Here is a 56,436-nt window from a genome sequence, read left to right as displayed (position 1 = left end):
GAGCAACTCTGGCTCCAGACCATCGCGCAGGGGCCGATCTCCGGCGACATCGTCTATTTCGCCGAAGTGCAGTCGCGCTTTGGCAGGGACATGGACGGGCTGGACCAGATGCTGCTGAGGCCCGCGATCGGCGTCAAACTGTCCGAACGACTGACCGTTTTTCAGGGTTATGCCTATGTCCGCACGCCGCGGTCCGGTGGCGGGGAGACGCGGGAGCATCGCAGCTTCCAGCAGATCAACTGGTCGCTGGGCAAGGTCGCGGGCGGGCCGCTCTCCTCGCGCACGCGGATCGAGCAACGCTGGGTGTCGAGCGGCGACGATATGGGCTGGCGACTGCGCCAGATGCTAAGGCTGGCGGTGCCGCTCACCAGCAAGCTGGGCGGCGTGTCGGCGCTGACCTATGCGGAATGGTTCGTGGCGCTGAACGATACCGACTGGGGCGCGCGTGAAGGGTTTGACCGACTGCGCAGCTTTGCCGGGCTGGAAGTGCCGATCGCGGGCAAGTCGACCGTGGAGGTCGGCTATCTCAACCAATATGTCAAAAATCGCGGTCGGGCCGATGATGTCGATCATGTCCTGCTGGTGACGCTGCAACTGCGCCGCTGAGGCACTTTTTTAGCCTGTCCTATTGCCCCCGCTTCATGCGATATCGACCTCCGGTTTCGCGCGCCGACAGTGATGGTCGCGCAAAGCGGTGTTGGAAATTTAATTACCCTTTGGGGTAACGCAATTTCACAATTACCGGGAAAAGTGCGAAGTTAAGGGGGTAGGGGATGAGCGGAGCGGTCGGCAGCGACTATGTGATGGACGTCAAGCGCGACCGGTTGGTCATCACCGCCTCGGCGCTTGGCACCGTGTTCGAATGGTATGATTTCTACATTTACGGCGTCCTCGCGCCGATCATCGGGCGGACCTTCTTCCCGACCGACAATCCTACCGTCGAACTGCTCTATACGCTGGCTGGTTTTGCAATCGGCTTTGCCTTCCGTCCGATCGGCGCGGCCTTGTTCGGCTATCTGGGCGACCGACTGGGTCGCAAATATACGTTCCTGGCTACGATCATCCTGATGGGCGTCGCGACGGCGGGCGTTGGCCTGACGCCCTCGGCCGCCAGCATCGGCATCGCTGCGCCTATCATTCTGATCACGCTGCGGATCGCGCAGGGGCTGGCGCTGGGCGGCGAATATGGCGGCGCAGCCATCTATGTCGCCGAACATGCTCCGCCGGGGCGGCGCGGTTTCTACACCAGCTTCATTCAGGCCGGGGTGATCGGCGGCTTCATACTGTCGTTGATCGTCGTGGTCGGCACGCAATGGTTGGTCGGGCCAGAGATTTGGGCCGATTGGGGCTGGCGACTGCCCTTCCTCTTCTCGCTTGCCCTGCTTGGCATATCGCTGTGGATGCGGCTGATGCTGCGCGAAAGTCCGGTATTTACCGCGATGAAGAAAGCAGGCACCCAGTCGAAAAATCCGATCAAGGAAGCCTTCACCTATCCGGGCAACAAAAAGCGAATGCTGGTCGCGATGATCGGCATCGCGGCGGGCTTTACCGTCATCGCCTATACGGTGATGTTCCAGGCGCTCTATTTCCTCCAGAGCGGCCTGCATGTTTCGCCGGGCGTGGCGCAATTGCTGGTGGGCGGCAGCGCCTTTGCCGGGATGGGGGCATTTGTCTATTTCGGCCATCTGTCCGACCGGATCGGCCGCAAGAAGCCGATCGTTATCGGTTATGCACTGGTGCTCCTGCTGTTGATGCCGCTTTACCAGTTTATGGGCGCAACCGCGAACCCGGCGCTGGTGGAAGCGGGGGAGCGCGCCCCGGTCATCGTGCGCGGCCCGGATTGCGTATTTGATCCCTTTGCCAAGGTCCAGCCGACCGCCTGCGGCAAATTGCTTGACCATTTTTCCAAACGTGGCATCCCCTATGACAAGCAAGCCGCGCCCGCGCCCGCGGTGCAGGTCGGCGATCTGGTCGTCACGGATCTGAGCGCCGCCGGGCTGGACGCCGCGTTGAAAGCGGCGGGCTACCCGACCGGCAGCGTGACGCCGGACTGGCCACGCGCCATGGCAATTTTCGCGGCATTGTTGCTACTCTGGACACTGTCGGGCGCGACCTATGGACCGGTGGCGGCGCTCTTGTCGGAATATTTCCCGGCGCGCATCCGCTATTCGTCGTTGTCGATCCCCTATCATATCGGCACCGGCTATTTCGGCGGTTTCCTGCCACTGGTCAGCCAATATATCGTCGCGCGGACGGGTGATCCCTATGCCGGGCTTTGGTACACATTGGCCGTCGTGGCGCTGGCGCTTATCACCTGTCTGGTCGCGCTGCCGGAAACCAGGGACCGACCGCTCGACGCATAGCACAACCGGGGGATCATCATGCCACGCGGCGTTGCCAAGCGGGATCTGCCGATCAAGACCTGCCCGGTCTGCCAGCGCCCCTTTGCCTGGCGCAAGAAGTGGGAACGCGACTGGGACAATGTCGTCTATTGTTCGGACCGTTGCCGCAGCGCCCCGCGCCAGGCCTGACATAAAAAAGGCCGCCGCTCCGTTAGGAGCGACGACCTTTTGCAATCTCTCAGTCGATCAGCGTTCGATGCACATCGCCACGCCCATGCCGCCGCCGATGCACAGCGTCGCCAGACCCTTTTTCGCGTCGCGCTTGGCCATTTCATAGAGCAGGGTGGTCAGCACCCGCGCGCCCGACGCGCCGATCGGATGGCCGATGGCGATCGCGCCGCCATTGACGTTGACCTTGGACGCATCCCAGCCCAGTTCCTGACCCACCGACAGCGCCTGCGCGGCGAAGGCTTCATTGGCTTCGATCAGGTCAAGGTCTGCGATCGACCAGCCTGCCTTCTCCAGCGCCTTGCGGCTGGCCGGGGCCGGGCCGATGCCCATGATCGAGGGATCGACACCGCAGGTCGCAAAACCCGCGATCCGGCCCAAAATGGTCGCGCCGCGCTTGGCAGCGGCATCCGCCGTCATCAGCACCAGTGCGGCGGCACCATCGTTCAGGCCGCTGGCATTGGCTGCAGTGACCGTGCCGTCCTTCTTGAAGGCTGGCTTCAGCTTCTCCATCGCTTCGATGGTCGCGCCAGCGCGGATATATTCATCCTGATCGACGATAGTGTCGCCCTTGCGGCCCTTGATCGTGACCGGCACGATTTCGTCGGCGAAGCGGCCCGATGCCCGTGCGGCTTCGGCCTTGTTCTGGCTGGCCACCGCAAAGATGTCCTGCGCTTCCCGGCTGATCTGATATTTCTCGGCCAGATTTTCCGCGGTGATGCCCATATGATAATTGTTGAAGGCGTCGGTCAGGCCGTCATGGATCATCGTGTCGACCAGGCTGACATTGCCCATCTTGCTGCCCGCGCGCAGATATTGCGCATGGGGCGCGAGCGACATGCTTTCCTGCCCGCCAGCCACCATGATGTTCGCGTCCCCGGCGCGGATCGCCTGCGCCGCCAGTGCAACGGCCCGCAAGCCGGAGCCGCACAACTGGTTGAGGCCGATCGCGGTGCGCTCGACCGGGATGCCCGCATTGACGGCGGCCTGCCGCGCCGGGTTCTGCCCCTGACCGGCGCTCAGCACCTGGCCCAATATCACCTCGTCCACTTCGTCGGGCGCGACACCGGCCTGCGCCAGCGCGGCGATGATCGCCTGACGGCCCAGTTCATGCGCCGGAGTCGATCCGAACGCGCCCATGAAGCTGCCGACGGCCGTGCGCTTGGCGGCGGTAATGACGATATCTGACAAAGGCTCGATCCTCTATTATTGGGGTCTCTTTTCGCAGGCGCACATAGCATCATCCGCCATGGCTGGAAAGCCATTGGGACAGAGGAAACCACAGCGTTTCGCGCGCCTGTCCACCCACGACCATGCCGACATGACCCAGTTTGAATTGCCAGTCTGTAGCCAATTGGGTCGAAGCGGCGGCAGGGACGATGCGATCCGTCGTCGAGCGGATCGACAGGGTCGGGCAGCCAAGCGCCTGCGGATCGACTGTCTGGCCGCCGACACGCCAGCGTCCCTCTCCGCTGGCGTTACCGGCATAGAGGTCATCGAACAGCTCGCGTCCCGCCGCATAGGTCAGCGGTGGCCCGCCATTGGCCCAATCCTCCACGGCCATGAAGGCACGCTCCCCGTCCGATCCCGCCGCAACATCGGCAAAAGCGGCGAATTTGCGGATCGTGCGCGCCGGGTCCATCGCCCAGAAACCCGATTGCAGCACTTCCATCGGCACATAGCCCAGTCGATCGCACATCGGCTTGGCGCCGCGCCACAGGGCGCTGATTTCCTGCCGGTCGGCGCCGCTGAAACCGTCGAATCGCCAGGGGGAAGCGATCGTCGCCACCGCCTGCATCGGGTGCAGCATGGCGGCTCCCAGCGCCAGCGTGCCGCCCAGGCAATAGCCCACCAATATGGGAGGTCGCGGCAGGGAGGCTATCAATGGCAAAAGCCGGTCAGTGATGTGGCCATCCAGCCCCATCATCGCATCCTGCGCCGACGGACTGCCCCAGTCGACCAGCCAGGCGTCATGTCCTGCTGAAGCCATGTGGCGCAGCAAAGATCTGCGTTCGGACAGGTCCAGCACCTGCGGCGGATTGATGAGCGAGGGCACGAAAACCACCGGCGCGCGGCCATTATCAACACCATAGCGCAGCAGCCGCGCGCTGCCGACCTGCGCCATGCTGGCGGGGGCAGGCGGCGGGGCGGGGCGCTGCGCCTGCTGGTAGCGGCGCAGGCCGATGAAGGCGCGCTTGCGCAGCTCTGGATCGCCCTCTGTTTCGCGCCATAAAATGTTGAGAAAAAGGGGTAAAGGCCTTGGGCCATGTTGCGGTGCGGCAACGCCCTGTGCTATTGAGGAGTGTGCAGGTGCGGGAGAGGTGTCCATGGCCAAATCTAAAGCGGCTAATGAATCAGAGCCGGTGGTGATCAAGAAATACGCTAACCGGCGGCTTTATAACACCGAAACGTCCAGTTACATCACCCTTGATCTGTTGTCGCAGATGACGCGCGAGGGCCGCGAGTTCACGGTGGTTGATGCCAAGAGCGGCGAGGACATCACCCATAATGTCCTGACCCAGATCATCATGGAAGAAGAACAGCGCGGCGAAAATATGCTGCCGGTGAATTTCCTGCGTCAGCTGATCTCCATGTATGGCGATTCGATGCAATCGATGGTGCCGCAATATCTCGAAGCGTCGATGGATGCGTTCCGCAAGAACCAGTTGCAGTTTCAGGAAGCGATGCAGGGCGCATTCGGCGGCGGCCCACTGGCCGAGATCGCCAAGCGCAACATGCAGATGTTCGAAGCGGCGACCAGCGCGTTCAAGGGCGCTGGCGGGCTGATGCCGGGCGTTCCCGGTATGCCGGGCATGCCCGGTGTGGCGACCCCAGCCGAAGCCGAAAAGGACGATGAGATCGCGGTGCTGAAAGCGCAGCTTGCCGCGCTCAATGCCAAGATCGACAAGCTGGGCTGAACCCCAAATGGCAAAGGCCGACCGGCTGGAACGACTGGATGTGCGGCGGGTCGAGCTGGAAGCCGACTATGACGCGGCGCTGATCGCGGCGCTTCAGGTCACGGCAGGCGGGGTGTGGGGTCTGTTCGATCATAAGCCCGACCGGGCGGCCCGCGCCAAGGCCGCGCCGGTCGTGGCTGCGCTGGATGAACTGGCGGCTGACATCGACAATCTGCGGGATCAATTGGGGCTGGAGCCGTTTGCGCTGCACCAGTCCTTTCTCGCCGCGCGCGGCCCGGTGGCGTCTGACGCGCCGGGCGAGCCGAAACAGGCGCGCGTCTGGCTCGAAAAACTGGGTGTCGCCGTTAGCTGAACGTCAATGTGCGTCGGGGGTGGACGGGGACGGCGCGCATGGCCTATTGCGCGCCGATCCATTCCCTACAGCAGGCAAGCCATTCCCGTGAAACATGCCCTTTCCGTCACCCGCGAACAGGATTTCTCCGCCTGGTATCAGGCCGTCATTTCGGAGGCTGACCTGGCCGAGGAAAGCGGCGTGCGCGGCTGCATGGTCATCCGGCCATGGGGCTATGGCATCTGGGAACGCATCCAGACCCTGCTCGACGCGCGGATCAAGGCGACGGGGCATGAAAATTGCTACTTCCCGCTGTTCATCCCCTTAAGCTATTTCGAGAAGGAAGCCGAGCATGTCGATGGCTTTGCCAAGGAAATGGCGGTCGTCACTCATCACCGGCTGATCCAGAAGGATGGCAAGCTGGTGCCCGATCCCGAAGCGAAGCTGGAGGAGCCGCTGGTCGTGCGCCCTACATCGGAAACGGTGATCGGCGCAGCATTCAGCCGCTGGGTCCAGTCATGGCGCGACCTGCCTGTCCTCATCAATCAGTGGGCCAATGTCGTGCGCTGGGAAATGCGGACCCGCATGTTCCTGCGGACCACCGAATTCCTCTGGCAGGAAGGCCACACCGCCCACGCCACTGTCGATGAGGCGATGGAAGAGACGATGAAGATGCTGGAAGTCTATCGCAGCTTTGCGGAGGATTGCGTTGCCATGCCGGTGGTGGCCGGCGAAAAGCCGGAGAATGAACGCTTCCCCGGTGCGGTCGCCACTTACTCGATCGAAGCGATCATGCAGGACGGCAAGGCGTTGCAGGCCGGCACGTCGCACTTCCTGGGTACGACCTTCTCGGCCGCGCAGAATATCAAGTTCCAGAATAGCGAAGGCGCGCAGGAACTGGCGCAGACGACCAGCTGGGGCATGTCCACCCGGATGATCGGCGGCCTGATCATGGTCCATGGCGACGATGACGGGCTGCGGGTGCCGCCGCGTGTTGCGCCCTATCAGGTGGTTGTGGTGCCGATGCTGCGCGACACCGAAGAGGACGCTGCGATCGTCGATTATTGCGCCGATCTGGTGGAGAAGCTCAACGGGCTGGATGTATTTCGTGAGCCGGTGCGCGCGCTGCTCGACCGTCGCCCGGCCAAGGCGGCGACCAAGCGCTGGGGCTGGGTCAAGAAGGGCGCGCCGATCGTGATCGAGGTTGGCGGTCGCGATGTCGCGGGCAGCAATGTGTCGGTCATCCGCCGCGACCGCCTCTATCGGCCCGACGGCAAACTGGACAGTCAGATCGTTGCCAAGGGTGACTTCGTCGCGGGTGCGGTGGCGATGCTGGAGGATGTGCAGGCATCGCTGTTTGCGGACGCCAAGGCGCGACTGGACGGCAGTATCGACAAGTCGATCACCGACATCGATGCGCTCAAGGCCTATTTCAACGCCAGCACCAAGCCCGGCTGGGCGCTGGTGCAATGGGCCAAGCCGACCGGCGAAGCGCTGGACAAGGTGGTGCAGTGGCTCAAGGGCGAGAAGCTGACGCTGCGCAATGTGCCGAATGATGCGGAGGCCGCTGACGGTGTGTGTGTGTTTACCGGCGAGACGGCGGTCGAGCGGGTGCTGGTCGGGCGGAGTTATTGAGCCGAAAATTAGGTGCTCCCGCGCAGGCGGGAGCCCAGTTCCAACGGTAGCGTATGATAACGGGCCGGGACTGGCTTCCCGCCTGCGCGGGAACACATTTATCTTTGCCTACAACACATATTTACTCAAATCGGTGTCGTGCGCGATCGCGCTCAACTGCTTCTCCACATAGGCGGCGTCGATCACCAGCGTTTCGCCGCGGCGGTCCTCGGCTTCGAAGCTCACATCTTCCAGCAGCTTTTCCATCACTGTCTGGAGGCGGCGGGCGCCGATATTTTCGACTTCGCCATTCACTTCGGCGGCGATGCGAGCGACCGCGCGGATGCCCTCTGGCGTCAGGTCTATCGTCACCTCCTCGGTGGCCAGCAGCGCGCGATATTGCGCGACGAGGCTCGCCTTGGTGTCGGAGAGGATCGCGACGAAATCTTCCTCGGTCAGCGCCTTTAGCTCGACGCGGATCGGCAGGCGGCCCTGAAGTTCGGGAAGCAGGTCACTGGGTTTGGCGACGTGGAACGCGCCGGACGCGATGAAGAGAATATGGTCGGTCTTGAGCGGGCCATATTTGGTCGAGACGGTCGTGCCTTCGATCAGGGGTAGCAGGTCGCGCTGCACGCCCTCGCGGCTGACGGACCCGCCGCGCACGTCGCTGACCGCGATCTTGTCGATTTCGTCGAGGAACACGATGCCATTCTGCTCGGCGCTGGTGATGGCGACGCGGGCGACATCGTCCTGATCCAAGCGCTTGTCCTGCTCTTCCTCGACCAGCTTGTCCCACGCATCGGCAACCCGCATCTTGCGACGCTTTTTCTGCTGCTGGCCGAACGCCTTGGACATCATGTCGGACAGGTTGATCATGCCGACCTGACCGCCCATGCCGGGGATTTCCATCGGCATGGAGGGGCTGTCGGCGACTTCCACCTCGACCTCGACATCGTTCATCTGATGCTGTTCGATCTTCTGGCGGAAGGAGAGGCGGGTGGCCTCGCTGGCTTCCTTGCCGGTCAATGCGTCGAGCAGACGGGCCATGGCGGCCTCCGACGCGGCCTCGCGCACGGCTTCGCGGCGGCGGTCCTTTTCCAGCCGCACGGCTTCCTCGACCAGGTCGCGGACGATTTGCTCAACGTCGCGGCCGACATAGCCGACCTCGGTGAACTTGGTGGCCTCGACCTTGACGAAGGGGGCGTCGGCAAGTCTTGCAAGGCGACGGCTGATCTCGGTCTTGCCGCAGCCGGTCGGCCCGATCATCAGGATATTCTTGGGCGTCACCTCGTCACGCAGGTCATCGGGCAGATGCTGGCGCCGCCAGCGATTGCGCAGGGCTACCGCGACGGCGCGCTTGGCGTCATGCTGGCCGATGATATGCGCGTCGAGCGCGGCGACGATGGCTTTGGGGGTCAGATTGTCGTTCATTTCGGTCCTTCTCCCCTCCCTTCAGGGAGGGGTCGGGGGAGGGCATGCCGAGGAACGCCGTTACAGGCCTCTCCTAACCCCTCCCGCAAGCGTGAGGGGAATTCAAGCAGCGCTGTCCAGCGTTTCTATGGTCAGCTGATCATTGGTATAGACGCAGATGTCCGCCGCCACGGCCATGGCCTTGCGCGCCAGCGTTTCGGCGTCCGCCTCATAATCGACCAGCGCGCGGGCGGCGGCGAGGGCGAAATTGCCGCCCGATCCGATCGCGGCGACGCCGTTCACCGGCTCCAGCACATCGCCATTGCCGGTCAGGATCAGGGTCACATCCTTGTCCGCGACGATCATCATCGCTTCCAGGTTCCGCAAATATTTGTCGGTGCGCCAGTCCTTGGCCAATTCCACGGCGGATCGCATCAACTGGCCATTATGGCGTTCCAGCTTCGCCTCCAGCCGCTCGAACAGGGTGAATGCGTCGGCAGTCGCCCCGGCAAAGCCGCCAATGACGCTGCCGTCGTGCAGGCGGCGCACCTTGCGCGCGTTGGGCTTCATCACCGTCTGGCCCATGGAAACCTGGCCATCGCCAGCGACGACGACCTTTCCATTCTTGCGCACGGACATGATGGTGGTGCCATGCCAGACCGGCATGGCGCTGCTGTTATGGTCGTTCATGGGGCGGCATATGGGACGCTGTGCCGTGTGGTGCAAGTCACCTTGGTAGGGACGGCGAAGCGTTGCATTTTGGCGACAATATTCTGACAATTCGTTCAGGAACAAATGTCGATCAATTGACATTGTGCATCGCAACATCAATCATCAGCGTCCGCATTTACGGGGGGACTCGCATGACTCTCAAGGCTATGGCTCAGGAAAAGGTGGAGCGCGCGGGCATTTCCAACTATAGTTTCGATCATGACATATTGGTCATGTGTGGCGTTCGCTACACGATTGAAGCCTGCAACTGTGGCGAACCGGGGTGCGACGGCGTCCGTCTGCGGAAAAATGCGACAGCCATCGGGCGCGTGTTGCAATAATTCACCGACTATTTGGTCAGCGCATTGCGTCTTTCCCGGCGCGACCGACGGACTCGATATCGCGACCCACACCCTGCACCGTGTTGCACGCGGCCAGCGTGGCCAAAATCACCAGAAACAGCGCTTTACGCATCAATCCGTAACTCCATATTTGTGGCGGGGCCGTTTTAAGCGTGTGCGCGACGCAGTGCAAAGGCGCAATTTGCGGGACGGGAAGCCCCCGCGCTTGACAGGGCGCGCCAGCGATGCCAATGGCCGCCTCCTCCCGACAGGGGGCGCGTAGCTCAGTGGTAGAGCACACCCTTCACACGGGTGGGGTCGTAGGTTCAATCCCTACCGCGCCCACCATGGCAAAGCGCCATGGTCGGGACAGATTATTTCCCTCCATTGATCTTTTCAGTCTCATCGGGCTAATCTTCGCCCTTGATCCGGCGTCACGTGCGGTTGCCGACCTGAAAGGATGTCGATGCCTCCCTATTGGAAATCTAGCGCTGCCTTTGGCGCGCTGCTCATGCTGTCAACCATGCCAGCCATTGCGCAGGAGACGCTGACGCTCGAACGGGTCTTTGCCAGCCCCGACCTGGCCGGGCCGCAGCCGCGCGCGCTCAAATTGTCGCCGGATGGTGCGCTTGTCACCCTGCTCAAGCCGCGCGCGGATGAGAAGGAGCGGCTCGACCTGTGGGCGATCGACACGCGCACGGGCAAACAGCGGATGCTGGTCGATTCGCGCAAGACCGGCAGCGGCGCAGCCCTGTCCGAAGCGGAAAAGATGCAGCGGGAGCGGGACCGCTCGGTTGCGGGCAGCAGCGGCATTACCAGCTATGACTGGTCGCCCGATGGCAAGTCCATCCTGGTGCCGGTTGATGGCGATCTTTATCTCGCCGCGCTGGATGGCAAGGTGCAGCGACTGACCGACACACCCGACGGCGAATTGAATGGCGTGGTCAGCCCCAAGGGCGGCTTCGTGTCCTTCGTGCGCGGGGGCAATTTGTTCGTGCAGCCGATCGGCGGGACGGAACGGCAGGTGACGCAGGGGGCCAGCGATACCGTTAGTTGGGGTGTCGCCGAATTTGTCGCGCAGGAGGAAATGGACCGGCGGACTGGTTATTGGTGGTCGCCCGACGATGCCCTGATTGCGGTCGCGCGGGTGGATGAAAGCCCGGTCGGCATCGTCACCCGCACAGCGATCGGCGGGGAGGGGACGAAGGTTTATCAGCAGCGCTATCCCGCTGCCGGGACACCCAACGCCATCGTCGATCTCTATGTCATGAAGCCTGACGGGTCGGGGCAGGTGAAGGTCGATCTGGGGCCGGATCGCGACATCTATCTGGCGCGGTTCGATTGGGCGAAGGATGGCCGGACTCTGTATGTCCAGCGCGAGACGCGCGACCAGAAGCGGCTCGACCTGCTGGCGGTCGATCCGGCCACCGGCAAGGCGAAAATCGTCCTCACTGAAATGGCCAAAAGCTGGATCAACCTCAGCGACAATTTCCATCCGCTGGCAGGCGGCGATTTCCTGTGGTGGTCGGAAAAGAGCGGCCATGGCCATCTCTACCGGGTTCACGATGGCAAATGGACGGCGCTGACCAGCGGCGACTGGGAGGTCAAGACGCTGGTGGCGGTCGATGAGAAGGCGGGGCTGGCCTATTTCACCGGCAATCGCGAAACCCCGCTAGAGCAGCAGTTCTACAGCGCGCCGATCGGCAAGTCCGCGCCGCCGCGTCAGATCACGACCAGCGGCTGGTGGAATGACGCGGTGATGGATGGCGCGGCAAGCCGGATCGTCATCACCCGCCAGAATAGCGATCAGCCCAAGCAGGTTTATCTGGCCGACAGTAGCGGCAAGCAATTGCAATGGTTGTCGGAAAACGCGCTGAAGGGCGATCATCCTTATGCGCCCTATCTGGGGAGCCATGTCAAAACCCGGTTCGGCACGATCAGGGCCAAGGACGGCACGACGCTCTATACCAAGATCATGACCCCGGCGATGGAGCCGGGGAAACGCTATCCCGTGTTCATGATCCACTATGGCGGGCCAGGTGGCGGGCGGCAGGTGACCAACACATGGTCCGGGGCGCTGAACCAATATCTGGTCGATCGAGGCTGGATCGTCTTTGCGGTCGATAATCGCGGCACGCCCGATCGTGGCAAGGCGTTCGAGGATCATCTCTATCGCGCCATGGGGACGGTCGAGGTGGCAGATCAATTGGCGGGCGTCGATTGGCTCAAGGCCCAACCGTTCGTCGATCCCAAGAGGATCGCGACCTATGGCTGGTCCTATGGCGGCTATATGTCGCTGAAGCTGTTGGAGAAAGCGCCGGGCGTGTTTGCGGCGGCGATCGCGGGTGCGCCGGTGACGAAGTGGGAACTGTATGATACCCATTATACCGAACGCTATCTGGGGATGCCGCAGGACAAGGTGAATGCCTATCCGGCATCCGGCGCGATCGAGGAGGCGGTGAAGATCAGCGATCCACTGCTGCTGATCCATGGCATGTCCGATGATAATGTGGTGTTCGACAATGCCACCGCGCTGATGGCGAAGATGCAAAGCGCGGCGGCGCCGTTCGAGATGATGGCCTATCCGGGCCAGACCCATCGCGTCGGCGGGCCGGGGATCAGCGTCCATCTGTGGCGCACGATCGAGGATTTCCTGGCGCGGCGCGGCGTGTCGCCTGACGCAACCAAGCCATAGGCGGCAAGGACGTTGCCGCATCCTGGCAACGTCCAGCGTCAAAAGCTGGCCTTTTGCGCAACAAAGGGCTTGCCACTGGACAAATGGCGCAACGCCGCTATGGCGCGCACTCCGCAATATCTGCATCGGAGTGGAGTGTTCAGTCATGGGTTACAGGGTCGTCGTCGTAGGTGCCACCGGGAATGTGGGCCGCGAAATGCTGACCATTCTCGCCGAGCGCGAGTTCCCGATTGACGAGATCGCCGCGGTCGCATCGTCGCGCTCGCAGGGGCTGACCGTCGATTTCGGTGACAGCGGCAAGACGATCAAATGCCAGAATATCGAACATTTCGACTTTACCGGCTGGGACATCGCCCTGTTCGCGGCGGGCAGCGGCCCGACCGCTGAATATGCGCCCAAGGCAGCGGCGGCCGGCTGCGTCGTGATCGACAATAGCTCGCTCTACCGCATGGACCCGGACGTACCGCTGATCGTGCCCGAAGTGAACCCGGACGCGATCGACGGCTATACCAAGCGCAACATCATCGCCAATCCCAACTGCTCGACTGCGCAGATGGTGGTGGCGTTGAAGCCGCTACATGACGCCGCGATCATCAAGCGCGTGGTCGTCTCGACCTATCAGTCGGTGTCCGGCGCAGGCAAGGCGGGCATGGACGAATTGTTCGAACAGTCGCGCAACATCTTCGTGGGCGATCCGGCGGAGCCAAAGAAGTTCACCAAGCAGATCGCCTTCAACGTGATCCCGCATATCGACGTTTTCCTGGACGATGGGTCGACCAAGGAAGAATGGAAAATGGTCGCGGAAACCAAGAAGATCCTCGATCCCAAGATCAAGCTGACCGCAACCTGCGTGCGCGTGCCGGTGTTCGTGGGGCACTCCGAAGCGATCAACATCGAGTTCGAGAAGGAAATCAGCGCCAAGGAAGCGCAGGATATCCTGCGTGAAGCCCCCGGCATCATGCTGGTCGATAAGCGCGAGGATGGTGGTTACATCACTCCGATCGAATGTGTCGGCGACTTCGCGACCTTCATCAGCCGCGTGCGTGAGGATCCGACGGTCGACAGCGGCATTTCGCTCTGGTGCGTCAGCGACAATCTGCGCAAAGGCGCGGCGCTGAATGCGGTGCAGATCGCCGAACTGCTGGGCCGTCGCCACCTCAAGAAGGGCTGAGAAAGCCCGATGATCTCCGGCGCTGCTGCATATTGGAAAGTCCTTCCAGATCCGCAGCGCCGGATGATCCTGTCTCTGGCCGTTGCGATCGGCCTTGCCAACATTGCGCAACCCTATCCCGACCTAGCCCCACTTCAGCATGGGCCGACCGTCGCGCTTTTACTCGCTACGCCCTGGCTGTTGCGGCGCTGGCCCCTGTCCAACGGCGCGACAGGCTGTATCTGGCTGTTCCTTTTGCTCCATACGCTGGGCGCACGCTGGATATATTCTTACGTCCCTTACGATGATTGGGCGCGGGCGCTGGTTGGATATGATCTGTCCTCGGTTTTCGGGACTTCGCGCAACGGCTATGACCGGTTGGTCCATTTCGCTTTTGGCGCACTTCTTACGGCGCCATTGGCCCAGAGCGCGCATCGCTTCGGGGGATTGCGCCATGGCTGGAGCCTTGCCTTCGCCTTTACTGCCATTGGCCTTGGCAGCGCGCTCTACGAAATATTTGAATTGCTGCTGACCCTCATCGCGGCGGGCGAGACGGCAGACTATTATAATGGTCAGCAGGGTGATGTCTGGGATGCGCAAAAGGACATGGCCGTTGCGCAGCAGGGCAGCGCGCTGGCGCTCATCGCGCTCTTGCGCCGCCGCGCCTGACGCCATATCGGCAAGCGTCGCCGCTGTGTAAGGATTTGCCCCGATGACCGACCTGCCGATCGAACGCCATGAGATCAAAGGTTTCGATGGTCTGCCGATCACGGTTCATATGGTGGGGGAGGGTCGGGATCTGGTGCTGATCCACGGCTATTTCTCCAATGCCTACACTAACTGGATTCGTTACGGTCATGTCGCGAAACTGGTGGAGGCCGGTTTTCGTCTGATCATGCCGGACCTGCGCGGCCATGGGGAGAGTGGGAAGCCGCACGATATCGCCGCCTATCCGCCGGACGCGCTGACCGATGACGGGCTGTCTTTGGTCGAGCAGCTGGAACTGACTGACTATGATCTGGGCGGCTATTCGCTGGGTGCGCGGACGAGTGTGCGGATGCTGGCGCGCGGGGCGAGGCCGCGCCGCGTGATCCTGGCGGGGATGGGGCTGCGCGGGCTGGTGCAGACGCTCGACAAGGGCGGCTATTACAGGAATGTCCTCAATAACCTTGGCACGTTCGAGCGTGGCACGTCGGAATGGATGACAGAGGCCTTCCTCAAGACCACCAAGGGCGATCCGGTGGCGATGCTGCATATCCTGAATACCTTTGTCGATACGCCGCGCGAGACGATCGCGGCGATCCAGCAGCCGGCCGAGATCATCTGCGGCGCGGATGACCGGGACAATGGCGTGGCGCAGGAACTGGCCGACCTGCTGCCCAATGGTCGCTATGTCGAGATACCGGGCAATCATATGAACGCCGTCACCCGCAAGGAAATGGGGCAGGCGATGGTCGATTTCCTGACTGCTTGACTGTATCGCCCGGCCAAGTCACCTTCCCCTCATAAGTCTATGAGGGGAATTCCCATGAAAATCGCCATCTCGCTTGCCGCACTTGCGGCCGCGCTTACTGCATCGCCCGTCTTTGCTCAGCAGGCTCCTGCGCCCACAGCAGCTGAGGCCGAAGCGTTCCTCGCCAAGGCGGAAAAGGCGATGTTCGATCATTCGCTGATCTCCAGCCGCGCCGAGTGGGTCAATTCCACCTATCTGAGCGACGATAGCGACGCGGTCGCCGCCTATTTCGGCGCGATCCGCACGTCGATGAATGTCGATTATGCACTGCAAGCCGCCAAATATGCGACCGTGCCGGGCCTGTCGGTGGAAACGAAGCGCCGCCTCGACCTGCTGCGCACCGCGCTGACGCTGCCCGCGCCGACTGCGCCGGGCGCGGCGCAGGAACTGAACGATCTCGCGACCCGGCTCCAGTCGGCCTATGGCAAGGGCAAGGGGACGCTGAAAGGCCAGCCGATCAACGGCAGCGACATTGAAGAGCAGATGGGGAATAACCGTAACCCCGAAGAGCTGAAGGAAATGTGGGTCAGCTGGCACGACAATGTCGGTGCGCCGATGCGGGGCGATTATGCCAAGCTGGTCGACATTGCCAATGCCGGGGCAAAGGAACTGGGCTTTGCCGATACCGGGGCGATGTGGCGGTCCAAATATGACATGCCTGCCGATGATTTTGCGAAGCTGACCGACAAGATCTGGGCGGAGGTCAAGCCGCTCTATGACCAGCTGCATTGCTATACCCGCACCAAGCTGAACGAGAAATATGGCGAAGTGGTGCAACCGGCGTCAGGGCCAATCCGTGCCGACCTTCTCGGCAATATGTGGGCGCAGTCCTGGGGCAATATCTATGATGTCGTGGCGCCCAAGGGTGCGGGCGATCTGGGTTATGATGTGGGCGAATTGCTGAAGGCCAAGGGCTATGTCGAAACCCGCCCCGGTCAGGTCGATACGCCCGACACACCCGAACAGCAGCGGCGCGGCTATTGGGAAAAGCAGATGTTCAAGATTGGCGAGGGTTTCTATTCCTCGCTGGGCTTTGCGCCGCTGCCCGCGACCTTCTGGGACCGGACCCAGTTCATCAAGCCGCTGGACCGCGAAGTCGTCTGCCATGCGTCGGCTTGGGATCTCGACAATAAAGACGATATTCGCGTCAAAATGTGCACGAAGGTCAACAGCGACGACTTCGTGACCATCCATCATGAACTGGGCCATAATTATTACCAGCGCGCCTATCAGAAGCAGAAGCCGCTCTATCTGGACGGCGCCAATGATGGCTTCCATGAAGCGATTGGCGATTTTGTCGCCCTGTCGATCACGCCCGATTATCTGGTGAAGATCGGCCTGCTGGACGCCGCCAAGGTGCCGGGGCCGGACAAGGATATCGGCCTGCTGCTGCGGCAGGCGATGGACAAGGTCGCTTTCCTGCCGTTCGGCCTGCTGGTGGACAAGTGGCGCTGGGGTGTATTCAACGGCACAATCCCGCAGAGCCAGTATGAGAAGGGCTGGACGGACCTGCGCCGCCAGTATCAGGGCATTGTCCCGCCCGTATCCCGCGATGAAACGAAGTTCGACGCGGGGGCCAAATTCCATATTCCCGGCAACACGCCCTATACCCGCTATTTCCTGGCGGGCATTTTGCAGCAGCAATTTTATGAGGCGGCCTGCAAACAGGCGGGCTGGAAGGGGCCACTGCACCGCTGTTCCTTCTATGGAAACAAGGATGTAGGGGCCAAACTCAATGCGATGCTGGAAATGGGTGCGTCCAAGCCCTGGCCCGATGCGTTGCAGGCGTTTACCGGCACGCGCGAGATTTCAGGCAAGGCCATGACCGCCTATTTTGCGCCGTTGCAGAAATGGCTGGTCCAGCAGAATAAGGGCAAGTCATGCGGCTGGTAATCGCCAACTAAAGTCAGTAAAGGCCCCGCCCGTGGACCCGGCGATTATCATCATTGCTTTACTCTTCTTCACCAGCGTCATCATGGCGCTGGCGATGGGGGTAGCGTGGCTGCACTTCGGGCGGCAGCGGCATGTGTTGAGCTGGGCGCTGTCCTACGGTGCGGCGATGATCCAGTGGATCGCCAATGCTGGTGGCATTGCCCTGAAAAGCGGGCCACTCATGGCGCTGGCGGCGGTGTGCATCATCGTCAGCGGCACGCTGGTTCTGGTCGGCGTTCGCCAGCGATCGACGCAAAACATCCCATGGCGATCGATAATCGGCGCTGGTTGCGTGGTGGCGGCAGGCGGCATCTATGCGGCGATGATCCATGATCGATCGCTCCAGGGCATGATCGTGCCGGGTTATGTCGGCATCTTGATGCTCTGGTCGGCCGCCTCGCTCTGGCCGCAGGGACGGCGGTTCAATGCGCCTGAGATCGCGTTTTTCACGATGTTCCTGCTGTTCGCGCTGTTTCAGTCCGCGCTTGCCATCAGTGCCGCCGCCGATCTGGGGCGGGCACCCGGCGCAGGGCTTGCGGCCTATCGGGCCATATTGGGGCTTGGTCTGCCATCCATCTATGTCGGCACCGGCGTGGCTGCCGTCATGGTGGTAGCAGGCGATCTGGCGCATCAGTTGCGGCGGCAGATGCGGCATGATCCGCTGACCAATGTGCTGAATCGGCGCGGACTGGACGAGGCGGCGGCGCGCGCCATCGCCAATGCCCGGCGTTACAACCGGCCGCTGGCGCTGGTGGTGTGCGATCTTGACGGGTTCAAGGCGCTGAATGACGGTCATGGCCATATCGCAGGCGACGCGGCCCTGCGCGGCTTTGCCCAGTTGTTGACCAGTGCGGTCCGGCGCGGCGACATCGTAGCGCGCATGGGCGGCGATGAATTCGGCCTGCTGCTGGTGGAAACCGAGGCGGCGGCGGCGGCTGACGTCATGGAGCGGGTGCGCGCGGAAATAACATGCCTGATTCTGCCCAATGCCCCACGCGCGCAACTCCGCGCCAGTTTCGGCGTGGCGGAATTGCAGGCAGACGACGAGAAACTGGACGACATGGTCGCTCGCGCCGACGCTGCGCTCTACGATGCCAAGCGCGACGGCAAGGACCGTGTCGCTATCTGGCGCAACGCGGCCTGAGCCTTTTCTCGCCGGGATTTCCAAGTCGTGAAATGGTCCATTTCACTCGAAATCCCTCTTATCTGAATGGCGGTTCGTTGAACGCGCGCAGCTTGCGGCTGTGCAGCTTCGCCCCCCCTTCACGCAGCAACTCGCAGGTCATGAGGCCGACGCGCAGATGGCTGGCAATCGCCTCCTCATAGAAGCGATTGGCTTGGCCGGGCAGCTTGAGTTCGCCATGGATTGGCTTGTCGGAGACGCACAGCAATGTGCCATAGGGGACGCGGAACCGATAGCCCTGCGCCGCGATGGTGGCTGATTCCATGTCGATCCCGACGGCGCGCGACAGGCTGAAGCGCAGGGCGGAACTGGAATAGCGCAATTCCCAGTTGCGATCGTCGGTGGTGACCACGGTGCCGGTGCGCAGGCGGCGCTTGAAATCCTCCGGGTCGCGCCCGCCCAATACGGCTTCTGCCGCCTGCGCCATGGCCACCTGCACTTCGGCGATGGCCGGGACCGGGATTTCGGGCGGCAGCATGGCGTCCAGCACCTTGTCATCGCGCAGATAGGCGTGCGCGAGCACATAGTCGCCGATCCGCTGACTGGGCCTCAACCCGCCGCAATGGCCGATCATCAGCCAGGCTTCGGGCCGCAGGACAGCGAGATGATCGCAGATCGTCTTGGCATTGGAGGGGCCGACGCCGATATTGACCAGGGTAATACCGCTGCCGTCGGGCGCGATCAGATGATAGGCGGGCATCTGATGCTTGCGCCAGGCGCTGTCGGCAATCATCCGCGCCGGATCGGCCGTTTCGGGGGTGACATAGACGCCACCAGCACCCGACAGTGCGGTGAAACGGCTCCCCTCCCGCTGCAATTCCGCGCAGGCCCAAGCGACAAATTCATCTACATAGCGGTGATAGTTGGTAAACAATATGTAGCTTTGGACATGATCGGCGGGCGTGCCGGTATAATGTTTAAGGCGCGCGAGCGAAAAGTCCGTGCGCAATCCATCGAACAGCGCCAGCGGCCGATCGCCATCCGCATCGGGCATGAAGAGGCCATCTGCAATCTCGTCCCCAATCTCGGCGAGTTCGGTCGTGGGGAAGTAGCGCGCCAGTTCAGTCGGCGGGATACCGTCGAGCGCGCCCATGTCCAGCCCGTCCAGCACATAAGGGAAGGGGATTTGCTGCTGGCTCAGCCCGGTTTCAATCTCCACCCCATAGTCGCGGACGAGCAGGTCGATCTGTTCGGCGAGATAATCGGCGAACATCGCGGGACGGGTAACCGTGGTCACGTAACTGCCGGGTTTGGACAGGCGAGCGAAGGAGCGGCCCGGCGGCGGCGCGTCGCTGTCCCCATGATAGGTGATGCGCAGTTCCGGGTAGCAGAAACGCTGGTCGTGCCGTGCTTGCGGCGGCGGTATGCTGCCGTCGCGGCCATAGGCGCGCATGGCTTCGCGCAATGTATCGATGGATGTCTGGTAGAGGCGGTCCAGTTGCGCGACCGTGGCGCTGCCGATGCTTTGTGTCATCGCCCCCTGTTACCGCAGTTGCGTGACGGAGGAAAGTCGGCGCGCGATCAAAAACGCGCGCCGACACCCGAAATCAGAGCTGGCCCAGCATATGGTCGGCCGACGACAGCTTGAAGTCGCCAGGGGCTTCGACATTGAGTTCGGCGACGACACCGTCCTTGACGATCATCGAGAAGCGCTGGCCGCGCTGGCCCAGGCCGAATTTGCTGCCATCCATGGTCAGGCCCACGGCCTTTGCGAAATCGCCATTGCCATCGGCCAGCATCGTTACCTTGCCATCGGCGCCGGCAGACTTGCCCCATGCACCCATGACGAAAGCGTCGTTGACGGCGGTGCAGGCGATTTCATCGACGCCCTTGCCCTTGAGCGCATCGGCCTTGTCAATAAAGCCGGGCAGATGCTTGGCAGAACAGGTTGGCGTATAGGCACCCGGAACGGAAAACAGCGCGACCGTACGGCCCGCGAAATAATCGTCCGACGCCACGGCCTCCGGGCCATCCTCGGTCATTTTCGTGAAGGTCGTGCTGGGAAGGCGGTCGCCTTTGGCAATGGTCATGCGTCGTCTCCTGAAACTCACGATGGCGCAGGTCGTTGCTGGCAGGCGCACTGTCAAGAGCCGGGCTAGAATATGCCGCCTGATCCTTGGCATCATCCTGTCTTTGTCTATATTCCGATGATGGACCAGACGACTTTCTTTGGCGGGCAATTTCTGCTGGCGCTTCCCGGCATGGCTGATCTGCGCTTCGACCATAGCGTGATCGCGCTGTGCGTCCATGACTCCGACGGCGCGATGGGCATTGCGGTCGGGGAGGAGATGGAGGGGGTGAGCCTGCATGGTCTGCTCGACAGTTTCGAGATCGATGGCAGCGCAATTCCCGACAGGCCAGTGCTGCGCGGCGGTCCGGTCGAGCCGCGGCGCGGTTTCGTTCTCCATTCGCTCGACTGGTCGGGTCAGGACATGGTGCAGGTCGGCGGGCAATGGGGATTGTCCGGCTCGCTCGACATATTGAAGGCGATTGCACAGGGGCGGGGGCCGAGCCGCTATCTCGTCGCGCTGGGCTATGCCGGATGGGGGCCGGGACAGCTGGAACGCGAGATGACGAGCGACAGCTGGTTCCTGGCACCGGGCAATGCGGACTTGCTGTTCGACGTCCCGGCTCATCGTAAATGGGCCGCATCCTATGCGGCGGCCGGCGTTGATGCGTCGCATCTGGTCCGAGGGGCCGGATCGGCCTGACGCGGCTTCCGATGGCCAATAGTGTTAGCACATAAAGAAATCTTTATATTGAGTTGCAACAGACGACGGCGGTTGGTAAAGCGCTTGCCATCGCCGCCGCCCGGACTTTTTTCCAGCGGTACAGGCATCATTTCAAGTTTACGGAGACACGACAGTGGCCACCGCTTCCGCCACCCTGGCGCAGGATTATGTGATCGCCGATATCGCCCTGGCCGATTTCGGCCGCAAGGAAATGGATATCGCCGAAACCGAAATGCCCGGCCTGATGGCCCTGCGCGCGGAATTCGGCCCGTCGCAGCCGCTGAAAGGCGCGCGCATCACCGGGTCGCTGCACATGACGATCCAGACCGCCGTGCTGATCGAAACGCTGACCGCGCTGGGCGCGCAGGTCCGCTGGGCGACGTGCAACATCTATTCGACGCAAGACCATGCCGCCGCCGCGATCGCCGCGTCGGGCGTGCCGGTGTTCGCGATCAAGGGCGAAACGCTGCAGGAATATTGGGACTATGTCGAACGCATCTTCGACTGGCACAATGATCCGTCGGGCGTGTGCAACATGATCCTGGACGATGGCGGGGACGCCACCATATTCGCGCTGTGGGGCGCGCGTGTCGAGGCCGGTGAAGAATTGTTCACCCCGTCGAACGAAGAAGAGGAAATCTTCTGCGCGGTGCTGAAGCGCGTTCTTGCCGAACGTCCCGGCTTCCTGACCAAGACGGTCGCCGCCATCAAGGGCGTATCGGAAGAAACGACCACCGGCGTCCATCGCCTGTATGAGCTGGCCAAGAAGGGCAAGCTGCCCTTCCCAGCGATCAACGTGAACGACAGCGTCACCAAGTCGAAGTTTGACAACCTGTACGGCTGCAAGGAATCGCTGGTCGACGCGATCCGTCGCGGCACCGACGTGATGCTGGCCGGCAAGGTCGCCTGCGTCGCTGGTTTCGGTGACGTCGGCAAAGGCTCGGCCGCTTCGCTCCGCAATGGCGGCGCGCGCGTGCTGGTGACCGAAGTCGATCCGATCTGCGCTCTGCAGGCGGCGATGGAAGGCTATGAAGTCGTGACGATGGAAGAGGCCGCCCCGCGCGCCGACATCTTCGTCACCGCGACCGGCAATGAAGGCGTGCTGACCGTCGATCATATGCGCGCGATGAAGAATATGGCGATCGTGTCCAATATCGGCCATTTCGACAGTGAGATCGAGATTGCGGGCCTCCAGAATTTCAAATGGACCGAGATCAAGCCGCAGGTGGACGAAGTTGAGTTCCCCGACGGCAAGAAGATCATCGTCCTGTCGAAGGGCCGTCTGGTCAATCTGGGCAATGCCACCGGCCACCCCAGCTTCGTCATGTCGGCCAGCTTCACCAACCAGACGCTGGCGCAGATCGAACTGTGGACCAAGAGCGAGCAGTATAAGAACGAAGTCTATGTCCTGCCCAAGCATCTGGACGAGAAGGTCGCCGAACTGCATCTGGAAAAGCTGGGCGTGAAGCTCACCAAGCTGAGCCAGAAGCAGGCTGACTATATCGGCGTGCCGGTCGAAGGGCCGTTCAAGCCCGATCATTACCGCTACTGATCAAACAAAAGGGGGAGGGCGATGCCTTCCCCCTTTTTCATTGCCTTTGGTCAATCGGGGCAATTCTTTGCATCGCCTTCTTCCCGCTGCGCCCGACTTGCGTTAGTCCCGGTGCGATTATGGATAGCGACAGGCAGGTTCGGCCGAAATGGGAGCAGAGGGCGCAATGACTCTGACCCCCATGGCCGCCATCATATTGGGTATCGTGCTGGCCCTATGGCTGGGGGGTGCCGTGTGGGCGCTCGCTACTGGCCAGCGGATGCGGCGCGAAGGGATGCAGGCGCAGGGCAAGCTGGACCGCCTTGCTATGTTGCTAGCTTCAGCGCCTGCTGCGCCCGTGGTCATTCACCCCGACGGCAGGTTGGAAGCCGCCGATCGCCTCGCCAAATGGCTGGGCAAGCCCCGCGTCCCAACCTTTGCCTCGGAACTGACTGCCGCTGACGGCGGGCTGGAACCCGACGATGCCGCCGCGCTGGCACGCGAGATCGCGTCGGCACAGAAAGCGGGCAAGAGCTTTGCCCTGCCGGTGCGCGGCGTCGGGTCGTCGCGTCTGCTGCTGGTCCGTGGTGCGCCTGCCGCGCCGGGCTTGGCGTCCAATGGCGGCGTCGTGCTATGGATTTTCGACGCGACCGACAGCCAGTCCGAAATTCAGGCACTCAAGAGTCAAGTGGATCAGTTGCGCGATGCGCTGGAGGCACTGGCTGGCCTTGTCGAAGCTGCGCCCTTTCCGATGTGGCACCGCACGCCCGACCTGCGCCTCAGCCTGGTCAACAGCGCCTATGTTCGCGCGGTGGACGGCGCCGATGCGCGGGAAGTGATTGGCAGCGGCGTGGAACTGGTCGAGGCGGTGAGCGGACTGACCCCGCAAGCCGCCGCCGCCGATGCGCTGACGCGGGGCGAACCGGTCGAGCGCATGGTCCCGGCTACCATTGACGGCGAACGGCGCACCATGCGCGTGGTCGATGTGCCGCTGGGCGAGGCCGGTGTGGCGGGCTATGCGGTCGATCAACATGAGCTGGAACAGGCGCGGGTCGAGCATCGCCGTCTGGAGGCGGCGCAGCGCGATTTGCTGGATCGGCTGTCGGCCGGCGTTGCGCGCTTTGGTCCCGACCGGGCGCTGCGCTTCTGGAACCAGCCCTTCATCAGCCTGTTCGGCCTGCATCAGGAGCAATTGGCCGACGCGCCCCTGTTCGAGCGGGTGCTGGACCAGATGCGCGACGCCCGCCGCCTGCCCGAACATCGCGACTTTCCCGCCTGGCGCGGGGAACGGCGCGACTGGTTCCTGTCGCCCGATCCGGTCGAGGAAAACTGGCTTTTGCAGGACGGCACCCATTTGCGCGTCTATGCCCAGCCGCTGCCCGATGGTGGCCTGCTGCTGATCTTTGAGGATCGCACCGAGCAGGTGCAACTGTCGAGCGCGCGCGACACGCTGCTGCGGGTGCGGACGGCGACGTTCGACAATCTGTTCGAATCGATTGGCGTTTTTTCGTCCGACGGTCGCCTCCAGATGTGGAACAGCCGTTTCCGCACCGTCTGGGGCGCGGATGAGGAAATGCTGGCGACCCATCCGCGGATCGATGATCTGATGCGCGCGGTCCAGGAACGTCTGGCCAAGCCGCAACAGTCCAATCTGGTGCGCGAACTGGTCCGCGCCGCGACGGTCGAGCGCAAGCAGCGGATCGGCCATGTCGGTTTTGCCGACGGACGAATTTTTGAATTTGCCGCCATCCCGCTGCCCGATGGCAACGCGCTTTTCACCATGCTCGACGTAACTGACAGCCGCCGTGTCGAACAGGTGCTGCGCGACCGCAACGTGGCGCTGGAACAGGCCGATGAGGTCAAGACCGCCTTCGTCACCAATATGAGCTATGAACTGCGCACCCCGCTGACGACGATCGCCGGGTTCGCCGAGATGATGAGCGCGGGCTATGCCGGGGAATTGAGCGCATCGGCGAAGGAGTATGTGGACGGCATCCTGCAAAGCACGGGGCGGCTGTCGATGCTGATCGACAATGTGCTGGACCTGACACAGGGCGAGGCCGGAACATTGCCGATCGATCGCGCGCCGGTCGATCTGGCGGCCATTGCGCGCGCCAGCGCAGATCGCGTCCGCGCCGATGCCAGAGCTAAAGGGATCGATCTGGCGGTGACGATAGAGGCCAGCTTGGGTCAGGTGCAGGGGGATGCCCACCGGATCGGGCAGGCGATCGATCATTTGCTCGAAAATGCGGTGCGTTATTGCGGCAAGAGCGCGCGGGTGCTGTTGCATGGCGATGGCGGGACGGATCGTGCGCGGATCGTCATTTCCGACAATGGACCGGGAATTTCCGCCAAGCAGCAAAAGCTGCTGTTCGATCCCGCCGCCCGCGCCGGACAGGCGCGCACGGGAGGCAAGGCCGGGATCGGCCTGCCGCTGGCTCGCCAACTGGCACAGGCGCATGGCGGGACGCTGGAGCTGGTATCGCAGGCGGGGCAGGGGACGATGGTGGTAATCGAGCTGCCCCGTGGCTGAGGCAGTGGTTTATCTGGCAGATGAAACGGCGATGCTCGATTTGGGCCACCGCATCGCCGCCCATGTGCGAATCGGCGATGTCATTGCGCTGGAAGGCGGGCTTGGCGCAGGGAAAACGACGCTGGCGCGCGGCATGTTGGAGGCATTGGGGCTAGCGGGCGAAGCGCCCAGTCCCAGCTTCGCCATTGTCCAGCCCTATGACGTGCCCGAAGTGCGGCTGCCGGTCGCGCATGTCGATCTCTATCGGCTCGACACGCCGGAGGATACGGAGGAACTGGCGCTGGGCGACTATCTGATGGACAGCCTTCTCATCATCGAATGGCCCGACCGGCTGGGGTCGCGGCTATGGCCCCATGCGTTGCGTTTGACCATCGCAATCGAGGCGGATGGCGCTCGGCGCTTGACAGCGGACGTGCCCGACGCTTGGACGGATCGATGGTCACAGATATGATCCCCCCCGCCGCCGCGCCCGCATTCCTTGGCCAAGCCGGATGGGGCGATGCCGCCATCGTGCCGCTGGCCGGGGACGCTTCGTTCCGCCGCTATTTCCGCGTCATCGACGGCGGCCGTCGCGCTGTATTGATGGACGCGCCGCCGCCACATGAAGACCCGCGCCCGTTCATCACGATCGCCGAACATCTGCTTCAGGATGGCTTTGCCGCGCCACGGATATTGGCACGCGATCTGGAACAGGGGCTGGTGCTGATCGAGGACTTCGGCGACCTGCGGGTCAAGGAGCATGTGGACGATCAGCCGGACGCGGAGTTGGCGGTCTATGGCCGCGCCATCGATCTGCTGGCCGATCTCCACCGGCTGCCCGCCGCGCCAGTGCCGCCTTATGACCGGGCAGTCTATCAACGCGAAGTCGGGCTGCTGACCGAGTGGTATTGCCCCGCCATCGGGCTGTCGGTCGATCAGGACGCCTATGTCGCGGCGTGGGACGCGGTGCTGCCGGTCGTCGAACAGTCCGCCAGCCCGACCGTCACCGTGCTGCGCGACTATCATGCGGAAAATATCATGCTGATCGACCGGGCGACGTCTCACGGCCTGGGCCTGCTCGATTTTCAGGACGCGCTGGCCGGGCATCCCGCTTATGATCTGGTGTCGCTGTTGCAGGACGCGCGGCGCGACGTGCCGCCGCAGGTCGAGGCGGCGATGCTGGCGCGTTACAAGGCAATCGCTGCGCCGCCCGATGATTTCGACGCGGCCTATGCGGTGCTGGGGGCGCAGCGGAACGCCAAGATCATCGGCATCTTCACCCGACTGTGGCAGCGCGACGGCAAGCCGCGCTATTTAAGCTTCCTGCCGCGCATGTGGGGTTTGCTGGAGCGCGACCTGGCGCACCCAGCGTTGACCCCGGTCGCAGACTGGTTCGCCGCCAATATTCCCGCAAACCAGCGCCATGACGCGCTGGCGGACCATGCACTGGCATGATCGATACGGCGATGTTGATGGCGGCAGGCCTTGGCAAGCGGATGCGTCCGCTGACCGCGACCCGGCCCAAGCCGCTGGTCAAGGTGGCGGGCAAGCCGCTGATGGACCATGCGCTCGACCGGCTGGAAGCGGGCGGCATCCGCAAGGTGGTGGTCAATGTCCATTATCTCGCCGATACGGTTGAGGCGCATTTGCGCACGCGCAAGGGCGGTATGGAATTCGTCATATCCGACGAGCGCGCCAAACTGCTGGAGACCGGTGGTGGCCTGATCCACGCGGCGCCATTGCTAGGGGACAAGCCCTTCTTTTGCGCCAATAGCGACAATCTGTGGATCGACGGTCCGCAGGAAACTTTGGGCATGATGCAGCGCATCTGGAACCCTGATAAGATGGATGCGCTGCTGCTGCTGGTGCCGCTGGCCCGCGCCCATTGCCATAGCGGGCCGGGCGATTTCCATATGGATGCCGGGGGCCGCCTGACCCGGCGCAAGACCGCCCATGTCGCGCCCTTCGTTTTTACTGGGGTGCAGATATTGTCGCCCTCCCTGTTGCGCGATCCACCCGCTGACATGTTTTCGACCAATATTTTCTGGAACCGGGCGATCGAGGCGGGGCGGCTCTACGGCGTTTCGCATCAGGGGCTGTGGTTCGATGTCGGCACGCCCAAAGCCATCCCCGTCGTGGAATCCATGATCACCCATGGGTGATCGCGGGCGCCCCGCGCTATTTTCCATTCCGGCGCATCGCGCCTTTTCCGATGCGCTGGTTGCTGGCCTGTTGGCGCGCCATGGCGGCGATCCGATGGCGCTGACGCAGGGCATGATCCTGTTGCCGAGCAACCGCGCGGTGCGGGCGGTCAGCGATGCGTTTGTGCGGGCGTCGGGGGGTGGGTTGTTGTTGCCCCGGCTGGTGGCGATCGGCGACCCGGACATTGGCGAGCAGGTCGGCAGCGCGCTCGACCCGCTGGGGGAAGGGGAGGCACTGCCCCCCGCGATTGCGCCGATGCGGCGGCAGATGATCCTGGCGCGGATGGTACAGCAAGTGAAGGGCGACATTGACGCGGGCCAAGCGCTGCAACTGGGGCAGGCGCTGGGCGCGGTGCTGGACCAGATGCAGGTAGAGCGTGTGCCGGTGACGGCCTTGCGCGACCTTACTTTGTCCGATGAACTGTCGCGGCACTGGCAGACTTCGCTGCATCTGTTCGAGATAGTCATCGCCCGCTGGCCGGACGAACTGGCGCGGCTGGGCTGCATGGACCTGACCGAGCGGCGCAACCGTCTGTTCGACCGGCTGGCGGCGCGCTGGCGGGACCATCCGCCGATGAGTTTTGTGGTAGCGGCGGGCATTTCCACGACTGCCCCGGCGGTTGCCGGGCTGCTGCGGCGCATTGGTGAGATGCCCGGCGGCATGGTCGTGTTTGCCGGGCTGGACCAGCATATGGACGATGAGGCTTGGGAGGCGATTGGTCCGTTCGATCCCGATCCGGTCACTGGCCATGCCCCCGCTGGTCATGAAAGCCATCCGCAATATGCGCTGAAACGCCTGTTCCACGCCATGAGCGCGACCCGCGACGATGTCGCGCAATGGCGCTGGGGCAGCGAACATGATGCGCGGGCGGTCCGTGGGCGCAATATCTCCAACGCCATGCTGCCGCCCAAGCTCACTAGCCGGTGGCGTGATCTCAAGACGGCGGATCGGTCGCTGGCTGGTGTCGCGGCGCTGGAAGTGGCGACGCCGGGCGAGGAGGCGCAGGCGATCGCCATCGCGCTGCGCGAGGCGCTGGAGACGGAGAAACGCACCGCCGCGCTGGTGACGCCCGACCGGCAACTGGCGACGCGGGTGTCGGCGCATCTGAAACGCTGGGGGATTGAAGCGGACGATTCGGCGGGCCTGCCGCTATCGCGCCTACCGCCCGGCACCTTGCTGATCGCCATGGCGCAGGCGGTGGCGGAACGGTTCGCGCCGGTGCCGTTGCTGACATTGCTCAAGCATCCGCTGGTGATGCGCGGCGAGAGGCGGCTGGCCTGGCTGGACGGGGTGCGGGCGCTCGACCTGCTGTTGCGGGGACCAAGGCCGCAAGCGGGACTGGTGGGCATCGATATGCTGATGGTTGCGCGTGACGATGACCGGCAGCGTGTCCTGCGCGATCAGGTGCGCGACTGGTGGCCCGCCGCGCGCGCTCTGTTGGAACCGCTAGAACAGGCCTTTGCAGTCACCACCGATCTGGCCGGGCAACTGGCTGCGATCCGCGAGCAGGCAGGTGTGCTGACGGGGGATGCCGTCTGGGCCGGGCATCAGGGCCATGCCGCCGCTGATCTGTTCGCCGAAATGGAGGCTGCCGCCGACGAAGGGCCGCGTCAGGCGGATGTTCGCGCGCTGCCGGTGTTGCTCGACCATATGCTGGGCGGGGTTTCGGTGCGTCCGCCGCAGGGCGGGCATCCGCGCATCGCGATACTGGGCTTGATCGAAGCGCGACTGGTGCAGGCGGACCTGATGATATTGGGCGGCCTCAACGAAGGCACCTGGCCAGGCCTGCCCGCGCCCGATCCATGGCTGGCGCCGCGTATTCGGCGCGAACTGGGCTTGCCGGGGGTTGAGACGCGCATCGGCCTTGCCGCGCATGATTTCGCCAGTGCACTGGGCGCGCCGCATGTGCTGATCACCCGTGCGCGGCGGGGCAGCGGTGGACCCGCGGTGGCGTCGCGGCTGTGGCTGCGATTGAAGGCGATGGCGGGGCCGCAATGGAAGGTTGCGGATCGCTATGCCGCACTGGCGCGCGGGCTGGACACGCCTGCTACGCATAATCCCGTCGGTCGCCCCGCGCCCGCGCCACCGGTTTCCGCCCGCCCGACCGTCATTCCCGTCACCGATGTCGACCGGTTGAAGGCCGACCCTTACGCTTTCTATGCCCGGCGGGTACTGCGGCTGGCGCGGCTCGATCCGGTCGATGCCGATGCCGGGCCAGCCTGGCGCGGGACGGCGGTGCATGACATTCTCCAGCATTGGGCGGAGGCGGGAACGTTGGACCCCGCCGATCTGGAAGCGCGCGCCCGCGCCATGTTCGACCGGCCCGAAGTCCATCCGCTCCTGCGCGCGCTGTGGCAACCGCGCCTGATCGAGGCGATCCGCTGGATTGCGGCGGAAGTCGTGCGGGACAAGGCGGAAGGGCGCACGATCCTGGCGGTCGAGAAGGAAGGGCGGGCGGAGATTGCCGACGTCACGCTTATGGGCAAGGCCGACCGGATCGACCGACTGCCCGACGGCACTTTGGGCATTATCGATTACAAGACCGGCAAGCCCCCCAGTGCGCAGCAGGTGAAGGCGGGCTTTGCGCTGCAACTCGGCCTGTTGGGCGTGATCGCCGAACATGGCGGGTTTGAGGGGATTGATGGCCAGAAGGTCGCCGGTGGCTTTGAATATTGGTCGCTGGCCAAGAAGGGCGACCAGTTTGGCTATCGCGAAAGCCCGGTCGATCCACTGGGCAAGCGCAAGATCGTCACCGCCGATTTCACCATGGACGTCTATGCGCAGTTCGAGGAGCTGGCGCAGGCCTTCCTGCTCGGCACCACGCCCTTCCGTGCGGAGATCAACCCCGAAGTCGCCAATTATGGCGATTATGACCAGTTGATGCGGCTGGAGGAATGGTATGGCCGCGACGATGGCTAAGGGGCTGCAACCCTTGCTGGGCAATCAGGCCCGTGCTGCTGCGCCCGACGCGCATGTCTGGCTGTCGGCTTCGGCAGGCACGGGCAAGACCCATGTGCTGACCGCGCGGGTGTTTCGCCTGCTGCTGCAAGGGGTGCGGCCGGAGAATATATTGTGCCTGACCTTTACCAAGGCGGGCGCGGCGGAAATGGCCGATCGTATCCACGATCGGCTCGCCGCCTGGGTGCAGATGGATGACAAGGGGCTGTTTGCTGATCTGGAGGCGCTGGGCGAGGAGTCCGGGCCGGATGCGCGTGACTTTGCCCGGCGGCTGTTTGCCGAAGTGCTGGAATCGACCGGCGGTGGGCTGCGCATCCAGACGATCCATGGTTTTTGCCAGCAATTGCTGACCGCCTTCCCGCTGGAGGCGGACCTGACGCCCGGTTTCAGCCCGCTCGACCAGCGGGAGCAGAGCAACCTTGCCCGGCAGACGCTGGCCGACATGGTCGTGCGGGCGCATGAGACGGGCGACGAAGCGCTGTTCGCGGCGTTGCAGGCGATCAGCCTGCGGTCGGGCGAGGGCGGGGCGGAGAGCTATCTTCTGCGCTGCGCCGCCAGGGTAGAGGCGCTCGACGCACTGCCGGATGCGATTACGCCTTGGATCATGGCGGAACTGGGATTGCCGGATGGCGACATCGACCAGTGGCTGGCCGATCAGTGCAGCGACGCTATGTTCGACATGCGAACGCTGGATCGGATCGTGCAGGCCAATGTGCAGTGGGGCAAGGGTCGTGGGCTGGAGCGCTGCGACCGGATCGCAGCGTGGCGTGCGCTCGATCCGGCCGGACGCGCTGCCACCCTGACCGACCTGCATCGCGCCTGGGCCAAGGCGGACGGCGACATCATGCTGACCAAGGGGTGGGTGCCGCCAGTCGATAGCTATGCCGAGATGGCGACACGGCTGTATGACCATTGCGGCGAACTGATCGCGATGAAGCTGCGCGCCGATTATGTCGCGCTGCTGGGGCAGGCGCTCCATGCTGGGCGTGCCTATGCGCGGGCCTATGCGCAGGCCAAGCGGCTCGCGGGCGCGGTGGATTTCGACGATCTGATTGGTCGTGCCGCCGCGCTGCTGCAAAAAGAAGGGATTGCAGAGTGGATACGCTATAAGCTTGACCAGCAGATCGACCATATTTTGGTCGATGAAGCGCAGGATACTAATGTTCGGCAATGGCAGATTGTTGGAGCACTGGCGTCCGAGTTTTTCGCGGGCGAGGGCGCGAAAGGCAACAAGGTTCGGACGGTATTTGCGGTTGGAGATTTCAAACAGGCGATATTCGGCTTTCAGGGAACCAGCCCCATTGAATTTCGCGCTGCTCAAAAAGCCTTCTCGCGCTACGCAGACGAAGCAGATCATCCATTCTACGATTTGTCGCTCGATCAGAGTTTCCGTTCCACTCCCGCTGTCCTCGACGTGGTGGACCGCACGATCGCGACGTTGACGGTTGAGAAGCTGGGGATGGTCGCGGGCGACGTCCATCATATTAGCGCCAACCGGCATCCGGGCGAGGTGATGTTGTGGAAGCCGGTCGTGGCCAACCTGTCCGACGAGGCCGAGGGTGAGGAGGATTGGGCCGCCGATCAGGAGCGGGTGCTGGCGCAGAAGATCGCGCAGCAGATCAAACAGTGGATCGACGATGGCGTGATGCTGGAAAGCCGGGGGCGGCCGGTGCGGGCAGGGGACATCATGATCCTGGTCCGCCGCCGCAGCGAACTGGCGCGGCTGATCGTGGCGCGGCTTTATGAGGAGAAGGTGGCGGTCGCGGGGATCGACCGGCTGCGGCTCAATGCACCGCTGGCGGTGCGTGATCTGCTGGCGGCGCTGCGCTTTGCGGTACAACCCGACGATGAGTTGAACATGGCGTCGCTGCTGGTGTCGCCCTTGATCGGCTGGACCCAGAATGAGCTGATGCACCGGCTGATCGGGCGCAAGACCGGGCTGTGGCGGCACCTCAATCAGACGCTGGACGATGCGACGTTGCGGCCCCTGCGTGATCTGCTGGCAGTAGCGGATTTCACCACGCCCTATCGCTATCTGGAGGCGATCCTGTCCGGGCCGATGGATGGCCGCCGTCGCCTGATCGAGCGATTGGGGGCGGAAGCGGTTGATCCGATCGAGGAATTGCTGAACGCCGCGCTGGCGTTCGAGAGTGACGATCATCCCTCGCTCCAGCGCTTCATCGACTGGTTCGACCGGGGCGAAGTCGACATAGTCCGCGATGCGGCGGCGCAGGGCGATATGCTACGCCTGCTGACGGTGCATGGGGCCAAAGGGTTGCAGGCGCCGATCGTCATATTGGCCGACGCCTGCCTCGATCCCGATGCAGGCAATCGCGCGGATTCGCTGCTGTGGAACGGCCTGCCGATCCTGCCCCCGCGCAAGCCGGAGCGGCAGGGACCGATTGGCGATGTGGCCGAACAGGCCGCCGCGGTCGAGCGTGAGGAGCATTGGCGGCTGCTCTATGTCGCCCTGACCCGCGCGGAGGAAAAATTGATCGTCGCCGGATCGCTGGGACCACGGGCTAAGGGCGAGGTGAAGCCTGAAAGCTGGTTCGCGGCGGTCGAGGGGGCGATGGTGTCGCTCGGCGCGGAATGGCAGGCTGATCCCCTGTGGGGCGCTTCGCGGCGCTGGCGCGGGACCGAGGATTTGCCGACCAGGAAGGCGGAGCCGGAAGCCGCAAAGGAACGCACGGCGGCGGACATGCCAGACTGGCTGCGCCAGCCCGCCCCGGTCGAGGCGCGTCCACCGCGTCCGCTGGCCCCTTCCGCGCCAGTCGAGGATGATGTGCCTTACCCGCCGCCGACCCCGGCGATGCGCGCAGCGGCGGAGCGGGGGCGGTGGCTCCACGCCCTGTTCGAGCGACTGCCCAGCGTCGAGCCTGAGCGCCGTCGCGACGCTGCGGATCGCTGGCTGGTGCAGCAGGGGGCGGAGGACGCGGCCGTCCGGCAGGATGTGATTGCGCAAGCGCTCCGTGTTATTGAAGCACCGGACTTTGCCGACCTGTTCAGCCCCGATGCGCTGGCCGAAGCGCCGATCGCGGCGGTGGTCGGCGAAGCGGTGATCGCTGGCACGGTGGATCGATTGTGCGTCGGGCCGGACCGCATCCAGCTGGTCGATTTCAAGACCGGCAGGGTTGCGCCGCTGGGCGTGGACGATGTGCCGACCGCGCATGTCCGGCAGATGGCCGCTTATGCCGCCGCGCTGGCGGTGATCTTCCCCGACCGGACGATCAAAGCGGGGCTGCTCTACACCAGCGCACCGCGCCTCATCATCTTGCCGCCCGCGCTGCTGGCAGCGCACAAGCCGGGCTTTGCGCCCGCGCAGGAGAATTTGCCGCGCTCACCCGTTGAGCGCGATGCCACGACACCCTAGATAGCGCCTCAAGACAAGGAGACTTCAACATGGCCACCAAGGCAGTTACCGACAGCAGCTTCAAGGCTGACGTGATCGATTCCGACAAGCCCGTGCTCGTCGATTTCTGGGCCGAATGGTGCGGCCCGTGCAAGATGATCGGCCCGGCACTGGAGGAAATCTCCGACGAACTGGGTGAGAAGGTAACGATCGCCAAGGTCAATATCGACGAAAATCCCGACGCGCCCGGTCAATATGGCGTGCGCGGCATTCCGACGATGATCCTGTTCAAAAATGGCGAACCAGCCGCCACGAAGGTCGGCGCAGCACCCAAGAGCGCGCTCAAGAGCTGGATCGAGAGCGTTCTCTGATCTGGCCGTTCCGGGCTTCATTATGGATATGAAGCCTGGATCATCAGCGAAACAATATCTCCGCCGCCCTGTCCCACAGGCGCGGCGAGGATGCGCCGAGCAGGCCGCGGCGCGTGTCGCCCACGACATAGGGCGTGCCGTCGAGCCGCTGGCAGCAGCCGCCTGCTTCGTTCAGGAATAATGTGCCTGCCGCATGATCCCAGGGCAGGGTGCGCGCGAATACCGACACGTCATTCTGACCCAGCACTAGCCGGGGATATTGTTCGGCGGCACAGCGGGGAATATCGACCAGCGCGAACCTGCCCTGCGATCGGTGGGCAATGTCTGCGCGTTCTTCTGCGCTCATGAAATAGACCGCCAGTGCCGCGATCGGCAGGTCGCCGCCGCTTTCGCACGCCTCTACCCGTTCATCATTGATGTGACTGCCACCGCCCAACATGGCGTGGCACAGCCGCCCGCTGATCGGATCGAGAATCCAGCCTGCCAGCGTCGTCCCGGCGTCCGCCAGCGCGATCATGATGCCGAAGGGCGGCCTGCCAGCGGCGAAATTGCCGGTGCCGTCGATCGGGTCGATGATCCAGTTGAGGCCGTCGCCCGCGCGATCCAGTATCGACGGATCGGCTGCGCAGGCTTCCTCGCCGATGATACCAGCTTCGGGCAGGATCGCGGCCAGTCCTTCGGCCAGCCTGATTTCGCTTTCCTTGTCGGCGATGGTGACCAGATCGTCGGCATCCGCCTTGGCACTGATCTCGCTACTGGCCAGATTCTGGTAGCGCGGCATCACGATGTCGCGGGCGACGTCCCGCATCAGCGCGACGACCGGGGCGTGCAGGGCCAGCATCAACTGCGATAGTCCGCGTTGATCGAGATATAGCCGTGGGTGAGGTCGCAGGTCCACACGGTCGCGCGCCCTTCGCCCAGGCCCAGATCGACGCCGATGACGATGTCCTGGCCTTTAAGATGGGCGGCAACGGGGGCTTCGTCATAGCCTTCGACCGCCAGACCGCCAGTCGCCACCTGGGTCGCGCCGAAGCGGATCGATAGCAGGTCGCGATCAGCCGGTTCGCCCGCCTTGCCGATGGCGGCCACGACTCGGCCCCAATTGGCGTCCTCGCCCGCGATGGCGGTCTTGACCAGGGGCGAATTGGCGATCGACAGGGCGATGCGATGCGCACTCTCGTCGCTGGTCGCGCCTTCGACGCTGATCTCCACGAACTTAGTCGCGCCTTCCCCATCGCGCACGACCAGATGGGCGAGTTGGCGGCAGAGGTCCGCCAGCGCAGCGGCAAAGGCATCCGCGCCGGCATCGTCCATGCTATTGAGCGGCGCATTGCCCGCCTTGCCGGTCGCGAAGGCCAGCACCGTGTCGCTGGTGGAGGTGTCGCTATCGACCGTGATGCAGGAGAATGTCCGCTTGTTGGCGGACGACAGCATGGATTGCAGCAGCGCAGGATCGATCGCGGCATCAGTGAAGATATAGCCCAGCATCGTCGCCATGTCCGGCGCGATCATGCCCGATCCCTTGATGATGCCGACCAGATCGACCCGCGTCGCGCCGATCATCGCGGAGACATGCGCTCCCTTGGCGAAAGTGTCGGTCGTGCCGATGCTGTTGGCGGCATCCTCCCAGCTACAGGGCGCTGCGGCAAACGCGGCTTCAAGGCCAGCTTCGGCCTTGTCGATCGGCAGCGGCACACCGATCACCCCGGTCGAGGAGATGAAAATGTCCGACGGCAGGCAGTCAAGGTGATTGGCGACCTTGGCTGCGATCGCCTCCACCGCCGCGCGGCCACGATGGCCGGTAAAGGCGTTGGCATTGCCCGCATTGACCACCAGTGCCCGCGCCGATCCCAGCGGAACGGCGTCGCGGCACCATTCGACTTCGGGGGAGGGGCATTTGCTCTGCGTAGTCACGCCAGCGACCGCTGTGACGACATCGAGTTCGACATAGGTAAGGTCGCACCGCTCCCACGCCTTATATCCGGCGCGCGCGCGGCGGAGGGTCACGCCGGCAATCGAGGGCAGGACCGGGAAGGCGGCGGGGGCGAGGGGGGAGGGCTTGCTCATGGGCGCGGAATGATGGAAATCCCCATAGACGTCAATCTGGTTCGCCGGGGACAATGGGGGAACTGGGCAGACATATGAACCAACGGATCAGGGAATTGATAGTAGCGGTAGGCGTGATGGCGCTGCTGGCTGCTGCCGTATCGATCTGGCAGCAACAATTCGACGTTGATCTGCCGCCGTTGCCGGAAGCCGGACCTGTTAAGCCTGCGTCGGAACCGCCGGGGCAGCGGACCGCCTCTTCCTCGACGTCTGCCTCATCTGATCGCGCTGCGCCAAGGTCCAGTCCTGGCACGTGGCTGAGCGATTCTGATTATCCCATGGAAGCCCAGCGCAATGCATGGCAGGGGACAGCAGGCTTCCGCCTGACTATAAGCTCGTCCGGGGAAGTGGAACAATGCATTGTCACAGCATCGTCGGGCCATGCCGTTCTGGATGAGGCGACTTGTCGGCTGCTGAGCAAACGCGCGCGGTTCAAGCCCGCCCGCAATGCATCCGGCACTGCGATACCCGACTCATATAATGGCCGGATAACGTGGCGGATGCCGTCATGATCGCATGTTACAGAGAAGGCGAGGGCTGAAAGCGTCTGCACCGCTCGATTGACTATCGGCTGAGCGCTCCCTAAATCGCCGCGCATGTCTGCGCGTGGTCCCTTGTCCGGGGCGCGCTTCCCTATTGTGTCAGGAAATTGCATGTTCGGCGCCCTCGCCAAGTCCATCTTCGGATCGTCCAACGAACGCTATGTGAAGTCGCTGGGCAAGATCGTCGACAAGATCGCGTCGTTCGAACCTGCGATCCAGGCGTTGAGCGACGAGGATCTGGCGGCGCAGACGGTGCGGTTCCGCGAACGGCTGGCCGCTGGCGAGACGCTGGACGACCTGCTGCCCGAAGCCTTTGCCACGGTGCGCGAAGCGGCCATGCGGGTGCTGGGGATGCGCCATTTCGACGTGCAGATGGTGGGCGGCATCGTCCTGCATCGTGGCGAAATCGCCGAAATGCGCACGGGTGAGGGCAAGACGCTGGTGGCGACGCTGGCGACCTACCTCAACGCGCTGGAGGGCAAGGGCGTCCATGTCGTCACGGTGAACGACTATCTGGCCAGCCGCGACTGCGAATGGATGGGCCAGGTCTATCGTTTCCTGGGCCTGACCACCGGCGTCATCGTGCCGAACATCAGCGAGGACCAGCGCCGCGCTGCCTATGCCGCCGACATCACCTATGCGACGAACAACGAGCTGGGTTTCGACTATCTGCGCGACAATATGAAATATGACCGCGCGTCGATGGTCCAGCGGCCTTTCAACTATGCCATCGTCGACGAGGTGGACTCGATCCTGATCGACGAGGCGCGCACGCCGCTGATCATTTCCGGGCCGACCGACGACAAGTCGGAGCTTTATGTCGCGGTCGACGCCATCGTGAAGCAGATTACCGAAAGCGATTATGAGAAGGACGAAAAGCAGCGCTCCGTCACCCTGACCGAGGATGGCACGGAAAAGATCGAGCGGCTGCTGGAGGATGCGGGGCTGCTACAGGGCAGCAACCTCTATGATTTCGAGAATACGCAGGTCGTCCATCATGTGAACCAGGCGCTGCGCGCGGTCGTGATGTTCCGTCGCGACATCGACTATATCGTCAAGGACGGCAAGGTCGTCATCATCGACGAATTTACCGGCCGCATGATGGACGGACGCCGCTGGTCGGACGGCCTGCATCAGGCGGTGGAGGCCAAGGAAGGCGTCCAGATCGAGCCGGAAAACCAGACTCTCGCCTCGGTCACCTTCCAGAATTATTTTCGTATGTATCCCAAGATTTCGGGCATGACCGGCACCGCTTCGACCGAAGCGACCGAATTTTACGAAATCTACAAGATGAACGTCGTCACCATCCCCACCAACAAGCCGGTGCAGCGGATCGACGAGCAGGACAGTTTCTACAAGAATATCGAGGACAAGTTTCGCGGCATTGCCCGCACGATCAAGGAACATGCCGAAAAGGGCCAGCCGGTCCTCGTCGGCACGGTGTCGATCGAAAAGTCCGAAATGCTGTCCGAATTCCTTAATCAGGAAGGCGTGCCGCACGCGGTGCTGAACGCGCGCTTCCATGAGAGCGAGGCGCATATCGTGGCGCAGGCCGGGCGCAAAGGCGTGGTGACGATCGCCACCAACATGGCCGGGCGTGGCACCGACATTCAGCTGGGCGGCAATCTGGAATTGCGGGTCGAGGATGAGCTGCGTGATATGCCCGAAGGACCGGAGCGTGACGCGGCGATCGAGGCGATCAAGGCGGAGATTGCGGCCGAAAAGGCCGAAGTGCTGGCGGCGGGCGGCCTGTTCGTGCTGGCGACCGAGCGTCATGAAAGCCGCCGTATCGACAATCAGCTGCGCGGCCGTTCGGGCCGTCAGGGCGATCCGGGCCTGTCGCGCTTCTACCTCAGCCTTGACGATGATCTGATGCGCATCTTTGGCCCGGACACGATGTTCGCCAAGATGATCCGGTCCAACCTGGAAGATGGCGAGGCGCTGCCCCCGTCCAAATGGCTAAGCAAGGCGATCGAGACCGCGCAGAAGAAGGTCGAGGCGCGCAACTACGACATTCGCAAGCAAGTCGTCGAATATGATGACGTGATGAACGACCAGCGCAAGGTGATCTACGAGCAGCGCTCCGACATCATGGATGCCGACACGGTCGATGACGTCGTGACCGACATGCGCCATGAAACGGTGAACGACATTGTCGGCAGCGCCTGCCCGCCCGGCACCTATCCCGAACAATGGGATATCGCCAAGCTCAAGGCGCGGACGTCCGAGATATTGGGGCTTGAACCCGATTTCGACGGCTGGCTGACCGAGGATGCGGTCGATCCTGAGATGATCGAGGAGCGGCTGACCACGCTGGCCAATGCCGCGGTCGAGGATAAGGTCAAGGAGGTCGATGCGGCTGACTGGCACATGATCGAAAAATCCATCCTGCTCCAGAGCCTGGACCATCACTGGAAGGAGCATCTTTCGACGCTCGACGCCCTGCGGCAGGTCGTGCATCTGCGCGCCTATGCGCAAAAGACGCCGATCAACGAATATAAGCAGGAAGCCTTTGCCCTGTTCGAGCGGATGCTGGAAAATATCCGCGAGGATGTGACGGGGTCGATCGCCCGCGTGCAGTTTCGCATGGACGCACCGATGCCGGAATTCGACCTGCCGGTGCTGCCCGATTTCATCACGACCCATATCGATCCCTTCTCCGGGGACGATAACAGCGCCGATTTTGACGCAGGGACTTTCGGCGGAGTTACGACGACGATCCCGCGCGCGCCGTTGGCGCCTGCTGGCGAGTTCGCCAATCTCGACATCAGCCGCAACGCGCTCTGCCCCTGCGGATCGGGGCAGAAATACAAGCATTGCCACGGCGCGCTGGCCTGATCACCGGACGGGGTGGGCCAACTAGGTCGTCCCTGCCCCCCGGTTAACCAGCCCGCTTATCGCTTCTGCAAGGTTGCTGCGAGTAAGTTGCATCTGATCCTGGGGGGAAACCGGGAGACAGTCATGCACAGCATCCATTATCGCCCCCAAGTCGAGCGTCGCCGCGAAAGCCGCTTCGTGGCCAATGCCCGCGCGACGCTTTTATGGGATGGCGTCACCGAGCCGATTACGATCCAGAACATCTCTGCCTATGGCGCTCTGGTCACCGGCTTCTACCTTTCGCCCATCGGCGCGCGCGTCACCGTGATCGCTGACTATCTGGAAGTATGTGGCACGGTGATCTGGCGCGGCGTGGAGCGTTGCGGCCTGTTGCTGAGCCGCCAGGTCGATCCGTTGGCGGTCATCGCGGAACCATCGGTGCGCACAGTGGAAGCCCCCCGGCAGCGCGAGATCAGCCTCCGGCGGCTATCGGCTGGGGTTTATGGGTGAGTGAATGGCGGAAGGGGTGACTGCCGGGATTCGAACTAAGCGCGTCTAACAGCATCTAAATGCAGACGCTTTTAAGCCGATTTGAAGAGAACAGTTGTAGAACGATGTCGAATAGTGTCTAACCACAGCTAGCCCCCTGAGTGGGGAACATGGTGGTGGAGACAAACATGGCCGAACAGAGAAAGCGCAGGGCAAAGCCCGCCACGGTTACCGAAGTCAATTCAATGGCGCGCGCGCCGGGTCGCCATTCGGTGGGCGAAAGCCTGATCCTCTGTGTCAGTCCATCGGGTGCGCGCAGTTGGATTGCCCGCGTGCGGGATGGAGAAGGCAAGCGCCGTGACATGGGCCTTGGCCCCTTTGCTGACCTGACACTTGCTGAGGCGCGCGAAAAAGCGCGAGCGCTACGCAAGGCTGGCCGCGACGGGATGCCCATCCTTACACGTGCGGAGCGCCGCCGCGCTATACGCAAGGTGCCCACCTTCAAAGAAGCTGCTGAGATCGTTCACGCGGAACGCAAAGTGGTCTGGAGCAATGGCAAGCATGTCGATCAGTGGAAAAACACGCTGGAGACATACGCCTATCCCAAGTTGGGGCATTTGCCCGTCGATAAGATCGGCGTGAACCAGGTTGTAGAGGCTGTCGCAGATGTTTGGCAGAAACGGCCAGAAACCGCGCGCCGCGTCCGCCAGCGCATCATGGCAATCCTCGATTGGGCACATGCGAGGGAATACCGCGATACTCAGGTATCGAATGGCGCGGTAGGGCTTGGCTTGGGGCCGCAGCGCGGCAGCAAGGGGAACTTCGCAGCCCTGCCATACATCGAGGTCGCCGATCTGGTGCGCAGGATCCGGAGCAATGAAACCATCGGCAATCTAGCGCTCGAATTTGCAATCCTGGCTGCGGCGCGATCGGGCGAAGTCAGAGGCGCAACGTGGGATGAAATCGACCTGACCGCGAGGCTTTGGATCATTCCGGCCGATCGCATGAAGGCTGGCAAAGAGCATGTTGTCCCCCTCAGCGATCGTTCTTTGGCAATCGTGCAGCGGGCAAAAGAATTGCGCACAAGTGACATTGTGTTCCCTGGACGCAAGGGCGATGCGATGAGCGATGCGACCATGGCAAAGGCCCTGCGCGATGCTGGAATCTCGCGCGAGAGCGGGACTGTCCATGGTATGCGTTCGGCATTCCGCGATTGGGTTTCGGAAGAGACCAGCTTTCCGAGCGATGTCGCTGAGGCAGCCTTGGCGCACGTGATCAAGAATAAGGTCGAGGCAGCATATCGGCGCGGATCGCTGCTAGCGAAGCGGCGCGAAATGATGGCCGCATGGGCGAATTATTGTGAAGGCGGCAGCAATGTCGTGCGGATGGTGGTAGGATGAGCGTTTATGGCGATGATTATCCGCGCACGGACGACCCAAGCTCTATGAACTGGAGGGCGCTGGACGCTTTGAACGGCTCTGCCTTCCAAGACGGCGGCATGTTTGTCGACGCTATTTGCCAGCTATTACTCTCAGATGCGGAAATTGACCGAGAAGTTCGTGTTGAGTTGGCAAGCGCGATCGGACGTGGGCGTTCGGGATACCGATCGACCGAATATAACTCAGATGGCATCCCCAAGCCGAGGCTGGTCGCTGAGGGATTTCCGGCTGCGAAAATGAGGCGAGCCGTAAACGATCGATACAGGTGGTTTGACGCGGGAGAGGCCGTTTTCGAGGCTAGGAAGAACGGCATTACTGGCGATGAGGCAATTTTAGTTGCTGGCAAGAAATTCAAGTTGGGATTTGAAGCAATGCGAAAGTACGCTATCCCGTTTTATAAAGAATTTTGTTCACTTATCGAACGCGGCGATGGATGGCTTAACTTAGATAGCGCGGTTACTCCGATTTTTCCTGAACTTATTGAGGAAATGAATAGCGACGATGAAGATGCACGCGAGTTGGCCTTAGACGAAATTAGTGAGATGCTTAAAAGTCACTATATTTTTTCCACTGCAGACATGGCCGTCAATGGCTTAGAGGCGCCGCGCTCGTTGGACGAGCGGGACTGGTAGTCTATACGGACTGAATACCGTAGAACTCCCGGATATCTTGCCGGACGCGCCCCAAACGGGCTACCCTCAACGGCGATGGGTGATCCAACTTAGTCAAGAACCGTCAAACGACGGAGAATGACATGGAACCCATCTGCTGCTCTGTGCTGGACGCTGCGAAATCGATCGGTGTTTCGCGCGCCACTATCTACAATTGGATGAAGGAAGGCCGGATTGAGACTAGCCGTGTAGGCGGTCGCCGACTGGTTAAGATCGCCAGCATTCGCCGCCTTGCGGAGGCCGCGTGATCAGCCATGGCATATACGAGAAACGCCCCCGCCCATAAGGGCGAAGGCGCTGCTGTCTCCGGTAAGAGCAGCAACGCATATAGCACGGCTCACGCCCGCATCCAATATCTGGCTGCACGACATGGCCTCTCTTTTCATCATGCCGCGATGATCGCCCCTCTTGCTTTTGGGGTGACTGGCAATGCCTGACATGATCGTCATCAACGAATGCGTTTTCGGCGGGCGCTATGTTGTCACTTTCGAGCCGCGCAGCATCGCGTGGCCTAGCCTGGAGTTCCGCACCCACGCGGAAGCGCTCTCCTGCGCCGACGCCCGCCACAAGGCTCATGGCTGGCCTGTCATCGACAAGACAGGAGGCGAACGTGGGTAAGGTCATCACGTTCCCGATCGAACGCCGCCGTCCCCATGTCGCCTTGGTTTGGGATCACGCTTGGGACGAATATCGCATCGAAGCCGTAGGCGTCATTGCGCCGGGCGCGAACGCTGAATGGACAGGTGATTATGGGGAAGCCCTCGACTTGCTGGTCAGCAAAGGCGAACGCCTGAACCTGCCCATTTTCGACTGCACCATGGACGGGAGGGCGTTGGCATGAACCCGCACACCTGTCCCGACGCCGCCCGGATCGGCAAGATCGCATCGCGCATTGAATCGCCGCACGATGGAGAGGCCCTGAACGCCGCAAGAATGCTGATCAAGCATCTTGGCGGACATGGCCTCCGCATATCCGATGTTGTGGAGCGTGGCATTTCCGGCGAAAATTCGAGCTATTTGCTCGATCCGGCGAGTTGCCGCCGTGCAGCGTCCCCACCGTTTGCCCATCACCGGACCAAGATTGACGCGCTGTTGAACGATCCGGCATTCATGGGCGAATATCTGACGCGGAGGTCTCTGTCTCGGTTGCAAAGCCTCCGATTCGCCCCACACCTTGATAGTGTCACCATGGCATGGGTCGATGGCCTGGTGCAGAAGGCACGCGACCTCCGCGCCGGGAGGGCCGCATGACAGCGCGGATCTATGGCTACGAACATTGGCGTGCAGCACAGCGCCGCCGCGCTCCGCGTCCCACGAAAACTACGGTGGGCGACCGCGGTAGTTTTCTACCGCCCCTCCCACCTTCGGGAGGCAAGCCAGCATGACGCTTGCCCAGGATACATTTGCGCCCCTAATCCGCGATGTTGCGGTGGCACTGTTGGGCGATCCGGACCATGGAAAGCCCGGCGACGATACACTGCGCTGGGGCAGTCGTGGTAGCTTCAAGGTCGATATCCCGGAAGGTGTCTGGCACGACAAGGCAGCGAACGTCGGGGGCGGAGTGATTGACCTTATCATGCGCGAACGGCGCTGTGACAAGGTGGGGGCACTCCAATGGCTTGAAGGCGAAGGCATGATCGAGCCGCGTGAGAAACACGCAAAGACGTTCTATGATTATACCGATGAGCATGGCGCAGTCGTGTTCCGCGTCGAACGACTGGGCAAGGGCCATGCGCCACCATTCCTCCAACACGGCCCAGACGGGCGCGGCGGGTTCATTTGCCGCAAGGGTTGCATGAATGGCGTGCGCAAGGTGCCCTATCGCCTTGATAGGCTGGTGAAGGCAGACCCGTCCGCTGTCGTGTTCTGGACGGAGGGCGAGAAGGATTGCGACCGGCTTATATCGCTTGGCCTGGTCGCGACAACCAATCCCGGAGGGGCGGCCAAGTTCAACGGCCTTGATGGCGTCATCGCCAAACACTTCCCCGGCCGCCGGGTGGTGATCTTAGAGGACAATGACGAGGCTGGAGCCAAACATGTCGCAGCGGGCATCGCGGCGTTGCGCCCTCACGTTGCGGCTGTCGAGGGGCTGTTGCTTTCTGGGTTGCCGCCAAAGGGCGATGTTTCCGATTGGCTCAGCGCCGGGGGGACGGCGCAAGAATTAATAACTTTGGCCGAACGCGCGTTTGTTGCGGCAGATATTGACGTGGAGCAATCTCCAGCAGCCAATCCCAATCCCGACGCGCTGCCGGGAGAGAGCGGTCCAGAGCAGTGGGACGGCAACACGCCGCCGCCACGCCGCTTCATCGCCAAGGACTGGATCGTGCGCGGGTCCGCGGGCCTCCTTGGCGGTCAGGACGGCGTGGGGAAGTCGCTTCTGGCCCAACAGATGGCAACGTGCGCAGCCTCGGGCCTTCCCTTCCTTGGTATCGAGATCGAGCATGTCAAAGCAATCTACATTACCTGCGAGGATTCCAGCGACGAAATGCACCTCCGGCAGGAGAGCATCAACGCCGCACTAGGCATTACCATGGCGTCGCTCAAAGGCTGGTTGACGACATATTCGCTCAAAGGGCAGCTTGGTAACGAGCTGGGCAGTTTTGATGCCCAGGGCGGTATTGTGCCGACAAAGCGATATGAACAAATCCGGCAGGCCGCGCTGTCTTTCGGTGCCAACCTGATCTTTGTCGATAACGCCGCCCATGTGTTTCCTGGCAATGAGAATGCCCGTCACGATGTCGCCGCCTTCCTTGGCCTGCTAGAGCGCCTGTCGCTAGAGATCGATGGCGCAGTCGTCCTGTTGGCCCACCCGAACAAGCAGCACGCTCAGGGCAACAAACAGGGCAACGAAACCAGTGGTTCGACCGGATGGAGCGCGCATGTCCGCAACCGGCTATTTCTCGACTGGAACACGCCAGATGATGGCGCGCCGTCTGATCCTGATGAGCGTGTCTTGCGCCGGTCGAAGTCCAACTATGCCGCTCGCGGTGAAGAAGTGCAGTTCCGTTGGCACAAGTGGGCTTTCGTGCGTGATGGCGATTTGCCAGCAAATGTCGGCGCAGAGATTGCCGCAGTGGCGCGTGCCAATGGCGAGAACGAGCGATTCCTCTCTTGCCTGGCCAAGCTGACAGAAGAGCGCCGCAATGTGTCTCACAGCCGATCGGCGGGCAATTACGCTCCCAAGGTGATGGCGGCAATGCCCAGCGCTGGCGGCATGAAAGCTAGGCAATTCGAGGCAGCCTTGAATCGCCTGCTGCACCTTCAAGCCGTGCTGGCAGCCCAACCATTATGGAAGGGGGCAGACCGCAAGCCGGTGTTGGGATTGGCTATCAATCCTGAACAAAATGGGGTGCGGGAAGGTGCGGGAAGGTTCGATGAAAAACCGCAGAAAACCGCGCGGATTGTGTTCGCGGAAACGTGCGGGACGGTGCGGGATGGCGAGGTCGAAAATGGCGGAAAACCGTGCGGGACGGTGGGGGAAAGAGGGTGCTCTAGTATTTCATACTTAGAGGGTGCGGCCCTTGGGGACGCCGCACCCATTGATGAAGGGGAGAGGGGATGGTCCAAATCTGGTCCATCCCGCATCGAAACAGTCTCCCCAGATTTGGGGGATGGCCCCGACGACGATCTGGACGCAAACGGCAACATTCTTGGATGGGACAACTGACATGGCACGCAAAACGCAGGATGCTCCGGCAATAGATGCGGATACAAGGGCAGATCAAACCAAGGTCGCGAGCAGGCTGGCATCGCGGCGATTGTTGGCAAGGATGGATCAAGGGCTAGAGCGCATCGGTCTTGAGATCAAAACTACTGGTCACAATAGCAACACGCGCCTGCCGATCAGTGGCATGACCGACCGGGAATTGACGATCAGGCTGGCCGACGCACTTGGCACTACTTCGCCAGAGTTTATCGACTCGATGTTGGTAAACCTTCTCACCTACTTCAATGCGCCAACCGATCGTCGGGCGACGCGGGAGATCAATTCTGCGCTCGCCGTGTTGGACGGCCTCAAGCCTGAAAACGAGGTAGAGGCCATGCTCATTACGCAAATGGTCGCCACAAACGACGCTGCGATGAAATGTTTATCCCAGATCAATAGCCAGCACAGTGCCGAAATATTCGGCAACCTCGCGGTCAAGATCATGCGCACGTTCACGGGGCAGGCCGAGGCACTGGCCAAACTGCGGCGAAAGGGCGAGCAGACAGTCCGCGTCGTGCATGTCCATCCTGGCGGCCAGGCTGTTGTCGGTGACGTGCATAATCACCCCGCCGGGGGGAGGGGGCAGATAACGGAAAGTGGGGATCAATCGGATGCAGCCGGAAATTTTAGCGCAGGCGCGGCGCTGCCTGGCCCGAACGCGATCGGGGAAACAGTGCCAATCCCCCGCCGTCGCCGGGCGCAAAAGGTGCCGGATGCACGGCGGGACAAATCCGGGCGCGCCCAAGGGCAACCAGCATAATTTCAAGCATGGGCGGTATTCCGCCGAGGCTATCGAGATGCGCCGCTATGCCGCGATGATGCGACGGGAACTCAAAGCCTTGAACGAGGCATGACGGACCCGCATTGATGGGAAAGCGGTGGGGATTGCTCCGCACCGTCCCGATTGCCGCCCGATTCTGCAGGCGCTGGCCGGCCAGCGCGGCGGACGGGATATCCGCCAATTTGGCTGAAGGTTATAAACCCCGACACCGGCATGGATAATTTCCCTCTCCTGATCCAGTCATCGGGAGCGTGGCATTGCCAGTTGCAGGCACCTTCAAGCCTTACCGGCCCAAGCCGAGCACATTCCGGGAAGCCTATATCCGCATGGGTTTCAGTGATGAGCTACGGGAGCATTTCGGCACGAACTATCGCATTTTGCGCCGATGGGTTGATGAAGAGGGATATCAGGAAATTCACGCGGCGCGCCGGGATTACCTAACCCGGACCCGCTGGCCAAATGGTGCGCCGGGCAACCGCAAGCGGCGCGCGGCCCCACAAATTCGGCATGTCTGAGGGTTATAAACCCTTTCCCTGAAATCGCGCACTTTGCCTTTAACCGACATGCCTGTGTCGGTCGCGCTGCCCGCGCTCCGCTGGCAAATGGAGAATTTATGCAAGTCGCATTTCATGACCGTGCACCGTTGGAAAAGGTGCGCCGCCTGGCCGATGGCCGGATCACAGCAGTCGCAAAGTTCGCACGCAGTGGGTGCTACACCTATGCCGGGGCAGAGATGGGCCGCCCTGAACTGGCGACCGTCACCGTCTACCGCCCAGAGGACGAAGTTTTTGCGGATGAAGCAATGGCATCATTTGCGCACAAGGCCATCACGCTTGATCACCCCTCCGAAGGCGTCACGCCAGCGAACTGGAGGAAGGTTTCAGTCGGTTTCACTGAGGGGCGCGTCGCCCGTGATGGCGGCTATGTCGAAATTCCCCTGATGCTTGCTGATGCGTCCGCCGTCGAAGCCTACGATAGCGGTCGAGCGCGCCAACTCTCGGCTGGCTACAATTGCGAACTCGTCTGGGGGGATGGTGTCGCGCCCGATGGCACTCGCTTCCAAGCGACGCAGCGCCAGATTCGCGGAAATCATATCGCCTTGGTTCCGCAAGGGCGTGCAGGAAGCGAGTGCAGGATCGGCGATAGCGCAGTGAGCAAAGATGGAGGCGAGAAGGTCGCCGCCCATGTCGCGCGCGAACGCCACATTCACGAAACCAAGTTTGCCTTCATGGGGGATAGGGCGCCCGCCTTCGACGAAGCAACGGCACAGGTGGTGGCACAAGCCAAGATTGCCGCAGAAAACAGCAAGGCAATCCGTGATGCGGTTTTGTTCGGTCGTTACCAGACGGAAATCGCAGGTGCACGAATGCAGTGCGAAGGCGCGCGACGTGAATATATCGAATCCCTGGATGCTCCTTCCACTGAAACAGTGAGGGACGCGATCCGGGCCGCCCGCTACCTCTAATTAATTTGAATGGCCGCGCCTTAGCGCCGCCTATGGAGAATAGACATGGCCAAGCCATTAGACGAACGAATTGCAGCGGCAATGGGCGATGGTGCCCGTGCTGCTACCGTTGCAGAATTGATCGACGAAGTTTCCGCGTCAGTAGCAATCAGTCAGGCCGAACACGACCGCCTTGACGCGCTCAGCAAGTCTGCGACTGCCTCAGAGGCAGAAGCCGATAAAGCCGCCGATGATGCGTCGAAACTGTCGCGCAAAGTCGTCCGCCTCGCCGCCAAACGTGATCAGCTTCAAGAACGGTACGAGGATCTGCTGAACTCCGATCGCCGCCGTCGTGCGGTCGAAGAGCATGCCGCCGTTAACGAGCGCAGGACGAAGCTCGTTGAGGATTTGCGGATCGACGGTCCCCGAATTATCGGTGAACTTGTGACGCTGCTCGACCGCATCAAGTCGAGTGAAGCCGAGTGTGGCGCATTGAACAAAACCCGCGCCTATGGTCTTGACTGGCTGGATAGCGCGGAGGCGGAGGCGCGTGGATGCCCTGCGACATTCTGCCAACCATCCGGCTCGCAGATCCCGCGTCTCGTCAACATGAAGGTGCCGACGTTCGACGCTAGCCAAACGACAGAGCTAGCTTGGCCGGTTCGGGATCGCACGCTCGCACTCCTACAGAACATGGAGCAAGAAGCGCGCCGCCAAGCCCATATCAAGCGGCAGGAAGAGGCCGCGCGCTGGAAGCGGTACGTTGTCACCCCGCCTACCAATAACACCGCCATGTTCACGATTGCTCGACAAGGCGGCGATGTAGGCGTCTATCGGGACGTGCAAATCCTGACCCTCTCGTCCGAAATGGCGGAAGCTGCGCGCGCGAAGGGTTGTGGCGTCCGCCCTGCCGCCGACAATGAAAGCATTGGCATGCCCGCATCTGTGAGCGTGTTGTGAGACAGTGCTTTTCACGCTTGCGCCGGGTCACTCTCCGCCCGGCCAGCCGCATATCGGATGGAGGTGCGCGAACGTCCCCCCTGCCCGATATGCGGCAACCCATCCCTGCTATCGAGGTGAAGCAATGAACAAGCTCACATACCTGCCCGCCCAACCCATAGGTGATGGCGTCTATCGCATGGAATTGGGTGCCATGGAGATTTTCGAACTCGAAATCGGCGTGGCGCCAGGCGGCGGCCCGCGCCAGCTTGGAGCCACGCCGAGGCCGATCCATCTCATCCTGTCGTCGCTCATGTCTGGCCGTATCGAGGATGGCGAGGGCGGCACTGTCGGCAATCCTTTTGCATCGATCGCGTCAGAGGGCGACATTCGCAACGTCGTTCGCTTGGGCCTGATCGGCGGCGGGATGGACAAGGACGATGCGCGGGAGATCGTCAACAAATTCAGCCCGCCGCATCGTCCGCTCAGCGAGTTGCACGATATCGCCGCTGCCTTGGTCTATGCTCATATCGTCGGCGTTGACGATGTCGCCTGAAGCCATTCCGTCGCCAGTGAGGGGCGCGGAAGGTGCGGGAGGGGCTTTGCCTCCCCTCCTGCATTCCACTCTGGATATGGCAAACGTGCGCCGGATCGCCGCCGCCTATCCTCCGGAGGCGCGACACGTCCCGGCAGATGAGCGGGCGAGGTGCTTCACCGATGCCCAACACCTTGCGTGGCTTTTGCGCTTTGACCCGGCGCGCGCGGCGGAGGTGATGTCCGCCAGTGATCCCGCCGAAGTATCGAGAAACCGGGCCGATCGCACAAGGCCGCGTGCAACCTCACACCGGATTCCCCACCATGGTTGATGTTAAGGGGCATCGACGGCTGGTTTCCCGCTTCAAGAAGATGGCCAGCCCCGCCATGGAAAAGCGCTTAGGCAAGGCGCTATTTGCTGCGGGGGAGATTGTTGAAGATCGGGCCAAGGGTTCGATCATGGCTGGATCAGCATCCGGGCATAGCGGCGGAAAGCATCAACACGTAGCCTCAAAGCCGGGCGAAGCTCCAAACAATGACCTTGGCGGACTGCATGGCAACATTGAGACCGTGCAGACCGGTGTCCTGGAGGTCGAAATTTCCTCCAATGCCGAATACAGCGCCGCGCTCGAATTTGGCACGTCCAAGATGGAGGCCCGCCCATTCATGGGACCAGCCGCGCGTGAAACCAAGGGCGAGGTCGTCGCCTTGATTAATGAAGCAATCCGTCATGAACTAAGGAAGGCCGCCCGATGACCGTCGTTGCCGAGGATGTTTTGGTGCGCATTCGTGCGGACATGAGCGATCTGAAACAGAAGATGGGAGATTCCGCCCAAGTTTCTGATCGGGCGTTGAACAAGATCATCGGTTCATCTGCCAAGATGGAGAAGGCCATCCGGTCGAATAGTCAGCACGCGGGCGCGTCCATCAAAGCGCTGGCGGCATCGATCGGCGGATATTTCACGGGCCGCGAACTGGTAGGGCTGCTGGACGGCTTCACCCGTCTACAGAACAACTTGCGCGTGGCAGGCGTGGAAGGCGACGCCATGAAAGCCGTGCAGGATCGCCTGTTCGCCAGCGCGCAGAAATACGGCGTCGAGATTGAAGGCCTGTCCAATCTCTATGGGCAGTTAACCCAGGCCAGCAAGGAACTTGGCGCTTCACAGCAACAGATATTCGGGATCACGGACGCGGTTTCCGCTTCGCTCAAGATCACCGGCATGTCATCGGAAGAGGCAAGCGGCGCGCTGCTCCAACTCACCCAATCTCTTCGCGGCGGGAAGGTCCAGGCCGAAGAATATAACAGCCTTCTCGATGGGCTTTATCCGCTGTTGGAAGCTGCCGCCAATGGGTCGTCTCGCTTTGGTGGATCGGTCGCACGACTCACAACGCTGGTGAAGGACGGCAAGGTTTCATCGAAGGAATTTTTCGACGCGATTCTGTCTGGTTCGGAAATGCTGGAGGGAAAGGCAGCCAATGCCACCCTCACTCTATCGGCGGGCTACACGACCCTGACAAATGCCCTGACGGTCTATTTCGGGGAAGCGGACAAAGCCAATGGCGTGTCGGCGGCGCTAGGCGAGACGCTGGGCAAGGTCGCGGATAATCTCGACACACTGATTCCTGCGATTGCGCTCATCGCGACGGCTGTGGGCGTCAATTATACGATCAGCGCCATCAATGCCGCCAACGCTACCGCCGCATTGTCAGGCGGGCTTACAGTGCTTCAGCGCCTCCCGGTCGTGGCTGCCATCACCGCCATTGCTGCTGCGATTGTCTATGTCGGGACCGAAAGCGCCAGAACTGAAGCACGACTGGCGAACCTCAATTCCAACTTCGATTCCCTGTCCAAAAAGGTGGAAGGCGCTACCTCGCGCGCCATCGCCGCTGGGCAGAACATCAACATCGTCGGTAATGCGTCGGTCACGGCAGCGGGCCAGGTCGATAAGCTGGGCAGGGCGTTCCAGTCGGCGGCTGGTCAAGCTGCAACTTTGGCGGCGCAGGCTAAAATCGCCACCCTCGCCATGATCGGCACAGAGCGCACCAAGACACGGACGGAATTGGGGCGTCTGGAGCAGCAGCAGCGAACCAGCCAAACCGTGGGCAACACATTCGGCTACCTCCCCATCGACTATATTTCGGGAGAAAAGGGCAGGCGTGCCGATCGCCAGAACAGGCGGCAGGGCCAGATTGACGAATTGCGGCAGCGGTTGTCGAAGCTCGACCAGTTGGAAAGTCAGGCGGTTCAGGTCAATCCCGCCAGTTTCATCGATCCAGCCAAGCCTACGGTTCCTGTAGCCGGTGCGGCGCCCAAAAGCGGCGGTAGCAAGGGCGCGTCTGGACCATCGGCAGACGACATTTCCCGTCAATATTCACAGGACTTGCGCGCGATCGTTGCCCGCGATCTTCAATCCCGGCTGGCCGTTGCCTCAAGTGCGAGTGATCGGGCCGAATTAGAACATCGCTTACTGAATGACGAGATCCGTTCAGCCGAGGACCAGATTGCGGCCAGCAAGGAATATGGCGGCGCGCGGAAGGCGAAATTGCTGGCCGAACTGAAATCTTACGAGACATCGGAGCGCGCGCGGATCGAGAAGGATCGCGGCGACCGCAACGCAGAACTGGCCGTGCGCGACCTAGCCGACCAGCGCGCCACCAAGGAGGCCGGTGCCGACCTTCTATTATCGCGGAAAGACCGGCTGGCCGCTGAGCATCGCATCCTTAACCTGGTCGAAGAACAGGAGCGCAAGGAACTGGAGATCGCCATAGCGAATGGGCAAATCGCGGACGCGGAAGGGGCTAAGGCCCGGCTTGCCCAGCGACAGGGCGCGCGGCGCACCGGGGCTGATCGCGAAGGCGCGTCGCCCATGCAGGCATACCTTGATGAGGGGCGCGAAGACCTGGCCAACATTGGTGACCGGATTGAGCAGGTTCAAGTTGATGGCCTCAACCGCCTGACTGACGGCATCGCACGGGCAGGCTCTGAATATCTGAAATTGGGCGGCGTCGCTGGCGCTGTTATCGACGGCATCATTTCTGATCTTATCCGGCTGGCCGCAAAGCAGGCCATTGTTGCCGTGTTTGGCGGCGCAGCGGGCGGGGCAGGCGGCGGCGGACTTGCCAGCGGGCTTGGCTCAACCATCAGCATGTCCGGATCTGGAAAATCCGCATTCACCATCATTGGCAAATTCAAACCTTGGAGCGCCGTCTCATGAGTTCGATCACCGTTATTCAGCAAAACGATGCTGTGCACCTAATTACCGACGCGGCCCACTATGACCTTGATGGTGTCATCCTTTCGATCCGGAGCAAGATATGTGAGTTGCCCCGGTCGGGATGCGTCTTTGCCACCCGTGGGTCGGACTGGTCGATGCAATTCCTCGAATGGATGCTTTCACGGTGCGACAGCTTTGATGAAATCGTGAAGGTTCTGCCAGGCGTCATGTCGGTAATCGACACCGGGTTTCTGACGTTCGCGAGCGATATGCCCGCGAAAATGCGTCACTACGTTATAACGATCGCGGGGTGGTCAGAGTCGGCCCAGCGGGTGACGACTGTCATGGCCTGCACCTACCCGATTGGCGACCCGGCTGACACCGAAGGCTGGTCGATGAATGATTTCTACGGGCAATACACGCCGATCTATGTACCGATCGTCATGACCATTCCGCCTGTCAGCCTTGAGGGCGCGCTTGGGAGAACGGTCGATGACACTACGGATTGGGTCGATGCTATGGACCCGGCCGCAGATGGCTTGGCCATTTTCGAAGAACAGCGGCGTTTCGTCTCGACCTATATTGACAGCGTGCAGTACGTGGTCGGCGGCTTTGCTGAACTAACGACAATCACACGCGACGGAATAACCCGGTCCATCCTCAAGGAATATCCTGACCAGGTGGGCGAGTTGATCACCCCAGACGGCGCGATGCCGATTGCCGAGGCTTGGGAGAGTGAGTTGGCATCGCGCCGGGCGAATATGGAGACGGCAGAAGCGGCCTGATCTGCCGACCATGGGCAATGCAGTGGGGAGTGAAGCCGCGCACCCTACAGGGATGGCTCAAAATGGCGGCATAGGATGGATTGGGTGGCGGACAGTTCGTCCGCCACGTCTATTCTGGCAGGCGCCATGTCACTCTGCTCTCATAAACCCCGCTGCCGCTAAAGCGAGCGCGCCGTGGAAGCAGCCTGCACGTGGCTTCATCTAGGTCAGCATGTCCGCTCGATGAGGTCACGATGCAACTGGTCGCCTGGCCGTCCGCATTCACTTCCAGCTTGTAGCCGGTGACACCTTGCCGGCGTTCACGTTGCGCTGCGCTGGGGTAATCAGCATCACTTACCCACGCGGCTGGCAAGCTGCGCGGCTTGGCCGAATTTGCACCAAACTGGAGCTTTTCTTGTTCAGTTTGCTCCACGGCAAAGGGATCGTCCGCGATATGCGCCAGCCTTTGGCGTTCCCGCTCAGCGGCGGCTTTGTTCGCCTTCAGCGCGGCCATGCATCGGCGCACCATAGCAACGCCCGCCGTCGTCCCTTTCAAGCTCAATTGATCGACCAGCAATTCGCCGCGGTAAATGGTTAGACTGCTACCGGCTGCAAAGTCGCTCAGGAACGTGCCGTCAAAACGCGAGACGAAGCCCTTTTTAGATTTGTCAGCATCGCCGACCGCAGAGCCGCCGCCGTAGCTCGTGCCGTTCAGAAGATAATCCATGTCATATTTCTGGCCGTCAACGGGCGACCAAAGATCGTTGCTGATAGACAACCCTACGTCGCCGCCTTCATTCAGCCAAACCAGCAATTCAGATTCGCCCTTGCCTTCGTAGGTCTGGGACATGCCGCAAGCGCTGTCTGTCTCTACGATCGTCCAGCCGCCCGCGTCGGGCCAGTCTCTAGAATAAGCCGGTGCCGCGACCAGCGCGACCATCAACCAGCACCATGATATTGCCCGCATACGTCCACCCCCTGCGCCGGACAGAATGCCACCGGCCCATTAGGTTGAACAGCCTTATTGAGGTTCGCGATACTGCGCGGCCAGCGCCAGCCGTATCAGCTTGCGGACGGCTTCAGGCCGGGAAGGCTGATCGCCATGACCGGCAATCCATGCGTCGAGCGCTTCTAGATCGGCAGGCTGGAGCCGAACTCCCACAACATGGCCTTGCCCTGTCGGCTTAGGCCCGCGCCGTTTCCGTGTTAACGAAGTTTCTTGACCATCCATAAGAACTACGTTAACACAAAAGCGACCTGAAGGAAAGGCGGCTACCTTTCCCCCAGGTCTAACCGCAACCCTCTGTGACAGGGATTGAAGCTATGCACGAAGTAACAACTTCGCGGCGTGACGCAATGCGTCCGACCTCGACACCGACCCCTCCACCCTTAAAGTTTCGTCCGCAAGGGCAATGTGGCTCAAACCGTCCCCGCAATTACGTCCTTGGCAACCGGCTTGAATGGCTGGCGTCGATGAAGGGGGAGGACTGAATCATGGGCGTCATCAATCACCCCGAATTCCCACCCGCTGCGGCGGCCCTGATCGCGGCGCGTCTCTTGAACAAGCATAGCGTCGGTGAGATCGGCGCAGCGATCGAAATCCTCATCGACGTGCTTGACCTAATTGGCGGCGACCCGGACGCGGAAAACGGGAACGATCTGGAGGATGACTTCACCCTTTCGCCGATGGCCGTCGCCTATGGCAGCGATGGCGCAGGTTGCGCGATCAGCGATCAGGACGCAGGCGCTTGGATCGAGTGGCACACCATGCGCGGGAGTCAGAAGCGCGGGCCGAATATTCTTGCCGGTCGCGAGGATGACGAGGACGACGACCCGGCAGAACAGGACGACGAGAGCGGCCAGTGCGATGAGGACGAGGTGAACACCAGTCTTGATCGCGTGCGCTACACGACCGGCGCAGGCGGTGCTGGTTGCCCGATCAGTGACGCGGGCGGCGGCAATGTCGAGGATGAGGGGCAGATAAATGAGGTTCAGCCTTATACTGGGCCTTTGGCCTTCACCGGTCTTGGAGGTGCTGCATAATGGCCAAGATTATCACCTTCCCTGCGCGCCGTGTCGCGACCCCGCTTCCCGACAATGCTTCAGATGTCGAGGAGGCGCGCTATCGCGTCAACTCCTGCCGCTGGCAACTTTCGTGGTGGGAGGCGGAGCTTGCCTCGCTCACCATCGCTATCGCCGCGAACGACAGGAGGGAAGCGCAATGACCGATCGCCGTGCCTTCATTACTGGACTGTCGCTCGCGCCAATCATCGTCGCCGCGCCTGCCATGGCCATGACGGCCATCCCTTTGCCTGATCCTGTCGCGGCCTATTGGGCAGCTTGGCACGGGATCAATGACGGCACCTTTTCGAAGGATGCCTTCGCGCAGGCGATGGATGCTCTCGACTATTGGGAGCCTGTCACGCAGCGGGACTTCATCCGCAAAGTCGTGACGATGTTTCACGACCGCCACGCGCCGCCCCCGGATGACCGGATTGCCCTCATGATCAGGCAAGGCAAGCGCCTTGTGGGCGAGGCTTGAGTCATGGGCGCGATAAACCACCCCGCCTTTCTTGCCCGTCGCTGCTATCACCCGCGCCAATGGCGAGCGCATCTATTCCGTGTTCGAGCAGCGGAAATATACCGTTGTTCTGGTGACGATGCGGAAGCGGTGATGTCTGAGATGCCTGATGCCACCGCCGAAGCGTACCCCAGGCTGTACGGCCAAACCGCCTCTCAGCACAGCGCGCTATATAGCGGATACGAGGTGAAGGATCAATGAAATATGATCTTGCCACTATGGCGCAAACCTCCAGATGCCCCGGTTCGAAAGGATCGGGGCGTTTTGTTTATGCTGAGGTGGTGCTATCTCGAATCATGACCGATGTTTGGACTGCATATTTAGTGCCTGCCCTCGCTGTGGCGGGAACGGTTTTGGGCCTAATTAATTCGTGGAACACCCT

Annotated in this window: 54 protein-coding genes, 1 tRNA gene and 1 pseudogene (1 of these 56 cut by a window edge); 45 read left to right on the top strand and 11 right to left on the bottom strand. The window is 62.1% G+C overall.

Translation table 11 applies throughout. The features are described from left to right. From KRZ98_RS04165 to KRZ98_RS04155, 3 genes are all read left to right on the top strand, one after another. Positions 1-606 carry the 3' portion of a DUF2490 domain-containing protein gene (locus KRZ98_RS04165; protein ID WP_217672351.1) on the top strand. It extends 84 nt beyond the left edge of the window, so 606 of the gene's 690 nt are visible here — the last part of the coding sequence; its start codon lies beyond the left edge, outside the window; the stop codon is at positions 604-606. A gap of 167 nt (positions 607-773) precedes the next feature. Then, positions 774-2,363 (top strand): MFS transporter, encoded by a 1,590-nt coding sequence (locus KRZ98_RS04160; RefSeq protein WP_217672350.1) that lies wholly within the window; start codon positions 774-776, stop codon positions 2,361-2,363. A gap of 18 nt (positions 2,364-2,381) precedes the next feature. Continuing rightward, complete coding sequence (locus KRZ98_RS04155; protein WP_217672349.1) at positions 2,382-2,531, top strand: DUF2256 domain-containing protein; 150 nt, start codon at positions 2,382-2,384, stop codon at positions 2,529-2,531. 57 nt (positions 2,532-2,588) lie between these two features. On the opposite strand, the gene KRZ98_RS04150 is transcribed toward KRZ98_RS04155, so the two are convergent. Together KRZ98_RS04150 and KRZ98_RS04145 are read right to left on the bottom strand one after the other, a co-directional pair. Next, positions 2,589-3,761 (bottom strand): acetyl-CoA C-acetyltransferase, encoded by a 1,173-nt coding sequence (locus KRZ98_RS04150; RefSeq protein ID WP_217672348.1) that lies wholly within the window; start codon positions 3,759-3,761, stop codon positions 2,589-2,591. A gap of 49 nt (positions 3,762-3,810) precedes the next feature. Then, a complete protein-coding gene (locus KRZ98_RS04145) occupies positions 3,811-4,899 on the bottom strand; it encodes an alpha/beta hydrolase (RefSeq protein WP_254798045.1) in 1,089 nt (362 codons plus the stop codon). On the opposite strand from KRZ98_RS04145, the gene phaR reads away from it, so the two are divergent. The 3 genes from phaR to proS all read left to right on the top strand — a co-directional run bounded on the left by phaR (position 4,898) and on the right by proS (position 7,454). Next, positions 4,898-5,488, top strand: coding sequence for a polyhydroxyalkanoate synthesis repressor PhaR (gene phaR / locus KRZ98_RS04140; protein WP_217672347.1), 591 nt, complete (start codon positions 4,898-4,900; stop codon positions 5,486-5,488). The two genes, KRZ98_RS04145 and phaR, sit on opposite strands and share 2 nt — an antisense overlap. Positions 5,489-5,495: 7 nt before the next feature. After that, positions 5,496-5,840 carry a hypothetical protein gene (locus tag KRZ98_RS04135; protein ID WP_217672346.1) on the top strand — a complete coding sequence of 115 codons (345 nt, stop codon included), beginning with the start codon at positions 5,496-5,498 and terminating at the stop codon, positions 5,838-5,840. A gap of 87 nt (positions 5,841-5,927) precedes the next feature. Then, positions 5,928-7,454, top strand: a complete 1,527-nt coding sequence (gene proS / locus KRZ98_RS04130) for a proline--tRNA ligase (protein ID WP_217672345.1) — start codon at positions 5,928-5,930, stop codon at positions 7,452-7,454. A 108-nt stretch (positions 7,455-7,562) separates the two neighbouring features. Here the strand turns inward: proS and hslU are convergent, their stop codons facing one another. Beyond that, on the bottom strand, positions 7,563-8,864 hold the full coding sequence (hslU, locus tag KRZ98_RS04125) for an ATP-dependent protease ATPase subunit HslU (RefSeq protein ID WP_217672344.1): 1,302 nt from the start codon (positions 8,862-8,864) through the stop codon (positions 7,563-7,565). A gap of 102 nt (positions 8,865-8,966) precedes the next feature. Next, complete coding sequence (gene hslV, locus KRZ98_RS04120) at positions 8,967-9,533, bottom strand: ATP-dependent protease subunit HslV (protein ID WP_294134751.1); 567 nt, start codon at positions 9,531-9,533, stop codon at positions 8,967-8,969. A gap of 173 nt (positions 9,534-9,706) precedes the next feature. Between hslV and KRZ98_RS04115 the strand changes: the two genes are divergently transcribed. Beyond that, positions 9,707-9,895 (top strand): hypothetical protein, encoded by a 189-nt coding sequence (locus KRZ98_RS04115; RefSeq protein WP_217672343.1) that lies wholly within the window; start codon positions 9,707-9,709, stop codon positions 9,893-9,895. A 16-nt stretch (positions 9,896-9,911) separates the two neighbouring features. Here KRZ98_RS04115 and KRZ98_RS04110 read toward each other — a convergent pair whose 3' ends face one another. Beyond that, positions 9,912-10,028, bottom strand: coding sequence for an entericidin A/B family lipoprotein (locus KRZ98_RS04110; protein WP_217672342.1), 117 nt, complete (start codon positions 10,026-10,028; stop codon positions 9,912-9,914). Between the two features lie 140 nt (positions 10,029-10,168). On the opposite strand from KRZ98_RS04110, the gene KRZ98_RS04105 reads away from it, so the two are divergent. The 7 genes from KRZ98_RS04105 to KRZ98_RS04075 all read left to right on the top strand — a co-directional run bounded on the left by KRZ98_RS04105 (position 10,169) and on the right by KRZ98_RS04075 (position 18,329). Continuing rightward, positions 10,169-10,243, top strand: a tRNA-Val gene (locus KRZ98_RS04105). A gap of 118 nt (positions 10,244-10,361) precedes the next feature. Further along, positions 10,362-12,590, top strand: coding sequence for a S9 family peptidase (locus tag KRZ98_RS04100; RefSeq protein WP_217672436.1), 2,229 nt, complete (start codon positions 10,362-10,364; stop codon positions 12,588-12,590). Positions 12,591-12,735: 145 nt separating this feature from the next. After that, entirely contained in the window at positions 12,736-13,761 is a 1,026-nt protein-coding gene (locus KRZ98_RS04095) for an aspartate-semialdehyde dehydrogenase (RefSeq protein WP_217672341.1), read from the top strand. 9 nt (positions 13,762-13,770) lie between these two features. Then, the gene (locus KRZ98_RS04090; protein WP_217672340.1) at positions 13,771-14,409 is read left to right on the top strand and encodes a DUF2238 domain-containing protein; all 639 of its coding nucleotides are present in this window, start codon (positions 13,771-13,773) and stop codon (positions 14,407-14,409) included. A gap of 43 nt (positions 14,410-14,452) precedes the next feature. Next, the gene (locus KRZ98_RS04085; protein ID WP_217672339.1) at positions 14,453-15,214 is read left to right on the top strand and encodes an alpha/beta fold hydrolase; all 762 of its coding nucleotides are present in this window, start codon (positions 14,453-14,455) and stop codon (positions 15,212-15,214) included. A gap of 54 nt (positions 15,215-15,268) precedes the next feature. After that, positions 15,269-17,146 (top strand): M2 family metallopeptidase, encoded by a 1,878-nt coding sequence (locus KRZ98_RS04080; RefSeq protein ID WP_217672338.1) that lies wholly within the window; start codon positions 15,269-15,271, stop codon positions 17,144-17,146. A gap of 31 nt (positions 17,147-17,177) precedes the next feature. Beyond that, positions 17,178-18,329, top strand: a complete 1,152-nt coding sequence (locus KRZ98_RS04075; RefSeq protein WP_217672337.1) for a GGDEF domain-containing protein — start codon at positions 17,178-17,180, stop codon at positions 18,327-18,329. Positions 18,330-18,387: 58 nt separating this feature from the next. Here the strand turns inward: KRZ98_RS04075 and KRZ98_RS04070 are convergent, their stop codons facing one another. After that, on the bottom strand, positions 18,388-19,842 hold the full coding sequence (locus KRZ98_RS04070) for an AMP nucleosidase (protein ID WP_217672336.1): 1,455 nt from the start codon (positions 19,840-19,842) through the stop codon (positions 18,388-18,390). Positions 19,843-19,915: 73 nt separating this feature from the next. Continuing rightward, the gene (locus KRZ98_RS04065; protein WP_217672335.1) at positions 19,916-20,398 is read right to left on the bottom strand and encodes a peroxiredoxin; all 483 of its coding nucleotides are present in this window, start codon (positions 20,396-20,398) and stop codon (positions 19,916-19,918) included. 120 nt (positions 20,399-20,518) lie between these two features. Here KRZ98_RS04065 and KRZ98_RS04060 point away from each other — a divergent pair, with 120 nt between their 5' ends. The 9 genes from KRZ98_RS04060 to trxA all read left to right on the top strand — a co-directional run bounded on the left by KRZ98_RS04060 (position 20,519) and on the right by trxA (position 34,026). Beyond that, on the top strand, positions 20,519-21,079 hold the full coding sequence (locus KRZ98_RS04060; RefSeq protein ID WP_217672435.1) for a YqgE/AlgH family protein: 561 nt from the start codon (positions 20,519-20,521) through the stop codon (positions 21,077-21,079). A gap of 154 nt (positions 21,080-21,233) precedes the next feature. After that, positions 21,234-22,652: an adenosylhomocysteinase gene (gene ahcY, locus KRZ98_RS04055; protein WP_217672334.1), complete on the top strand. Its 1,419-nt coding sequence runs from the start codon at positions 21,234-21,236 to the stop codon at positions 22,650-22,652. Positions 22,653-22,818: 166 nt separating this feature from the next. Beyond that, positions 22,819-25,164 carry a PAS domain-containing sensor histidine kinase gene (locus tag KRZ98_RS04050; protein ID WP_217672333.1) on the top strand — a complete coding sequence of 782 codons (2,346 nt, stop codon included), beginning with the start codon at positions 22,819-22,821 and terminating at the stop codon, positions 25,162-25,164. Next, positions 25,157-25,615, top strand: coding sequence for a tRNA (adenosine(37)-N6)-threonylcarbamoyltransferase complex ATPase subunit type 1 TsaE (gene tsaE / locus KRZ98_RS04045; RefSeq protein ID WP_217672332.1), 459 nt, complete (start codon positions 25,157-25,159; stop codon positions 25,613-25,615). Before KRZ98_RS04050 ends, tsaE begins: the two co-directional genes overlap by 8 nt. After that, on the top strand, positions 25,612-26,598 hold the full coding sequence (locus KRZ98_RS04040; protein ID WP_217672331.1) for an aminoglycoside phosphotransferase family protein: 987 nt from the start codon (positions 25,612-25,614) through the stop codon (positions 26,596-26,598). Before tsaE ends, KRZ98_RS04040 begins: the two co-directional genes overlap by 4 nt. After that, a complete protein-coding gene (locus tag KRZ98_RS04035) occupies positions 26,595-27,305 on the top strand; it encodes a nucleotidyltransferase family protein (protein ID WP_217672330.1) in 711 nt (236 codons plus the stop codon). Before KRZ98_RS04040 ends, KRZ98_RS04035 begins: the two co-directional genes overlap by 4 nt. Continuing rightward, entirely contained in the window at positions 27,298-30,264 is a 2,967-nt protein-coding gene (gene addB / locus KRZ98_RS04030) for a double-strand break repair protein AddB (RefSeq protein WP_217672329.1), read from the top strand. Before KRZ98_RS04035 ends, addB begins: the two co-directional genes overlap by 8 nt. Further along, complete coding sequence (gene addA / locus KRZ98_RS04025; protein WP_217672328.1) at positions 30,245-33,676, top strand: double-strand break repair helicase AddA; 3,432 nt, start codon at positions 30,245-30,247, stop codon at positions 33,674-33,676. The genes addB and addA overlap by 20 nt, the downstream gene beginning before the upstream one ends. Before the next feature lie 29 nt (positions 33,677-33,705). Continuing rightward, positions 33,706-34,026 (top strand): thioredoxin TrxA, encoded by a 321-nt coding sequence (trxA, locus tag KRZ98_RS04020; RefSeq protein ID WP_217672327.1) that lies wholly within the window; start codon positions 33,706-33,708, stop codon positions 34,024-34,026. 43 nt (positions 34,027-34,069) lie between these two features. Here the strand turns inward: trxA and KRZ98_RS04015 are convergent, their stop codons facing one another. Next, positions 34,070-34,870 carry an inositol monophosphatase family protein gene (locus tag KRZ98_RS04015; protein WP_217672326.1) on the bottom strand — a complete coding sequence of 267 codons (801 nt, stop codon included), beginning with the start codon at positions 34,868-34,870 and terminating at the stop codon, positions 34,070-34,072. Then, a complete protein-coding gene (gene argJ, locus KRZ98_RS04010) occupies positions 34,867-36,093 on the bottom strand; it encodes a bifunctional glutamate N-acetyltransferase/amino-acid acetyltransferase ArgJ (RefSeq protein ID WP_217672325.1) in 1,227 nt (408 codons plus the stop codon). The genes KRZ98_RS04015 and argJ overlap by 4 nt, the downstream gene beginning before the upstream one ends. Before the next feature lie 53 nt (positions 36,094-36,146). On the opposite strand from argJ, the gene KRZ98_RS24515 reads away from it, so the two are divergent. From KRZ98_RS24515 to KRZ98_RS03920, 19 genes and pseudogenes are all read left to right on the top strand, one after another. Next, positions 36,147-36,644: an energy transducer TonB gene (locus KRZ98_RS24515; RefSeq protein ID WP_217672324.1), complete on the top strand. Its 498-nt coding sequence runs from the start codon at positions 36,147-36,149 to the stop codon at positions 36,642-36,644. 141 nt (positions 36,645-36,785) lie between these two features. Beyond that, a complete protein-coding gene (secA, locus tag KRZ98_RS04000; protein WP_217672323.1) occupies positions 36,786-39,512 on the top strand; it encodes a preprotein translocase subunit SecA in 2,727 nt (908 codons plus the stop codon). Between the two features lie 123 nt (positions 39,513-39,635). Further along, positions 39,636-40,001 carry a PilZ domain-containing protein gene (locus KRZ98_RS03995; protein WP_217672322.1) on the top strand — a complete coding sequence of 122 codons (366 nt, stop codon included), beginning with the start codon at positions 39,636-39,638 and terminating at the stop codon, positions 39,999-40,001. 167 nt (positions 40,002-40,168) lie between these two features. Continuing rightward, the gene (locus KRZ98_RS03990) at positions 40,169-41,380 is read left to right on the top strand and encodes a tyrosine-type recombinase/integrase (protein WP_217672321.1); all 1,212 of its coding nucleotides are present in this window, start codon (positions 40,169-40,171) and stop codon (positions 41,378-41,380) included. Then, entirely contained in the window at positions 41,377-42,051 is a 675-nt protein-coding gene (locus KRZ98_RS03985) for a hypothetical protein (RefSeq protein ID WP_217672320.1), read from the top strand. The genes KRZ98_RS03990 and KRZ98_RS03985 overlap by 4 nt, the downstream gene beginning before the upstream one ends. A 122-nt stretch (positions 42,052-42,173) precedes the next feature. Continuing rightward, positions 42,174-42,338, top strand: a complete 165-nt coding sequence (locus tag KRZ98_RS03980; RefSeq protein ID WP_217672319.1) for a helix-turn-helix domain-containing protein — start codon at positions 42,174-42,176, stop codon at positions 42,336-42,338. Positions 42,339-42,528: 190 nt separating this feature from the next. Continuing rightward, positions 42,529-42,708 carry a hypothetical protein gene (locus KRZ98_RS03975; RefSeq protein WP_217672318.1) on the top strand — a complete coding sequence of 60 codons (180 nt, stop codon included), beginning with the start codon at positions 42,529-42,531 and terminating at the stop codon, positions 42,706-42,708. Continuing rightward, entirely contained in the window at positions 42,701-42,931 is a 231-nt protein-coding gene (locus tag KRZ98_RS03970) for a hypothetical protein (RefSeq protein ID WP_217672317.1), read from the top strand. The genes KRZ98_RS03975 and KRZ98_RS03970 overlap by 8 nt, the downstream gene beginning before the upstream one ends. Then, positions 42,928-43,341: a hypothetical protein gene (locus tag KRZ98_RS03965; protein WP_217672316.1), complete on the top strand. Its 414-nt coding sequence runs from the start codon at positions 42,928-42,930 to the stop codon at positions 43,339-43,341. Before KRZ98_RS03970 ends, KRZ98_RS03965 begins: the two co-directional genes overlap by 4 nt. Positions 43,342-43,666: 325 nt before the next feature. Beyond that, the gene (locus KRZ98_RS03960) at positions 43,667-45,757 is read left to right on the top strand and encodes an AAA family ATPase (protein WP_217672315.1); all 2,091 of its coding nucleotides are present in this window, start codon (positions 43,667-43,669) and stop codon (positions 45,755-45,757) included. 1 nt (position 45,758) lies between these two features. Beyond that, entirely contained in the window at positions 45,759-46,556 is a 798-nt protein-coding gene (locus tag KRZ98_RS03955) for a hypothetical protein (protein WP_254798044.1), read from the top strand. Further along, positions 46,489-46,650 (top strand): annotated as a pseudogene (locus tag KRZ98_RS24510) (hypothetical protein); the annotation flags it as partial. The gene KRZ98_RS03955 and the pseudogene KRZ98_RS24510, both read left to right, overlap by 68 nt. A 178-nt stretch (positions 46,651-46,828) precedes the next feature. After that, entirely contained in the window at positions 46,829-47,092 is a 264-nt protein-coding gene (locus tag KRZ98_RS03950; protein ID WP_217672314.1) for a hypothetical protein, read from the top strand. Positions 47,093-47,190: 98 nt separating this feature from the next. Then, positions 47,191-48,042, top strand: coding sequence for a DUF2213 domain-containing protein (locus KRZ98_RS03945; RefSeq protein ID WP_217672313.1), 852 nt, complete (start codon positions 47,191-47,193; stop codon positions 48,040-48,042). A 45-nt stretch (positions 48,043-48,087) separates the two neighbouring features. Then, on the top strand, positions 48,088-48,981 hold the full coding sequence (locus KRZ98_RS03940) for a hypothetical protein (RefSeq protein WP_217672312.1): 894 nt from the start codon (positions 48,088-48,090) through the stop codon (positions 48,979-48,981). A gap of 124 nt (positions 48,982-49,105) precedes the next feature. Next, the gene (locus KRZ98_RS03935) at positions 49,106-49,516 is read left to right on the top strand and encodes a GTA-gp10 family protein (RefSeq protein ID WP_217672311.1); all 411 of its coding nucleotides are present in this window, start codon (positions 49,106-49,108) and stop codon (positions 49,514-49,516) included. A 227-nt stretch (positions 49,517-49,743) separates the two neighbouring features. Further along, positions 49,744-50,250 (top strand): HK97-gp10 family putative phage morphogenesis protein, encoded by a 507-nt coding sequence (locus tag KRZ98_RS03930; protein WP_368389778.1) that lies wholly within the window; start codon positions 49,744-49,746, stop codon positions 50,248-50,250. Then, positions 50,247-52,709, top strand: coding sequence for a tape measure protein (locus tag KRZ98_RS03925; RefSeq protein WP_217672310.1), 2,463 nt, complete (start codon positions 50,247-50,249; stop codon positions 52,707-52,709). Before KRZ98_RS03930 ends, KRZ98_RS03925 begins: the two co-directional genes overlap by 4 nt. After that, on the top strand, positions 52,706-53,494 hold the full coding sequence (locus KRZ98_RS03920) for a hypothetical protein (protein WP_217672309.1): 789 nt from the start codon (positions 52,706-52,708) through the stop codon (positions 53,492-53,494). The genes KRZ98_RS03925 and KRZ98_RS03920 overlap by 4 nt, the downstream gene beginning before the upstream one ends. Positions 53,495-53,603: 109 nt before the next feature. On the opposite strand, the gene KRZ98_RS03915 is transcribed toward KRZ98_RS03920, so the two are convergent. Both KRZ98_RS03915 and KRZ98_RS03910 read right to left on the bottom strand, forming a co-directional pair. Then, complete coding sequence (locus KRZ98_RS03915; protein ID WP_254798043.1) at positions 53,604-54,413, bottom strand: energy transducer TonB; 810 nt, start codon at positions 54,411-54,413, stop codon at positions 53,604-53,606. Positions 54,414-54,494: 81 nt separating this feature from the next. Beyond that, positions 54,495-54,635, bottom strand: coding sequence for a ribbon-helix-helix domain-containing protein (locus tag KRZ98_RS03910; protein WP_217672308.1), 141 nt, complete (start codon positions 54,633-54,635; stop codon positions 54,495-54,497). Positions 54,636-54,967: 332 nt separating this feature from the next. On the opposite strand from KRZ98_RS03910, the gene KRZ98_RS03905 reads away from it, so the two are divergent. From KRZ98_RS03905 to KRZ98_RS03895, 3 genes are read left to right on the top strand one after another with little or no spacing between them, the layout of a single operon-like run. Then, positions 54,968-55,516, top strand: coding sequence for a hypothetical protein (locus KRZ98_RS03905; RefSeq protein ID WP_217672307.1), 549 nt, complete (start codon positions 54,968-54,970; stop codon positions 55,514-55,516). Then, entirely contained in the window at positions 55,516-55,698 is a 183-nt protein-coding gene (locus KRZ98_RS03900) for a hypothetical protein (RefSeq protein WP_217672306.1), read from the top strand. Before KRZ98_RS03905 ends, KRZ98_RS03900 begins: the two co-directional genes overlap by 1 nt. Beyond that, on the top strand, positions 55,695-56,015 hold the full coding sequence (locus tag KRZ98_RS03895; protein ID WP_217672305.1) for a hypothetical protein: 321 nt from the start codon (positions 55,695-55,697) through the stop codon (positions 56,013-56,015). The genes KRZ98_RS03900 and KRZ98_RS03895 overlap by 4 nt, the downstream gene beginning before the upstream one ends. The last annotated feature ends 421 nt before the right edge of the window (positions 56,016-56,436 follow it).

Source organism: Sphingobium sp. AS12 (assembly GCF_019097845.1).
Taxonomy (GTDB): Bacteria; Pseudomonadota; Alphaproteobacteria; order Sphingomonadales; family Sphingomonadaceae; genus Sphingobium.
This window is presented reverse-complemented; position numbering and strand designations above follow the sequence as displayed.

What these genes read in the sequence shown, in the direction of transcription:
- KRZ98_RS04080 (WP_217672338.1), top strand. Translation starts at nt 15,269, where the DNA reads ATGAAAATCGCCATCTCGCTTGCCGCACTTGCGGCCGCGCTTACTGCA.
- KRZ98_RS04135 (WP_217672346.1), top strand. Translation starts at nt 5,496, where the DNA reads ATGGCAAAGGCCGACCGGCTGGAACGACTGGATGTGCGGCGGGTCGAG.
- KRZ98_RS03995 (WP_217672322.1), top strand. Translation starts at nt 39,636, where the DNA reads ATGCACAGCATCCATTATCGCCCCCAAGTCGAGCGTCGCCGCGAAAGC.
- KRZ98_RS04035 (WP_217672330.1), top strand. Translation starts at nt 26,595, where the DNA reads ATGATCGATACGGCGATGTTGATGGCGGCAGGCCTTGGCAAGCGGATG.
- addB (WP_217672329.1), top strand. Translation starts at nt 27,298, where the DNA reads ATGGGTGATCGCGGGCGCCCCGCGCTATTTTCCATTCCGGCGCATCGC.
- KRZ98_RS03965 (WP_217672316.1), top strand. Translation starts at nt 42,928, where the DNA reads ATGAACCCGCACACCTGTCCCGACGCCGCCCGGATCGGCAAGATCGCA.
- KRZ98_RS03985 (WP_217672320.1), top strand. Translation starts at nt 41,377, where the DNA reads ATGAGCGTTTATGGCGATGATTATCCGCGCACGGACGACCCAAGCTCT.
- KRZ98_RS04145 (WP_254798045.1), bottom strand. Translation starts at nt 4,899, where the DNA reads ATGGACACCTCTCCCGCACCTGCACACTCCTCAATAGCACAGGGCGTT.
- KRZ98_RS03940 (WP_217672312.1), top strand. Translation starts at nt 48,088, where the DNA reads ATGGCCAAGCCATTAGACGAACGAATTGCAGCGGCAATGGGCGATGGT.
- phaR (WP_217672347.1), top strand. Translation starts at nt 4,898, where the DNA reads ATGGCCAAATCTAAAGCGGCTAATGAATCAGAGCCGGTGGTGATCAAG.
- KRZ98_RS03955 (WP_254798044.1), top strand. Translation starts at nt 45,759, where the DNA reads ATGGCACGCAAAACGCAGGATGCTCCGGCAATAGATGCGGATACAAGG.
- KRZ98_RS04095 (WP_217672341.1), top strand. Translation starts at nt 12,736, where the DNA reads ATGGGTTACAGGGTCGTCGTCGTAGGTGCCACCGGGAATGTGGGCCGC.
- KRZ98_RS04155 (WP_217672349.1), top strand. Translation starts at nt 2,382, where the DNA reads ATGCCACGCGGCGTTGCCAAGCGGGATCTGCCGATCAAGACCTGCCCG.
- KRZ98_RS03990 (WP_217672321.1), top strand. Translation starts at nt 40,169, where the DNA reads ATGGCCGAACAGAGAAAGCGCAGGGCAAAGCCCGCCACGGTTACCGAA.
- KRZ98_RS03925 (WP_217672310.1), top strand. Translation starts at nt 50,247, where the DNA reads ATGACCGTCGTTGCCGAGGATGTTTTGGTGCGCATTCGTGCGGACATG.
- KRZ98_RS03905 (WP_217672307.1), top strand. Translation starts at nt 54,968, where the DNA reads ATGGGCGTCATCAATCACCCCGAATTCCCACCCGCTGCGGCGGCCCTG.
- KRZ98_RS04065 (WP_217672335.1), bottom strand. Translation starts at nt 20,398, where the DNA reads ATGACCATTGCCAAAGGCGACCGCCTTCCCAGCACGACCTTCACGAAA.
- KRZ98_RS03915 (WP_254798043.1), bottom strand. Translation starts at nt 54,413, where the DNA reads ATGGTCGCGCTGGTCGCGGCACCGGCTTATTCTAGAGACTGGCCCGAC.
- KRZ98_RS04115 (WP_217672343.1), top strand. Translation starts at nt 9,707, where the DNA reads ATGACTCTCAAGGCTATGGCTCAGGAAAAGGTGGAGCGCGCGGGCATT.
- KRZ98_RS04085 (WP_217672339.1), top strand. Translation starts at nt 14,453, where the DNA reads ATGACCGACCTGCCGATCGAACGCCATGAGATCAAAGGTTTCGATGGT.
- KRZ98_RS04040 (WP_217672331.1), top strand. Translation starts at nt 25,612, where the DNA reads ATGATCCCCCCCGCCGCCGCGCCCGCATTCCTTGGCCAAGCCGGATGG.
- KRZ98_RS03945 (WP_217672313.1), top strand. Translation starts at nt 47,191, where the DNA reads ATGCAAGTCGCATTTCATGACCGTGCACCGTTGGAAAAGGTGCGCCGC.
- trxA (WP_217672327.1), top strand. Translation starts at nt 33,706, where the DNA reads ATGGCCACCAAGGCAGTTACCGACAGCAGCTTCAAGGCTGACGTGATC.
- KRZ98_RS04100 (WP_217672436.1), top strand. Translation starts at nt 10,362, where the DNA reads ATGCCTCCCTATTGGAAATCTAGCGCTGCCTTTGGCGCGCTGCTCATG.
- argJ (WP_217672325.1), bottom strand. Translation starts at nt 36,093, where the DNA reads ATGAGCAAGCCCTCCCCCCTCGCCCCCGCCGCCTTCCCGGTCCTGCCC.
- KRZ98_RS04070 (WP_217672336.1), bottom strand. Translation starts at nt 19,842, where the DNA reads ATGACACAAAGCATCGGCAGCGCCACGGTCGCGCAACTGGACCGCCTC.
- KRZ98_RS03935 (WP_217672311.1), top strand. Translation starts at nt 49,106, where the DNA reads ATGAACAAGCTCACATACCTGCCCGCCCAACCCATAGGTGATGGCGTC.
- hslV (WP_294134751.1), bottom strand. Translation starts at nt 9,533, where the DNA reads ATGAACGACCATAACAGCAGCGCCATGCCGGTCTGGCATGGCACCACC.
- KRZ98_RS04090 (WP_217672340.1), top strand. Translation starts at nt 13,771, where the DNA reads ATGATCTCCGGCGCTGCTGCATATTGGAAAGTCCTTCCAGATCCGCAG.
- KRZ98_RS03900 (WP_217672306.1), top strand. Translation starts at nt 55,516, where the DNA reads ATGGCCAAGATTATCACCTTCCCTGCGCGCCGTGTCGCGACCCCGCTT.
- KRZ98_RS04160 (WP_217672350.1), top strand. Translation starts at nt 774, where the DNA reads ATGAGCGGAGCGGTCGGCAGCGACTATGTGATGGACGTCAAGCGCGAC.
- KRZ98_RS03895 (WP_217672305.1), top strand. Translation starts at nt 55,695, where the DNA reads ATGACCGATCGCCGTGCCTTCATTACTGGACTGTCGCTCGCGCCAATC.
- KRZ98_RS24515 (WP_217672324.1), top strand. Translation starts at nt 36,147, where the DNA reads ATGGGGGAACTGGGCAGACATATGAACCAACGGATCAGGGAATTGATA.
- hslU (WP_217672344.1), bottom strand. Translation starts at nt 8,864, where the DNA reads ATGAACGACAATCTGACCCCCAAAGCCATCGTCGCCGCGCTCGACGCG.
- KRZ98_RS03980 (WP_217672319.1), top strand. Translation starts at nt 42,174, where the DNA reads ATGGAACCCATCTGCTGCTCTGTGCTGGACGCTGCGAAATCGATCGGT.
- addA (WP_217672328.1), top strand. Translation starts at nt 30,245, where the DNA reads ATGGCCGCGACGATGGCTAAGGGGCTGCAACCCTTGCTGGGCAATCAG.
- KRZ98_RS03960 (WP_217672315.1), top strand. Translation starts at nt 43,667, where the DNA reads ATGCGCGAACGGCGCTGTGACAAGGTGGGGGCACTCCAATGGCTTGAA.
- secA (WP_217672323.1), top strand. Translation starts at nt 36,786, where the DNA reads ATGTTCGGCGCCCTCGCCAAGTCCATCTTCGGATCGTCCAACGAACGC.
- KRZ98_RS04060 (WP_217672435.1), top strand. Translation starts at nt 20,519, where the DNA reads ATGGACCAGACGACTTTCTTTGGCGGGCAATTTCTGCTGGCGCTTCCC.
- KRZ98_RS03975 (WP_217672318.1), top strand. Translation starts at nt 42,529, where the DNA reads ATGATCGTCATCAACGAATGCGTTTTCGGCGGGCGCTATGTTGTCACT.
- KRZ98_RS03920 (WP_217672309.1), top strand. Translation starts at nt 52,706, where the DNA reads ATGAGTTCGATCACCGTTATTCAGCAAAACGATGCTGTGCACCTAATT.
- KRZ98_RS04050 (WP_217672333.1), top strand. Translation starts at nt 22,819, where the DNA reads ATGACTCTGACCCCCATGGCCGCCATCATATTGGGTATCGTGCTGGCC.
- KRZ98_RS04110 (WP_217672342.1), bottom strand. Translation starts at nt 10,028, where the DNA reads ATGCGTAAAGCGCTGTTTCTGGTGATTTTGGCCACGCTGGCCGCGTGC.